Origin of the sequence: Streptomyces sp. NPDC085866 (assembly GCF_044541035.1) — a bacterium.
Taxonomy (GTDB): Bacteria; Actinomycetota; Actinomycetes; order Streptomycetales; family Streptomycetaceae; genus Streptomyces.
Window position 1 is genome coordinate 1 of record NZ_JBITSQ010000001.1, and the last position, 57671, is coordinate 57671.

At 71.3% G+C, this 57671-nt stretch carries 41 protein-coding genes and 2 rRNA genes (1 of these 43 running past the window's edge); 18 read left to right on the forward strand and 25 right to left on the reverse strand.

Features of this window, described 5'->3' with window-relative positions:
- Positions 1–74 (forward strand): 23S ribosomal RNA (locus tag ACIF83_RS00005); the annotation flags it as partial.
- An 85-nt stretch (positions 75–159) separates the two neighbouring features.
- Positions 160–276: ribosomal RNA gene (rrf, locus tag ACIF83_RS00010) — 5S ribosomal RNA — on the forward strand.
- 88 nt (positions 277–364) lie between these two features.
- Here the strand turns inward: rrf and ACIF83_RS00015 are convergent.
- From ACIF83_RS00015 to ACIF83_RS00035, 5 genes are read right to left on the reverse strand one after another with little or no spacing between them, the layout of a single operon-like run.
- Positions 365–1675: a DUF58 domain-containing protein gene (locus ACIF83_RS00015; RefSeq protein ID WP_393463674.1), complete on the reverse strand. Its 1311-nt coding sequence runs from the start codon at positions 1673–1675 to the stop codon at positions 365–367.
- Positions 1675–2664 carry an AAA family ATPase gene (locus ACIF83_RS00020; RefSeq protein ID WP_393466865.1) on the reverse strand — a complete coding sequence of 330 codons (990 nt, stop codon included), beginning with the start codon at positions 2662–2664 and terminating at the stop codon, positions 1675–1677. Before ACIF83_RS00020 ends, ACIF83_RS00015 begins: the two co-directional genes overlap by 1 nt.
- Entirely contained in the window at positions 2664–3860 is a 1197-nt protein-coding gene (locus ACIF83_RS00025) for a DUF4350 domain-containing protein (RefSeq protein WP_399722336.1), read from the reverse strand. The genes ACIF83_RS00020 and ACIF83_RS00025 overlap by 1 nt, the downstream gene beginning before the upstream one ends.
- On the reverse strand, positions 3857–4639 hold the full coding sequence (locus ACIF83_RS00030) for a DUF4129 domain-containing protein (RefSeq protein WP_399722339.1): 783 nt from the start codon (positions 4637–4639) through the stop codon (positions 3857–3859). The genes ACIF83_RS00025 and ACIF83_RS00030 overlap by 4 nt, the downstream gene beginning before the upstream one ends.
- A 4-nt stretch (positions 4640–4643) precedes the next feature.
- The gene (locus ACIF83_RS00035; protein WP_399722342.1) at positions 4644–6035 is read right to left on the reverse strand and encodes a glycerophosphoryl diester phosphodiesterase membrane domain-containing protein; all 1392 of its coding nucleotides are present in this window, start codon (positions 6033–6035) and stop codon (positions 4644–4646) included.
- A 140-nt stretch (positions 6036–6175) separates the two neighbouring features.
- On the opposite strand from ACIF83_RS00035, the gene mtnA reads away from it, so the two are divergent.
- The 7 genes from mtnA to ACIF83_RS00070 all read left to right on the forward strand — a co-directional run bounded on the left by mtnA (position 6176) and on the right by ACIF83_RS00070 (position 15267).
- Positions 6176–7318, forward strand: coding sequence for an S-methyl-5-thioribose-1-phosphate isomerase (gene mtnA / locus ACIF83_RS00040; protein ID WP_399722345.1), 1143 nt, complete (start codon positions 6176–6178; stop codon positions 7316–7318).
- A gap of 332 nt (positions 7319–7650) precedes the next feature.
- Positions 7651–8340 carry a two-component system response regulator MtrA gene (gene mtrA, locus ACIF83_RS00045; protein ID WP_187279108.1) on the forward strand — a complete coding sequence of 230 codons (690 nt, stop codon included), beginning with the start codon at positions 7651–7653 and terminating at the stop codon, positions 8338–8340.
- Between the two features lies 1 nt (position 8341).
- Positions 8342–10435 (forward strand): MtrAB system histidine kinase MtrB, encoded by a 2094-nt coding sequence (gene mtrB, locus ACIF83_RS00050; RefSeq protein ID WP_399722349.1) that lies wholly within the window; start codon positions 8342–8344, stop codon positions 10433–10435.
- Positions 10425–12269, forward strand: a complete 1845-nt coding sequence (locus ACIF83_RS00055; protein ID WP_399722352.1) for an LpqB family beta-propeller domain-containing protein — start codon at positions 10425–10427, stop codon at positions 12267–12269. Before mtrB ends, ACIF83_RS00055 begins: the two co-directional genes overlap by 11 nt.
- A gap of 186 nt (positions 12270–12455) precedes the next feature.
- Positions 12456–13313, forward strand: coding sequence for a ComF family protein (locus ACIF83_RS00060; RefSeq protein ID WP_393463694.1), 858 nt, complete (start codon positions 12456–12458; stop codon positions 13311–13313).
- A 313-nt stretch (positions 13314–13626) separates the two neighbouring features.
- Complete coding sequence (gene hpf / locus ACIF83_RS00065) at positions 13627–14316, forward strand: ribosome hibernation-promoting factor, HPF/YfiA family (RefSeq protein ID WP_393466868.1); 690 nt, start codon at positions 13627–13629, stop codon at positions 14314–14316.
- A gap of 204 nt (positions 14317–14520) precedes the next feature.
- A complete protein-coding gene (locus ACIF83_RS00070) occupies positions 14521–15267 on the forward strand; it encodes a response regulator (protein WP_393463697.1) in 747 nt (248 codons plus the stop codon).
- A 3-nt stretch (positions 15268–15270) separates the two neighbouring features.
- Here the strand turns inward: ACIF83_RS00070 and ACIF83_RS00075 are convergent, their stop codons facing one another.
- A complete protein-coding gene (locus ACIF83_RS00075) occupies positions 15271–16473 on the reverse strand; it encodes a winged helix-turn-helix domain-containing protein (RefSeq protein WP_399722355.1) in 1203 nt (400 codons plus the stop codon).
- Positions 16474–16536: 63 nt separating this feature from the next.
- Positions 16537–17109 (reverse strand): GNAT family N-acetyltransferase, encoded by a 573-nt coding sequence (locus tag ACIF83_RS00080; RefSeq protein ID WP_393463702.1) that lies wholly within the window; start codon positions 17107–17109, stop codon positions 16537–16539.
- A 253-nt stretch (positions 17110–17362) separates the two neighbouring features.
- Between ACIF83_RS00080 and secA the strand changes: the two genes are divergently transcribed.
- Complete coding sequence (secA, locus tag ACIF83_RS00085) at positions 17363–20173, forward strand: preprotein translocase subunit SecA (RefSeq protein WP_393463705.1); 2811 nt, start codon at positions 17363–17365, stop codon at positions 20171–20173.
- Positions 20174–20297: 124 nt separating this feature from the next.
- Here the strand turns inward: secA and ACIF83_RS00090 are convergent, their stop codons facing one another.
- Positions 20298–20783 (reverse strand): Rv3235 family protein, encoded by a 486-nt coding sequence (locus ACIF83_RS00090; RefSeq protein ID WP_398139060.1) that lies wholly within the window; start codon positions 20781–20783, stop codon positions 20298–20300.
- Between the two features lie 290 nt (positions 20784–21073).
- Here ACIF83_RS00090 and ACIF83_RS00095 point away from each other — a divergent pair, with 290 nt between their 5' ends.
- Both ACIF83_RS00095 and ACIF83_RS00100 read left to right on the forward strand, forming a co-directional pair.
- Positions 21074–21586 (forward strand): DUF6912 family protein, encoded by a 513-nt coding sequence (locus ACIF83_RS00095; protein WP_399722360.1) that lies wholly within the window; start codon positions 21074–21076, stop codon positions 21584–21586.
- A 59-nt stretch (positions 21587–21645) separates the two neighbouring features.
- Positions 21646–22314, forward strand: coding sequence for an HAD family hydrolase (locus ACIF83_RS00100; protein ID WP_393463714.1), 669 nt, complete (start codon positions 21646–21648; stop codon positions 22312–22314).
- Between the two features lie 130 nt (positions 22315–22444).
- Here the strand turns inward: ACIF83_RS00100 and ACIF83_RS00105 are convergent, their stop codons facing one another.
- Positions 22445–23011 carry a DJ-1/PfpI family protein gene (locus tag ACIF83_RS00105; protein WP_393463717.1) on the reverse strand — a complete coding sequence of 189 codons (567 nt, stop codon included), beginning with the start codon at positions 23009–23011 and terminating at the stop codon, positions 22445–22447.
- 588 nt (positions 23012–23599) lie between these two features.
- Here ACIF83_RS00105 and ACIF83_RS00110 point away from each other — a divergent pair.
- The 3 genes from ACIF83_RS00110 (at position 23600) to ACIF83_RS00120 (ending at position 30676) form a co-directional block, all read left to right on the forward strand.
- Complete coding sequence (locus ACIF83_RS00110) at positions 23600–28561, forward strand: NAD-glutamate dehydrogenase (RefSeq protein ID WP_399722363.1); 4962 nt, start codon at positions 23600–23602, stop codon at positions 28559–28561.
- 146 nt (positions 28562–28707) lie between these two features.
- Positions 28708–29184, forward strand: a complete 477-nt coding sequence (locus tag ACIF83_RS00115; protein WP_399722366.1) for a GtrA family protein — start codon at positions 28708–28710, stop codon at positions 29182–29184.
- Entirely contained in the window at positions 29162–30676 is a 1515-nt protein-coding gene (locus ACIF83_RS00120) for a hypothetical protein (RefSeq protein WP_399722369.1), read from the forward strand. The genes ACIF83_RS00115 and ACIF83_RS00120 overlap by 23 nt, the downstream gene beginning before the upstream one ends.
- Before the next feature lie 67 nt (positions 30677–30743).
- Here the strand turns inward: ACIF83_RS00120 and ACIF83_RS00125 are convergent, their stop codons facing one another.
- The 4 genes from ACIF83_RS00125 to ACIF83_RS00140 form a co-directional block, all read right to left on the reverse strand.
- Complete coding sequence (locus ACIF83_RS00125; protein ID WP_399722372.1) at positions 30744–32408, reverse strand: glycosyltransferase family 2 protein; 1665 nt, start codon at positions 32406–32408, stop codon at positions 30744–30746.
- Entirely contained in the window at positions 32405–34600 is a 2196-nt protein-coding gene (locus ACIF83_RS00130) for a CDP-glycerol glycerophosphotransferase family protein (protein WP_393463732.1), read from the reverse strand. Before ACIF83_RS00130 ends, ACIF83_RS00125 begins: the two co-directional genes overlap by 4 nt.
- A gap of 102 nt (positions 34601–34702) precedes the next feature.
- Positions 34703–35569, reverse strand: a complete 867-nt coding sequence (locus ACIF83_RS00135) for an ABC transporter ATP-binding protein (RefSeq protein WP_399722375.1) — start codon at positions 35567–35569, stop codon at positions 34703–34705.
- Positions 35562–36476 (reverse strand): ABC transporter permease, encoded by a 915-nt coding sequence (locus ACIF83_RS00140; protein WP_393463737.1) that lies wholly within the window; start codon positions 36474–36476, stop codon positions 35562–35564. Before ACIF83_RS00140 ends, ACIF83_RS00135 begins: the two co-directional genes overlap by 8 nt.
- A gap of 201 nt (positions 36477–36677) precedes the next feature.
- On the opposite strand from ACIF83_RS00140, the gene ACIF83_RS00145 reads away from it, so the two are divergent.
- On the forward strand, positions 36678–37304 hold the full coding sequence (locus ACIF83_RS00145; protein WP_393463740.1) for a TetR/AcrR family transcriptional regulator: 627 nt from the start codon (positions 36678–36680) through the stop codon (positions 37302–37304).
- 111 nt (positions 37305–37415) lie between these two features.
- Here ACIF83_RS00145 and ACIF83_RS00150 read toward each other — a convergent pair whose 3' ends face one another.
- From ACIF83_RS00150 to ACIF83_RS00165, 4 genes are all read right to left on the reverse strand, one after another.
- Positions 37416–38351, reverse strand: coding sequence for an ADP-ribosylglycohydrolase family protein (locus ACIF83_RS00150; RefSeq protein ID WP_399722380.1), 936 nt, complete (start codon positions 38349–38351; stop codon positions 37416–37418).
- A gap of 9 nt (positions 38352–38360) precedes the next feature.
- Entirely contained in the window at positions 38361–39341 is a 981-nt protein-coding gene (gene galE / locus ACIF83_RS00155; protein WP_393463743.1) for a UDP-glucose 4-epimerase GalE, read from the reverse strand.
- A 124-nt stretch (positions 39342–39465) separates the two neighbouring features.
- Positions 39466–41076, reverse strand: a complete 1611-nt coding sequence (locus ACIF83_RS00160; RefSeq protein ID WP_399722383.1) for a glycosyltransferase — start codon at positions 41074–41076, stop codon at positions 39466–39468.
- Between the two features lie 44 nt (positions 41077–41120).
- Positions 41121–42392, reverse strand: a complete 1272-nt coding sequence (locus ACIF83_RS00165; RefSeq protein WP_399722386.1) for a glycosyltransferase 87 family protein — start codon at positions 42390–42392, stop codon at positions 41121–41123.
- A gap of 232 nt (positions 42393–42624) precedes the next feature.
- On the opposite strand from ACIF83_RS00165, the gene ACIF83_RS00170 reads away from it, so the two are divergent.
- Positions 42625–44178 carry a glycosyltransferase family 39 protein gene (locus ACIF83_RS00170; RefSeq protein ID WP_399722389.1) on the forward strand — a complete coding sequence of 518 codons (1554 nt, stop codon included), beginning with the start codon at positions 42625–42627 and terminating at the stop codon, positions 44176–44178.
- Here ACIF83_RS00170 and ACIF83_RS00175 read toward each other — a convergent pair.
- Complete coding sequence (locus ACIF83_RS00175) at positions 44126–44638, reverse strand: MarR family winged helix-turn-helix transcriptional regulator (RefSeq protein ID WP_399722391.1); 513 nt, start codon at positions 44636–44638, stop codon at positions 44126–44128. The genes ACIF83_RS00170 and ACIF83_RS00175 overlap by 53 nt on opposite strands.
- Positions 44639–44736: 98 nt before the next feature.
- Here ACIF83_RS00175 and ACIF83_RS00180 point away from each other — a divergent pair, with 98 nt between their 5' ends.
- Positions 44737–45150, forward strand: a complete 414-nt coding sequence (locus ACIF83_RS00180) for an organic hydroperoxide resistance protein (RefSeq protein WP_399722394.1) — start codon at positions 44737–44739, stop codon at positions 45148–45150.
- A 43-nt stretch (positions 45151–45193) separates the two neighbouring features.
- On the opposite strand, the gene ACIF83_RS00185 is transcribed toward ACIF83_RS00180, so the two are convergent.
- From ACIF83_RS00185 to ACIF83_RS00215, 7 genes are all read right to left on the reverse strand, one after another.
- Entirely contained in the window at positions 45194–47419 is a 2226-nt protein-coding gene (locus ACIF83_RS00185) for a CDP-glycerol glycerophosphotransferase family protein (protein WP_399722397.1), read from the reverse strand.
- A 6-nt stretch (positions 47420–47425) separates the two neighbouring features.
- Complete coding sequence (locus tag ACIF83_RS00190) at positions 47426–49636, reverse strand: CDP-glycerol glycerophosphotransferase family protein (protein ID WP_399722400.1); 2211 nt, start codon at positions 49634–49636, stop codon at positions 47426–47428.
- Positions 49637–49761: 125 nt separating this feature from the next.
- Positions 49762–52026 (reverse strand): CDP-glycerol glycerophosphotransferase family protein, encoded by a 2265-nt coding sequence (locus ACIF83_RS00195; protein ID WP_399722403.1) that lies wholly within the window; start codon positions 52024–52026, stop codon positions 49762–49764.
- Positions 52027–52209: 183 nt separating this feature from the next.
- A complete protein-coding gene (locus ACIF83_RS00200) occupies positions 52210–53121 on the reverse strand; it encodes a carbohydrate ABC transporter permease (RefSeq protein ID WP_393463768.1) in 912 nt (303 codons plus the stop codon).
- Positions 53118–54461 (reverse strand): carbohydrate ABC transporter permease, encoded by a 1344-nt coding sequence (locus ACIF83_RS00205; RefSeq protein ID WP_399722406.1) that lies wholly within the window; start codon positions 54459–54461, stop codon positions 53118–53120. Before ACIF83_RS00205 ends, ACIF83_RS00200 begins: the two co-directional genes overlap by 4 nt.
- A gap of 7 nt (positions 54462–54468) precedes the next feature.
- Positions 54469–55851 carry an ABC transporter substrate-binding protein gene (locus tag ACIF83_RS00210; protein WP_393463773.1) on the reverse strand — a complete coding sequence of 461 codons (1383 nt, stop codon included), beginning with the start codon at positions 55849–55851 and terminating at the stop codon, positions 54469–54471.
- Positions 55852–56006: 155 nt separating this feature from the next.
- Positions 56007–57671 carry the end of an FHA domain-containing protein gene (locus tag ACIF83_RS00215; protein WP_399722409.1) on the reverse strand. 2010 nt of this gene lie beyond the right edge of the window, so the window shows 1665 of its 3675 coding nt (coding positions 2011–3675); its start codon lies off the right edge, out of view; it ends in the stop codon at positions 56007–56009.

The following is a 57671-nucleotide window of genomic DNA, read 5'->3' on the forward strand; positions in this document are numbered from 1 at the left end:
GGTTGATAGGCCAGATATGGAAGCCCGGTAACGGGTGGAGTTGACTGGTACTAATAGGCCGAGGGCTTGTCCATTGATGCTCGCGTTCACTGTGTTGGTTCTGAAACCACGAACAGCCCCGCTGTGACAGGCGGTGTGGCGTTCACAGTTTCATAGTGTTTCGGTGGTCATAGCGTGAGGGAAACGCCCGGTTACATTCCGAACCCGGAAGCTAAGCCTCACAGCGCCGATGGTACTGCAGGGGGGACCCTGTGGGAGAGTAGGACGCCGCCGAACAAATTTTGGGAAAACCCCCGCATCTTCGGATGCGGGGGTTTTCTGCGTTCGGGGTCTATTAACCCCCGAAGGGGCGGAAAGAGGTAGATCAGAGCCGGCCTGCCGCCTTCAGAGCGAGATACGCATCGGCCAATGCCGGTGCCAGATCGTCCGGCGTCGCGTCCACGACCGTCACTCCATGACGACGGAGTTGTTCCGCCGTGCGCTGACGTTCGCTCTGCGCCTGCGCGGCCGCGGCTGCTTCGTACACCGCCTCGGCGTTGCCCCGGGCCTGGGCCATCTGGGCGATATGCGGATCGGCCACCGAGGCGACGAGAACCGTATGGCGCTGGGTGAGCTGGGGGAGTACGGGCAGTAGACCCTGCTCCACCGGTGCCGCGTCGAGCGTCGTGAGCAGCACGATCAGGGAGCGTCGAGGAGCCGTACGAAGAGCAGTCGCCGTGAGGCCGCGGGCGTCGGTTTCGACGAGTTCCGGTTCCAGCGTTGCCATCGCGTTGACCAGGGACGGCAGGACATCGCCGGCGGAGCGGCCCTGGACCAGGGCGCGGATCCGGCGGTCGTAGGCCAGCAGGTCCACGCGGTCGCCGGCGCGGGAGGCGAGCGCTGCGAGAAGCAGGGCCGCGTCCAGGGAGGCGTCCAGACGGGGGATGTCGCCCATGCGGCCGGCCGAGGTGCGGCCGGTGTCGAGGACCAGGAGGATGTGACGGTCGCGTTCGGGTCGCCAGGTACGGACGGCCACTGTGGACTGGCGGGCGGTGGCACGCCAGTCGATCGAGCGGGTGTCGTCGCCGGGGACGTACTCGCGCAGGCTGTCGAACTCGGTGCCTTCACCGCGGGTCAGGACGCTGGTGCGGCCGTCGAGTTCACGCAATCGGGCCAGTTTCGACGGCAGGTGCTTGCGGCTGGTGAAGGGGGGCAGGACTCGTACCGTCCACGGGACCTTGTGGGTGCCCTGACGGGAGAAGAGACCGAGGGGGCCGTAGGAGCGGATCGTCACGCGGTCGGCCTGGCGGTCGCCGCGGCGGGTGGGGCGCAGTCGGGTCGTGACCCGCCGACGTTCGCCGGCCGGGACGGTGACGCGGTGGCGCGAGCTCTCGACCTCGGTGCCGGGCCGCCAGCTGCTGGGCGGCCATGCGTCCCGCAGGCGGGCCCGCAGAAGGCGGCCGGTGGGATTCGTGATCGTGAGTGTGACGTCGGCGGATTCGCCGAGGCGTGCGGAGGTGTCGCCGGAGCGGGACAGGACGAGCCGTCGTACGGGTGCCGCGAGTGCGAAGTCGCAGGCGCAGGCCAGGGCCAGGGGGCCGTTGACCGCGAGGATGCCCGTCCAGCCGGGTTCCAGGATGCCGACGGGGATCGAGCCGAGGGCCGCGACGAGAGCGGCGCGTCCGGTGAGCGCCATCAGCGGGGGACCGGGACGTGGGCGAGGATGGCATTGATGACGGAGTCGGCGGTCACGCCTTCCATCTCGGCTTCGGGGCGCAGCTGGACGCGGTGGCGCAGGGTGGGCAGGGCGAGCGCCTTCACATCGTCGGGGATGACGTAGTCGCGGCCGGTCAGCCAGGCCCAGGCCCGCGAGGTGGCGAGCAGTGCGGTGGCGCCGCGCGGGGAGACGCCGAGGGTGAGGGACGGCGACTCGCGGGTGGCGCGGCAGATGTCCACCACGTAGGCCGTGATCTCGGGGGAGACGGTCGTCTTGGCGACGGCGGCGCGGGCTGCGTCGAGGTCGGCCCGACCGGCGACCGGGCGGATGCCTGCGGCGTGCAGGTCGCGCGGGTTGAAGCCCGAGGCGTGGCGGGTGAGGACGTCGATCTCGTCCTGCCGGGAGGGCAGAGGGACCGTCAGCTTGAGGAGGAAGCGGTCCAGTTGGGCCTCGGGGAGGGGGTAGGTGCCCTCGTACTCGACCGGGTTCTGGGTCGCGGCCACCAGGAACGGTTCGGGCAGCAGGCGCGGGGTGCCGTCGACCGTGACCTGGCGTTCCTCCATGGCTTCCAGCAGGGAGGACTGGGTCTTCGGCGGGGTGCGGTTGATCTCGTCCGCCAGAAGGAGGTTGGTGAAGACCGGGCCGGGCTGGAAGGAGAACTCTGCGGTGCGCGTGTCGTAGACGAGGGATCCGGTGACGTCGCTCGGCATCAGGTCGGGAGTGAACTGGACGCGCTTGGTGTCGAGTTCGAGCGCGGATGCGAGTGCGCGGACGAGCAACGTTTTGGCGACTCCGGGGACTCCTTCAAGGAGAACGTGTCCGCGGCAGAGAAGGGCGACGACGAGGCCGGTCACGGCGGGGTCCTGGCCGACCACGGCTTTGGCGATCTCGGCGCGCAGGGCTTCCAGGGAGGCCCGGGCGGCAGCCGAGTCCCCGGTGTTCCCGGCGTTGTCAGTGGTCGGGTCCATCATGGACGGCGTACCTCTCTTTCGAGGGCGTCGAGTTGGTCGGTGAGTGCGATGAGGGCCGCGTCGTCACCGGGCGGCGGTCCGAAGAGCAGTGAGTGCAGGGCCTGTCCGTCGCCGTTGAGGTGCGCGGACAGGGCGGGGAGCAGAGCTTCGGGCGCGTGCGCCTGGGCGACGGGGACGCCGACGAGGGGGGCGAGGCGCGTGCGGGTGGTGGAGCGAAGAGCGGCGGCCGCGCGGTCACGGGCGTTGGCCTTGCGGTAGAGGCGGGCACGGCCTTCGACGGTTTCGGAGGCGCGGATCGCGACGGGGAGTTTCTCGGGCACGAGGGGACCGAACCGGCGTGCCCGCCAGAAGGCGGCGAGGGCTGCGGCGATGAACAGCTGCAGGGTGCCCCAGAGCCAGCCCGAGGGGAGCAGGTCGAGGAAGCTCTTCCGTTCGCCGGTGTCGGCGGCGGAGACGTCGGAGAGCGAGGGGAGGTACCAGACCAGATGGGGGCGGGAGCCGAGGAGTTGGAGGGCGAGCGAGGCGTTGCCCTGTTCGTCGAGGCGCTTGTTGAAGAAGATGTCGGGCGCGCCGAGCACGATGGTGTCGCCGTTCCCGGAGGCCGCCGGAAGGCGGAGCAGGGTGGCGAGGCGTTCGCTGGGGTAGCAGGAGTCCGCGTCGAGGTGCGTGGTGGTGTAGCGGATGCCGCCGGTGTCGGCGCTGCCCGCGCGCCGGGCTTCGGGCAGGGTGCAGTCGGGGGTGAGCGTCGACTCGAAGCTGGTGGCGGGGTCCGCGGTGACCCCGGGGGCGAGTCGCTCGACCGACGAGCTGCCGGCGGCGACGAGGACGGTGCGGCCGCCGGAGTCCGCCATGGCCGAGTGCAGCCTGGTCTGTTGACCGGGCGTCAGAAGGTCGGGTACGGCGACGAGAAGTGTGGTGTCCGGGCCGGCGGCGGTGCGTGCCGCGCCGAGCGAGGTGACCACGCGTGTGGAGACGCCCCGGTCGGCGAGGAGTTCGGCGACGGCGCGGCTGCCGTAGGGGTCGGCGGAGCGCGGGTCGAGTTCGCCGTGCCGGGTCTGGGAGCGGACGGCGGCCATCGCGACGGCAGCGATCAGGATCAGCCCGACGGCGAGGGCGATGCCTCGCCCGTGAGTCCAGATCTGGCGGGCCGTGGGCGACGCCGAGGTGCTCGGCAGCGTGGCCTCGGCGGTCATTCGGCGGCCCCCTGGCTGGTGTCGTGGGCCGTGCTGGTGGCGTTGCCGGCGAGGACCGGCCGGGTGCGTTCCAGGTCGCGGTCGAGTTCGGCGATCCGCTGGTACGACTGCTCGCTCGCTCTGCGCCCGCCGTATGTGACGTCGTCGAACTCCCGGGCGGCGGAACGCAGTCGGTCCGTGTGCGCGGGGAGAGTGCGGCCGGCCTCGGCGGCGGCTTCGTCGGCGGTGCGGCCGGGCCGGACGTCGAGCAGGGTTCGCTCCTCCAGGGAGCGGACGATGGCCCGCATGCGTTCCTGGACGGCCTGGTTCCAGTGGCCCTGGGCGGCGTGTGCCTCGCCGGCCGCGCGGTGTTCGGCGGCACTGCGGGGGCGTTCGTCGAACAGGGCTGCGGTGGAGACCGGTTGGCGGCGCGGGGTGCCCAGGCGCCACCACAGGGCGGCCAGCACGGCGACGACGAACAGGACGACGACGAGCAGGCCGAGCGTGCCGCCGGGTGTCGCGGCGGCGGCTGTGCTGAACAGCTTGTCCAGCCAGTCCCAGAAGGCGTTCAGGGCGCGCTGGAGCAGGCTGGGGTCGTTCTCGTGGTACATCCGCTTGGACAGCTCACGGCGCGCCGCCTCCCGTGCGGGACCGCGCGGGATGGTCACGGGCGGCTCGTCGCCCGAGCCGCCGGCCGCCAGGACCGTGGTGTGTGCCGCGTTCAGCAGGCCTCGTACGGCCGATCCGGCGGCGCCCGGCAGGGCCGGGGCCGCCGTGAGAACTCCCCCCGTCGGGCTCACCGCATCAGCTCCCCGGGACGGGGCCGGGGGCGCCGGTGCCGTAGTCCTGGACGCCGGCGGCGCGGGCCAGTTCGAGGTCGAGGGCCTCGCGGCGGATGCGCTGGTCGATGTACAGGAGCACGGTGACGCCCGCGTTGATCGGGAGCGTGATCATGGTGCCGATCACCGAACCGATGCCGCTGATGATCAGGAAGCTCCAGCCGGGGCTCTGGGCGTCGGGGGCGAAGAGGCCCCCCATCCCGTCGCCGCTGACGGCGGCCGCGATGAGGGCGAAGGGGATCACGACGAGCGACGAGACGATGTTGGCGATGAGCCCGGCGAGCAGCTGGATGCCGAGGACGCGCCACCAGGAGCCGCGGACCAGCTTCGCGGAGCGGCGCATCGACTTCACGACGCTCTGCCGCTCCAGCATCAGCGCGGGCGAGGCCAGGGAGAAGCGGACCGTCAGCCACACCGCGACGACGGCCGCGGCGACGAGGCCCAGGACGACGACCGCGATGCCTGCTCCCTCGTTTCCGCCGGCGACGGCGACGAGGATGCCGGGCAGTGCGCCGCAGAGCAGCACACCGAAGGTGATGAGGCCCAGCAGGAGGAGCAGGCCGAACAGCTTCGGCACCTGCGAGCGGGCGTCCCGCCAGGCTTCAGCGGTGCTGACCGGCTTGCCGAGGACGGCGCGGCTGGTGACCGTCGTGAGCAGGGCGGTCGCGACGATGGTGCCGACGACGGTGATCACCGCCACGAGACCGGTGCCGGCCATCACGGCGCCCACGGCCTGGAGTATCTCGCTCGGCGTGGCGCTGCGGTCGTTGAGGGCGCTGGTGGTCTCACTGTCGTTCAGCACGAGGCCCTGCAGGAGGATCACGCTCAGCTGGGTGAGGACCGAGACGGTGAGCGAGATGCCGAGGACCGTGCGCCAGTAGGTGCGCATGGTGGAGACGGCACCGTCGAGGATCTCGCCGACGCCGAGCGGGCGCAGCGGGATCACGCCGGGTTTGGCAGCGGGCGGGGGACCGCCCCAACCGCCGCCCCAGGCTCCGTAGCCGCCGGGGGTGCCGTAGCCGCCGGGAGGGCCGCCGTACGAGCCGCCTCCGTGTCCGCCGGGCTGTCCGCCGCCGTACCCGCCGCCCCAGCCAGGACCGGGCGGTGGAGGTGGCGGCGCCTGGCCGGGGCTCGGGGGCCCCGTAGGCGCGGACCACTGGCCGGGTGGCGGCTGTTCCTTGGACCACTTCGGGCCTGTGCCCTGCGGGTCTGTGCCCTGCGGGTCTGTGCCAGGCTGCGCGGCCGGCTCGGCGGGGCCGGGACGGTCGGTGGGCTCGGCGGGGCCGGACGCGCCGGGTTCCCGCCCGTCGGGCGACGGGGCGGATCCGGGCGAGGCCCAGCCCGGAGTGTCTGTCATCGATGCTCCTCTACGGTGCCCGTCCGCGGTCGCGACGGCAGGTTGGCAGACATCGTGCCATGGGGTGGTCATCGCGTGACCGGCCGCGGTAGGGGCTGGACACCTTCAATTGTCCGCCGGATACGGGGCAGACTGACCGCATGGCTGATCAGTACGCGCAAACCGGCGAGGACAAGCGGCCGACCGAGATCCCTGTGCTCCGATGGGAGGAACCACCCGAAGGTCCTGTACTGGTCCTTCTCGACCAGACGAGGCTGCCCGGCGAAGAGGTCGAGCTGGTGTGCACGGACGCGCCCGCGCTGGTGGAGGCGATCCGTTCGCTCGCCGTGCGCGGGGCGCCGCTGCTCGGGATCGCGGGGGCGTACGGCGTCGCCCTCGCCGCCGCGCGGGGCTTCGACGTGGAGGAGGCCGCGCGGGCGCTCGAGGGTGCCCGGCCGACCGCCGTGAACCTCTCCGTCGGGGTGCACAGAGCCGAGTCCGCCTACCGCGCGGCGCTCGCGAGCACCGGCGACACCACCGCGGCGGCGACGGCCGCGCTGACCGCCGCGCGGACACTGCACCAGGAGGACGCCGAGGCCAGCGCCCGGATGGCCGCGCACGGCCTGGCGCTGCTGGACGAACTGCTGCCGGGCGGTGGGCAGCGGATCCTGACCCACTGCAACAGCGGATCGCTGGTGTCGGGCGGGGAGGGCACGGCGTTCGCGGTGGCTCTCGCAGCGCACCGTATGGGGCGGCTGCGGCGGCTGTGGGTGGACGAAACGCGTCCGCTGCTGCAAGGCGCTCGTCTGACGGCGTACGAGGCGGCTCGCCACGGCATGGCGTACACCTTGCTCACCGACAACGCGGCCGGTTCGCTGTTCGCGGCGGGTGAGGTGGACGCGGTGCTGATCGGGGCGGACCGGATCGCGGCCGACGGTTCGGTGGCGAACAAGGTGGGGAGCTATCCGCTCGCGGTGCTCGCGCGGTACCACCATGTCCCGTTCATCGTGGTGGCGCCGGTGACGACGGTCGACCCGCAGACGCCGGACGGGGCGTCCATAGAGGTCGAGCAGCGCCCGGGTTTCGAGGTGACCGAGGTCAGTGCGCCCCAGGTGCCGGTGACGGGAGCAGGAGGCGGGATTCCGGTGGCGCCCCTGGGGACCCAGGCGTACAACCCGGCGTTCGACGTGACTCCGCCCGAGTTGGTGACGGCGATCGTCACCGAGGAGGGGGCTGTTTCTCCTGTGACGGCCGAGGCACTTGCGGAGCTGTGTGCCAGGTCGCGCCAGGTGACGGTCAACTAGTGCCGTGGTCCTCCCAGTCCTCCGCGCAGAATCCGGCCTCGCTGACTACGGCGCCCTCGGCTCTGGTGGCCCGCACGGGTAGTGCCCCTGGCGGGTGGCCGGTACTTCGTCGTTCAATGCGACCGCCCGTTCACCCCTCCCGGCCATCATGGGGTAGTTCATGTGGCACATCGCCGTACGGCCGACCTCAACGGTGGGTGCGCGAGGTGGTCGACATCCGTTACTGACATCAATGTCGGCGGACGAGGGCAGACAGTGACGGGCTCCTACGACTATCGTCACGAGGCCGTGACCTGCCTCACCAGGGCGCCTGTCGCTGTTATGAGAATGGGATGATGTCGTTTATGAAGGGACGAGTCCTTGTCGTCGACGACGACACCGCACTGGCCGAGATGCTCGGCATCGTGCTGCGTGGTGAAGGTTTTGAGCCGTCTTTCGTAGCTGACGGCGACAAGGCGCTGGCCGCTTTCCGTGAGTCCAAGCCCGACCTGGTGCTGCTCGACCTGATGCTGCCCGGCCGGGACGGTATCGAGGTGTGCCGCCTGATCAGGGCGGAGTCCGGGGTGCCGATCGTGATGCTCACGGCCAAGAGCGACACCGTCGACGTCGTCGTGGGCCTGGAGTCGGGCGCCGACGACTACATCGTGAAGCCGTTCAAGCCGAAGGAGCTGGTGGCCCGGATCCGGGCGCGGCTCAGGAGGTCGGAGGAGCCGGCGCCGGAGCAGCTCACCATCGGTGACCTGGTCATCGACGTGGCCGGGCACTCGGTGAAGCGGGACGGGCAGTCGATCGCGCTGACCCCGCTGGAGTTCGACCTGCTGGTCGCGCTGGCCCGCAAGCCGTGGCAGGTGTTCACGCGTGAGGTGCTGCTCGAGCAGGTGTGGGGCTATCGCCACGCCGCTGACACGCGGCTCGTCAACGTGCACGTCCAGCGGCTGCGCTCCAAGGTCGAGAAGGACCCGGAGCGGCCGGAGATCGTGGTCACCGTCCGTGGTGTCGGTTACAAGGCCGGACCGAGCTGACATGTCCGGGGACAGGACCGCTTCGGCTCCCGGCCGCTCCGGGGCCCGTCCGGGGCGGCCTGTCGGCCGGAAGGCGGCGGGTTCGGGCTGGGGACGCTTCTTCGAGGGCGGGCTGCTGCAGGGCGGGGTCCAGGGCAGCCCGGTCGTCCGCCTGTTCATGCGCTGGGTGCGCCGTCCGTTGCTGCCTGTCATGCGGCTGTGGCGGCGCAACATCCAGCTGCGGGTCGTCGCCACGACGCTGCTGATGTCGCTGGGTGTCGTCCTGCTGCTGGGCTTCGTCGTGATCGGGCAGGTGCGCAACGGCCTCCTGGACGCGAAGGTGAAGGCGTCGCAGAGCCAGGCCACCGGCGGGTTCGCGGTGGCCAAGCAGAAGGCCGACGAGGCCGCCAGCGGCACGGGTACCGGCAGCGGCGACGGCACCGAGACGGCCGACGGACGGCAGTCGCAGAACGTCATCCCGTGGATGAGCGATCTCGTGGACTCGCTCTCGAGCGGTGGTGCCGGTGCCTTCGACGTCGTGACGCTCCCTGTGGGTGACGACAGCGGCGGCGGGCGCAGCCCGCGCGGCTCCGGAAACGTCGACCCTTCCTCCAGCGTGCCCACCGATCTGCGCGACCGGATCAACAGCAGTACGACGGCCGCCCAGAGCTACACCCGGATCGTCTACTCCAACGGCAAGGAGTCCCAGCCGGCCCTGGTCATCGGCAAGCAGGTCAACGACCCCAACGGCCATCCGTACGAGCTGTACTACCTCTTCCCGCTCACGCAGGAGGAGAAGTCGCTCAGTCTGGTCAAGGGCACGCTGGCAACTGCTGGGCTCTTCGTCGTCGTACTCCTGGGCGCCATCGCCTGGCTGGTGGTGCGGCAGGTCGTCACTCCGGTGCGGATGGCCGCCGGGATCGCGGAGCGGCTGTCCGCCGGGCGGCTGCAGGAGCGGATGAAGGTCACCGGCGAGGACGACATCGCCCGTCTGGGCGAGGCCTTCAACAAGATGGCGCAGAACCTCCAGCTGAAGATCCAGCAGCTCGAGGACCTGTCGCGGATGCAGCGGCGGTTCGTCTCCGACGTGTCGCACGAGCTGCGTACGCCGCTGACGACCGTACGGATGGCCGCCGACGTCATCCACGAGGCCCGCGAGGACTTCGATCCGGTGACCGCGCGGTCGGCCGAGCTGCTCGCCGACCAGCTGGACCGGTTCGAGTCGCTGCTCGCGGACCTGCTGGAGATCAGCCGCTTCGACGCGGGTGCCGCGGCGCTGGAGGCCGAGCCGATAGACCTCAGGGAGGTCGTGCGGCGGGTCGTCGGCGGCGCCGAGCCGCTCGCCGAGCGCAAGGGCACGCACATACGCGTCGTCGGTGACCAGCAGCCGGTCGTCGCCGAGGCCGACGCCCGGCGGTTGGAGCGCGTACTGCGCAACCTCGTCGTCAACGCCGTCGAGCACGGCGAGGGCAAGGACGTCGTCGTCAAGCTGGCCTCCGCGGGCGGCGCGGTCGCCATCGCGGTGCGGGACTACGGCGTCGGACTCAAGCCCGGCGAGGCGACCCGCGTCTTCAGCCGCTTCTGGCGGGCCGACCCGGCACGTGCGCGTACCACCGGCGGTACGGGCCTCGGGCTGTCGATCGCCCTGGAGGACGCCCGGCTGCACGGCGGCTGGCTGCAGGCCTGGGGCGAGCCGGGTGGCGGCTCGCAGTTCCGGCTGACGCTGCCGCGGACCGCGGACGAGCCGCTGCGCGGCTCTCCGATACCGCTGGAACCGAAGGACTCGCGGCGCAACCGCGGGCTCGACGACGCCGGCCTGCCCCGTGGGGGCGAGGAGAAGCGGGCGACCGTTCCGGTGCAGCCGGGCGGCGGCCAGGTGCCGCCGATGCCCGCGCGCGCCCCGATCGCCCCACGTCTGGCCTCCGCCACCCCGGCCGCCGACCCGACCGCGCTGCCCGGCAACGGCGCGCGCGTGGTTCCCCGGCCCACCGGGGGCGCCCGGCGCCCGGACGACAGGCCCGCGGCCGGTCCGGCATCCGACACACACGCGGGCCGTCCGGATCCGACCGGGCCCAAGGACTCGACCGAGCCAGGGGAGGCATTTCGTGGGCGCTGACCGCGAGGGGGGCGTCCGGCGCAGGCCGGGACGCGCGGTGGCCTACGCGGCCTGCGGAGCCGTGCTGCTGGCGGGATGTGCCTCGATGCCCGACAGCGGGGATCTGCGGGACGTCGAGTCCACGCCGCGGCAGGACACCGGGGTGCGCGTGTTCGCCATGCCGCCCGCCGAGGACGCCGAGCCCGGCGAGATCATGCAGGGCTTCCTGGAGGCCCTGACCAGCGACGATCCGCAGTACGACACCGCCCGCAAGTACCTGACCGCCGATGCCGCGCGCAGCTGGCGGCCGGAGCGGTCGGCCACCGTCCTGGCGAACGGGCCGAGTGCCGTGCCCGGCCAGCAGCATCCCGGCGGCCGGGATGCGACCGACAGCGGCAGCCTCACCTACGTCCTGACCGGCAGCATGGTCGCCACGGTTGGCGCGCAGCAGGCGTACAAGCCCGCCGCCGGGGCCTACAGCGAGAAGGTGCACCTCACCAAGGACGCCAAGAGCGGCCAGTGGCGCATCGACGCGCTGCCCCAGGGCGTGGTGATGGGAAAGTCGGACTTCCAGCGCAACTACACGTCCGTCAACAAGTACTACTTCGCCTCCACCACGACGGTCGGGGCGACCGGGCAGCCGGTGGCGGTCGCCGACCCGGTGTTCGTCCGCAGCACGGTGGACCCGATGACCCAGATGGTGCGGTCGCTGCTGAGCGGGCCGACCAGGTGGCTCCGGCCGGTGGTCAGGTCCAGCTTCCCAACCGGTACGGCCCTGCAGGAGGGCGTGTCGGGGCTGACTCCGGACGACCAGAACAGGCTGACGGTGCCGCTGAACTCCAAGGTCTCCCGCGCCGGGTCCGCCAAGTGCACGGAGATGGCGACCCAGTTGCTGTTCACGCTGCGGAACCTGACGCCGACGCTGGAGTCGGTCGAGCTGCAGGGGCCCGGCGGGCACCGGCTGTGCGACCTCACCGAGCAGCGCGCCGAGGCCGCCGCCTGGCACGCCTCGGCCCAGAGCCCCGAGTACCTGTACTTCCTCGACGGCAAGCACCGCCTGGTGCGGCTGCCCACCGGGAGCGCGGGGACCAGCGCCGTTCCGGTGCCGGGCCCGCTGGGGGAGGGCGAGAAGGAGCTGCAGTCGGTCGCCGTCTCACGGGACGAGCACACCGTGGCCGGCATCGGTGCCGACGGGAAGGCGCTGTACGTGACCTCGCTGGCGTCGGGCGGTTCGCTCGGGGAAGCGGTGGTCAGCAGCCAGGGTGCGACCGCGACCGACCGGCTGACCACGCCGAGTTGGGACGCCCGTGGCGACCTGTGGGTGGCCGACCGCGACCCGCGTCATCCGAAGCTGTACGTCCTCGAACAGGGCGTCGGCAAGCCGGTGGAGGTCACCATCCCGGACCTGCGCGGACGCATCCGCGACGTGCGGGTGGCCGCTGACGGGGTGCGGGTGGCGCTGGTCGTGGAGAAGGACGACAAGCAGCAGTCCCTGCTCATCGGCCGGATCGAGCGGGACGACAAGTCGGAGGCCCGTCCCGCGGTCCTCGAACTGCGCTCCGCCGCCCCCGATCTGGAGCAGGTCACGACCATGTCCTGGGCCGGGGACAGCCGGCTGGTCGTGGTCGGCCTGGAGCAGGGGGGCGTGCATCAGATGCGGTACGTCCAGGTCGACGGCTCCACTCTGGACGGTCCGGCGCCCGCGGCCCTGTCGGGTGTGAAGGCGATCGCCGCGTCCGAGGACGAACGGGTGCCGCTGGTGGCCTACTCGGAGGACGGGATCGTACGACTGCCGTCCGGGGCTCAGTGGCAGAAGGTGGACAAGGACGGGACAGCGCCGGTCTATCCGGGCTGAGAACCCTGTCGTACGGGGACGTCCGCCTCGCGTGGACGTCCGTCCTGCGCGGACACCTGTTCCGCAGGCATGTCCATATGGCCGTCACCCGTGTGGGTGATGGTCAGTGGGCGTTGTTCCGGGCTGTCCACAGGGCGTTTTCCACAGGGGTGGCAGGCCGTCCCGGGCGTTGGCACAGTGGTGGACATGCGGGGGTTGTGGCGGGACCTCACCGACCTGGTGCTGCCAGCCGACTGCGCGGGCTGCGGGGCACCTCGTACGGAGCTGTGCCCGCGGTGCCGCACCGCACTGGGCGGAGCCGCGCCGCGCCGGGTGCGGCCGGTGCCGGAGCCGCCCGGGCTGCCGGTGGTGCATGCGGCGGCTCCCTACGCGGGGGAGGCGCGGGCTCTCCTCCTCGCCCACAAGGAACGCGGTGCGCTGGCGCTCGCGGGGGCCTTGGGCGCGGCCCTGGCGGGGGCCGTGCGGGCGGGCCTCCGGCCGGGTGGGCCCACGGGACGGTGGGGCTCCGGGAGCGTGCTGCTCGTCCCCGTGCCCTCCGCCCGGTGGGCCGTGCGCGCTCGTGGGCACGATCCGGTACGGCGGATGGCGCTCGCGGCGGCCGGTGAGCTGCGGCGCACCGGGACACCGGCCCGGGTGGCCGCCGTGCTGCGGCAACGGCGAGCGGTGGCGGACCAGGCGGAGCTCGACGCTCGGCAGCGCCTGGAGAACGTCGCCGGCGCGCTGGAGGTGACGGCGGGCGGGGAGCGGCTGCTCACCGGGGGCCGTGTCGTGGTCGTCGACGACCTGATGACGACCGGAGCGACCCTCGCTGAGGCGGCTCGGGCCTTGCGGGTGGCGGTCGTATCACGCCGCAATGGGGGAACGGCTGTGTACGAGGCCGGAACTCGGGAAGGAAGGGGGGAACGACGGATCGGAGCACGGCCGGACAGGAAGAACTGGGTGCATGGTGCACCCGAAATAGTGGCGCCGAACGTCATCGGAGAGGCGCTCCACGCAGCCGTGGTCGCCGCTCCGAGGGATTCCTTTGAAATAAACAGGAACTGAGCACCTACCTGCATCGTTGCAGGTAGCGAGAGGGCCAATTCACCTGAACGGAGGTACGCCGCGGTAGAGGGTGACGACATCCGTCCGGGCGAGATATGTTCGGTTGTGAGGAAAGGCGCAGGCCACACCTCTCATATCCGAATGCTGTGCTGCGGGTTTTCCGCAATCACCCGCAGCGCTGGGGTGGAGATCTTGCCCATGGGGGAGGAGGAGGTGAAGTCACCGAGTCCGAGGTTCCGGGGCTCACCGGGACCTGGTGCAAAAGGGAGATGCTCCGCCGATGGAGCGGAGCGATCCGGGAACGGAGTTCTGCGTGGACATCGTCGTCAAGGGCCGCAAGACCGAGGTGCCCGAGCGGTTCCGCAAGCACGTGGCCGAGAAGCTGAACCTGGAGAAGATCCAGAAGCTCGATGGCAAGGTGATCAGCCTCGACGTCGAGGTGTCCAAGGAGCCCAACCCCCGTCAGGCCGACCGGTGTGACCGAGTGGAGATCACGCTCAGGTCCCGCGGTCCGGTGATCCGGGCGGAGGCAGCGGCCAGCGATCCGTATGCGGCACTCGACCTGGCGGCGGAGAAGCTGGACGCCCGGCTGCGTAAGCAGCACGACAAGCGATTCTCGCGCCGCGGCGCCCGCCGGATCTCGGCGGCGGAGGTTCCCGACCACGTCCCGGGCGTGGCGACGCTCAACGGCAACGGCCTCCCCGTCCACGAGGACGAGTCGGACGGAGTGCCGACCAGGAAGATCGGCTCGCTGGAGGTCAAGGGCGAAGGCCCCCTGATCGTCCGCGAGAAGACGCACGTCGCCTCCCCGATGAGCCTCGACCAGGCCCTCTACGAGATGGAACTGGTCGGCCACGACTTCTACTTGTTCGTCGACTCCGAGACCAAGGAACCGAGTGTCGTCTACCGGCGGCACGCCTACGACTACGGCGTCATCCACCTCAGCACTGAGGCGATGGTCGCTGAGGCACCCCCGGCGGCAGGGGGCACGCTGGGTGGCTGACCCACCCGGCCGAAGCTGAGCCGGTGCCCCTGGATGCGCGCGTGCGCCCCCAGGGGCACCCGTGTGCGACCACTTCGCGCCCCGCTCGTCACCTCGGCGTCGTCCGGGCATGAAATCATGACCACACCGGCCCAACCGGTGGGCCGCTGCCTTGGGTTGGCGATGGCACAGGACCACAGGCCACAGCCTTCAGGGGGAGGAACGATGGCGGACACCTTCGGACCGATGCGAGGCGATGACGCGGGCGGCGATGTCATCGGCATGGGCCCGGACCCGGGCTCTTCACGCCAGGAGCCGATCCGAGTCCTGGTCGTGGACGACCATGCGCTCTTCCGCCGTGGCCTGGAGATCGTGCTCGCGGCCGAGGAGGACATCCAGGTCGTCGGCGAGGCGGGAGACGGCGCCGAGGCCGTCGACAAGGCCGCGGACCTGCTGCCCGACATCGTGCTGATGGACGTACGCATGCCCAAACGCGGCGGGATCGAGGCCTGCACCTCCATCAAGGAGGTCGCCCCCAGCGCGAAGATCATCATGCTGACGATCAGCGACGAGGAGGCCGACCTCTACGACGCGATCAAGGCGGGAGCGACCGGATACCTCCTCAAGGAGATCTCCACGGACGAGGTGGCGACCGCCATTCGTGCCGTGGCCGACGGGCAGTCGCAGATCAGCCCGTCCATGGCGTCCAAGCTCCTCACCGAGTTCAAGTCGATGATCCAGCGCACCGACGAACGCCGGCTGGTGCCCGCGCCACGGCTGACCGACCGCGAGCTGGAGGTCCTCAAGCTCGTCGCCACCGGGATGAACAACCGGGACATCGCCAAGGAGCTGTTCATCTCCGAGAACACCGTGAAGAACCACGTCCGCAACATCCTGGAGAAGCTGCAGCTGCACTCCAGGATGGAAGCGGTGGTCTATGCGATGCGGGAGAAGATCCTCGAGATCCGGTAGCTGCTAGCCGAGAAGGCCTGCGAGTTCCCTGGTGAGGGGCTCGCGGAGCTCGGGTGCGTCCACCCGTTCCACCCTGACGTCCGTGCAGTTCACCCAGGTCGCCGCCTCGATGAGGGCCTGTGCCACCGCCGGGACGGCCTTGGGGCCCTCCAGGGAGACCTGCCTGGCCACCAGGGTCCTGCCCTCGCGGGCCGGGTCGACACGCCCGACCAGCAGACCGCCCGCCAGCACCGGCATCGCGAAGTAGCCGTGGATCCGCTTCGGCTTGGGGACGTAGGCCTCCAGGCGGTGGGTGAAGCCGAAGATCCGCTCCGTGCGCGCCCGCTCCCAGATCAGCGAGTCGAACGGGGACAGCAGCGTGGTGCGGTGACGGCCGCGCGGCGGTGTGGCGAGGGCCGTCGGGTCCGCCCAGGCAGGCTTGCCCCAGCCCTCCACCTCGACCGGCACCAGACCCGAGTCGGCGATCACCGCGTCGACCTGCTCGCCCTTGAGACGGTGGTAGTCCGCGATGTCCGCGCGCGTGCCGACGCCGAGGGACTCGCCGGCCAGCCGGACCAGTCGGCGCACGCACTCGGCGTCGTCCAGCTCGTCGTGCAGCAGCGCGTCCGGGATCGCGCGCTCAGCGAGGTCGTACACCCGCTTCCAGCCGCGGCGCTCGACGCACACCACCTCGCCGTACATCAGCGCGCGCTCCACGGCGACCTTGGTGCCCGACCAGTCCCACCAGTCGTTGGTCTTCTTCGCGCCGCCCAACTCCGTGGCCGTCAGCGGGCCTTCCGCGCGCAGCTGCTTGACGACCTGGTCGTAGGCGCCGTCGGGAAGCTGGTGGTTCCAGTGCGGGCGGTTGCGGTAGGCGCGGCGGCGGAAGGCGAAGTGCGGCCACTCCTCGACCGGGAGGATGCACGCCGCGTGCGACCAGTACTCGAAGGCATGCGGTCGTGCCGGATGCGCGCCGATGGGTGCAGGCTTCCAGTACGCCGACTCGACGGTCTTGCGGCCGACCGCGCCGAGGCGGGCGTACGGGATCAGCTCGTGGGAGCGGGCGAGGACCGAGATCGTGTCGAGCTGGACCGCGCCGAGATGGCGGAGCACCCCGCGGACACCGGCCCGCCGGTCGGGCGCACCGAGGAAGCCCTGGGCCCGAAGGGCGATCCGGCGGGCGTCGTCCGCGGTGAGGGTGGTGGTGGGGCGCGGCAGGGTCGTCATGCGTCGGACGATAGGGGGTGGCACTGACAGTGCGGGATGACCTGCGGTTTCGTCCGGGCGGGGTCAGGTACGGGCGGGCAGGTACGGCGCCGTCGACGGCAGGCCGAGGTCCGACGGGAGCAGGGAGCCGACCCAGCAGTCCCGGCGTACCCCCTTGTTGTTGATGGCCGAGCGCAGCGTGCCCTCGATGGTGAAACCGGAGCGCTCCGCCACCGCGCGCGAGGGACCGTTTCCGACCTCCGCGCGCCATTCCAGGCGGTCGACGGACAGTGCGAGGAAGGCCCAGCGGGCGGCGGCGAGCGTGGCCTCGGTGATGTAGCCGCGGCCGCGGTGCTCCTTCACGGCCCAGAATCCGACCTCGCCGACGCCCAGGGCGCGCATGGTGATCCCCAGCATCCCCGCCAGCTCCCCTTCGGGGAGGAACACGCCGAACGTGTACATCGAGTCGTTCGCCCAGCCGTCGGGCACCATCTGCCCGGTGAAGCTCTCCGCGTGCTCGCGCAGGTAGGGCGACGGGAACTGGGAGATCCAGCGCTGCAGGTCGGGGTCCTGGGCGGCCGCGTACACAGCCTCGGTGTCGTCAGGGCCGACGGTGCGCAGCACGAGACGGTCGGTGGGGAGGGTGACGGGTTCCATCGGCTGATTCTGCGTGGGTGGCACGCGCTGCGCCAGTGCTTTTCGCCGTGTGTGAGCGGGTGATCACATTTCGCGCAATTCCTTGCCGCGGAGCGGCACTATCCGCAGGGCCCGCCCGTTGTCCAGGGTGAAGCAGCCGTCGGGCCGCCGGGCCTCCCGGCGCAGCCAGGTCCTCGCATACGATGGCCGTTGCTCAGTACGTCAGAAGGAAAACCGACCGTCCCAGGCCCGACCGGCAAGGAGACCAGCCCCCGTGTCCGTCCTCTCGAAGATCATGCGTGCAGGCGAAGGTAAGATCCTGCGCAAGCTGCACCGCATCGCGGACCAGGTCAACTCCATCGAAGAGGACTTCGTCGACCTCTCCGACGCCGAGCTGCGTGCCCTCACCGAGGAGTACAAGCAGCGCTACGCCGATGGTGAGAGCCTGGACGACCTGCTCCCCGAGGCGTTCGCCACCGTCCGCGAGGCCGCCAAGCGCGTCCTCGGCCAGCGGCACTACGACGTGCAGCTGATGGGTGGCGCCGCCCTCCACCTCGGCTACGTGGCCGAGATGAAGACCGGTGAGGGCAAGACCCTCGTCGGCACGCTGCCCGCGTATCTGAACGCCCTGTCCGGCGACGGCGTCCACCTGATCACGGTCAACGACTACCTGGCCGAGCGCGACTCCGAGATGATGGGCCGCGTCCACCGGTTCCTCGGCCTGTCCGTCGGCTGCATCCTCGCCAACATGACGCCGGCCCAGCGCCGCGAGCAGTACGAGTGCGACATCACGTACGGCACGAACAACGAGTTCGGCTTCGACTACCTCCGCGACAACATGGCGTGGTCCAAGGAGGAGCTCGTCCAGCGCGGCCACAACTTCGCCATCGTCGACGAGGTCGACTCCATCCTGGTCGACGAGGCCCGTACGCCGCTGATCATCTCCGGCCCGGCCGACCAGGCCACCAAGTGGTACGGCGACTTCGCCAAGCTCGTCACGCGCCTGAAGAAGGGCGAGGCGGGCAACCCGCTCAAGGGCCTGGAGGAGACCGGCGACTACGACGTCGACGAGAAGAAGCGCACGGTCGCCATCCACGAGGCCGGCGTCGGCAAGGTCGAGGACTGGCTGGGCATCGACAACCTCTACGAGTCGGTGAACACGCCTCTGGTGGGCTACCTGAACAACGCCATCAAGGCCAAGGAGCTCTTCAAGAAGGACAAGGACTACGTCGTCATCGACGGCGAGGTCATGATCGTCGACGAGCACACCGGCCGTATCCTCGCCGGCCGCCGCTACAACGAGGGCATGCACCAGGCGATCGAGGCGAAGGAAGGGGTGGACATCAAGGACGAGAACCAGACGCTCGCCACGATCACCCTGCAGAACTTCTTCCGCCTCTACGGCAAGCTCTCCGGCATGACCGGTACGGCCATGACCGAGGCCGCCGAGTTCCACCAGATCTACAAGCTCGGCGTGGTCCCGATCCCGACGAACAAGCCGATGATCCGCAAGGACCAGTCGGACCTGATCTACCGCACCGAGGTGGCCAAGTTCGAGGCGGTCGTCGACGACATCGCCGAGAAGCACGAGAAGGGCCAGCCGATCCTCGTCGGCACGACGTCCGTCGAGAAGTCGGAGTACCTCTCCCAGCAGCTCAGCAAGCGCGGCATCCAGCACGAGGTGCTGAACGCCAAGCACCACGAGCGCGAGGCCTCGATCGTCGCCCAGGCCGGCCGTAGGGGCGCCGTGACGGTGGCCACCAACATGGCCGGCCGTGGTACGGACATCAAGCTCGGCGGCAACCCCGAGGACCTCGCCGAGGCGGAGCTGCGCCAGCGCGGCCTCGACCCCGAGGAGCACATCGAGGAGTGGGCGCACGCCCTGCCCGCCGCCCTGGAGAAGGCCGAGCAGGCGGTCAAGGCCGAGAAGGATGAGGTCGAGGAGCTCGGCGGCCTCTACGTGCTCGGTACCGAGCGGCACGAGTCGCGGCGTATCGACAACCAGCTGCGCGGTCGTTCCGGCCGTCAGGGCGACCCGGGTGAGTCCCGCTTCTACCTGTCGCTGGGCGACGACCTGATGCGCCTGTTCAAGGCCCAGATGGTCGAGCGCGTGATGGCGATGGCGAACGTGCCGGACGACGTGCCGATCGAGAACAAGATGGTCACGCGCGCGATCGCGTCCGCTCAGTCGCAGGTCGAGCAGCAGAACTTCGAGACGCGTAAGAACGTCCTGAAGTACGACGAGGTGCTCAACCGGCAGCGCGAGGTCATCTACGGCGAGCGCCGTCGCGTCCTGGAGGGCGAGGACCTGCACGAGCAGGTGCAGCACTTCACGGACGACACGATCGACGCGTACGTCAGCGCGGAGACCTCCGAGGGCTTCCCCGAGGACTGGGACCTGGACCGGCTGTGGGGTGCCTTCAAGCAGCTCTACCCGGTGAAGGTCACCGTCGAGGAGCTGGAGGAGGCGGCCGGCGACCGGGCGGGTCTGACCGCCGAGTTCATCTCCGAGTCCATCAAGGACGACATCCGGGAGCAGTACGCGGCGCGTGAGGCGCAGCTCGGCTCCGAGATCATGCGTGAGCTGGAGCGGCGGGTCGTGCTGTCGGTCCTCGACCGCAAGTGGCGTGAGCACCTCTACGAGATGGACTACCTCCAGGAGGGCATCGGCCTGCGCGCGATGGCGCAGAAGGACCCGCTGGTCGAGTACCAGCGCGAGGGCTTCGACATGTTCACCGCGATGATGGAGGGCATCAAGGAGGAGTCCGTCGGCTACCTGTTCAACCTGGAGGTCCAGGTCGAGCAGCAGGTCGAGGAGGTCCCCGTCGAGGAGGCCCAGCCGGTCGCGGAGGGTGTCCAGGACACGGTCCCGGCGCAGGCGGGTGCGCGTCCGGAGATCCGGGCCAAGGGACTGGACGTTCCGCAGCGGCGGGACCTGCACTTCTCCGCGCCCACCGTGGACGGTGAGGGCGGCATCCTGGAGCGCGACCTCGAGGACGACGAGCCTGTGCGGTCCGAGTCGGACGGCCTGACGCGTGCGGAGCGGCGTCGGCAGGCGAAGGGCGGGCGGCGCCGCAAGAAGTGAGGTGCGGCGTCAGCCGTTGAATGAGGGCCGGGTCTCCTGTCGGGGGCTCGGCCCTTCGGCTTGTTCTGCGGCTGTGCCGCTCGGGGTACGGCGGTGCGGCTGTCCGTAGCCGTGCAGGGGCTCGTCAGGCCTCGTCCGTGTGCGGGCGGCCCGGAATGCCGAGTTCTACCGCTGTGCAGCGCCAGCGATGGTCCGGGCCCTGTTCGAGGCGGAAGGCCAGGGCGCGGCGTTGGTCGCCGGCCGCGATGCGGGCGAAGACCTCGAGGGCGCCGGCGCGGGCGACGTAGTAGCCGATGTCGTCCACGACCGGGCGGGTGCCGTGGGCGCGCAGAGGGCCGTGCTCGGCGAGGCGGGCGAGGTCGTCGTAGGCGCGGCCCGCGGTGTGCCGGAGCATCCAGTGGACGGGGCGCTGACCGCTCAGGACGGCCAGCAGACGGTCGGCGAAGAGGTCGGTGGGCCTCGGCTGCGCCACGGCCGTCCCCGGTGTCGTACGGGCCCTGCCGCGGGCGGGGTTGCGTGGTGGTGCGGTGCCGGGTCGGCGGGAGTCGTGGCGGGTCGGCGGGCGGTGGCGCGGGCGAGGCTGGGGCTTGCGGCTCATGACCTTGTTCATTGGAGTCCCCGTTCGGTCGGCCCGGTTGATACCGGGCGGTAACTCGCTGGTGGGGATCTTGTACGGGGGTGGGAGCGGCCGTCGCAAGGAAGGCTGGGCGGGTGGCGAGGGGCGGAAATGTTCACCTATCCGGGTGGTGAGGGGATGAGGAAACCCCGTGGTTGAGCCGCGGAGCAGGGTGAGGTGCGGGGCGCCGGGTGGACGCGGCCGGGGGTGTGGGCGGGGACTCGAAAGGGGACGGGCGCACGTATCCTGAAGGCCCGTCGGTGACCAGGAAAGAGCGGCCAGCCATGCGCGTCTACGTCCCCCTGACCCTCCCCGGTCTCGCCGAGGCGCACAAGACGGGTGAGCTGGGGACCGGCCCGTTCGTCGCGTACGCCGTCACGCCCGCATTGCGTGAGTGGTACCTCTCCGACGACATCGAGGAGCTGGAGTACGCGGCACTCAGCCGCGCCGCGCTGGCTTCGCTGCGGCTGCTGGCAGCCGATCCGGGTGCCGTACGGCGCCGCGTCGTGGTCGCCGTCGACGTGTCCGACGGTGCCGCCACGGCGGACCCCGGCCGTGGGCTCGATCCGGCCGCGCTCGGCGAGGTGACGGTGACCGGCACGGTGGCGCTCGCGAAGGCGGCGGCGGTGCATGTCGACGCCGACGACGCCGAGGAGGACGTGACCGCGGCCGCTCAGGCGCTGGAGGCGGCCGACGGCGGGGACGACGACGCGCAGTTCGTCGTGGACGAGACCGACGATCACGAGCTGCTGTGGTTCGCCACGCAGGAGATTCCCAACCTGGTGGACGGGGTCTGAGCGGGCCTCGGGCTGTCCGCCCGCCCTGATTGTCAGTGGGGGCGGGTACGGTTTTCGGCATGGGGATGCACGGAAGCGCGCACATCGTCTGGGACTGGAACGGGACCCTGTTCCATGACAATGACGCGATCATCGGGGCGACGAACGCGGCCTTCGCCGAGCTGGGGCTGGCGCCGATCACGCTGGAGGAGTACCGGGCGCTGTACTGCGTGCCGGTGCCGAAGTTCTACGAGCGGTTGCTCGGACGGCTGCCCACGGATGCCGAGTGGGAGCAGATGGACGGGGTCTTCCATCGGTACTACACGGAGCACCGGGTCCGCTGCGGGCTGACCGCGGGGGCGGCCGAGCTGCTCGCGGGATGGCGGTCGGCGGGGCACAGCCAGTCGCTGCTGAGCATGTACGGGCACGAGGAGCTCGTGCCGCTCGTGCGAGGGTTCGGGATCGAGGCCCACTTCATACGGGTCGACGGGCGTACGGGGCCGTCCGGTGGCAGCAAGGCCGAGCACATGGTGCGGCATCTGGAGGCGCTGTCCGGTGCGGTGGAGGTTGCGCGGACCGTGGTGATCGGTGATGCCGCGGACGATGCGGTTGCCGCGCGGTATGTGGGGGCGGGGGCTGTGCTGTACACCGGGGGGTCGCACAGCCGGGCCAGTCTCGAGGAGGCCGGGGTGCCCGTGGTGGACACGTTGGCCGAGGCTGTGGCGGAGGCGCAGCGGTTGGCGGCGTGAGCGGCGTCTGAGCGGCGCCCGGTGTCGGTGCGGGCCGGGGCCGCTCACCGGCGCTGACAGGGTGCCGCTGCGCCCACGCTCACCCGGGCTCTCGGCTTCGTTCGGGCAGCGGACCCCCGTCCCCCAGCGCTCAGTTAACCGGCGCCTTGGCCCTGAGTACCTTCAGGAACTCTCGCATCCACGCCGGATGGTCCGGCCAGGCTCGCGAGGAGACCAGGGTGCCGTCGACCACCGCTTCGCTGTCCTCGAAGTGGGCTCCGGCGGTCTGCATGTCCAGTTCCAGGGCCGGGTACGCCGTGACGCGGCGGCCGCGGAGGGTGTCGATCGCGGCGGTGAGCAGGGGGCCGTGGCAGATCTGTGCGACGGGCTTGTCGGCGTCGAAGAAGGCCTTGAGGATCTTGCGCAGTTCGGGGTCGTTGCGCAGGTACTCGGGGGCGCGGCCGCCGGGGATGACGATCGCCGCGTACTGACCGGGGTCCACCTCGGAGAAGGCGAGGTCGGCGGGCCAGGTGTAGCCGGGTTTCTCGGTGTAGGTGTCGTAGCCGGGCTCGAAGTCGTGGACGACGAAGCGGAGCGTCTTGCGGGTGGGGGCCGCGATGTCGACGTCGTAGCCTTCCTCGCGCAGACGCTGGTAGGGGTAGAGGACTTCCAGGGACTCCGCTGCGTCGCCGGTGATGATGAGGATCTTCGCGGGCATGTCGGCTCCTCCGGGGCGGCACTGTCCCCTCCACGGGGGACGGGCACTGTTGCAGGCAACGTGCCTTCCCAGGGCGTGCCTGCCAAGAGGGCCCGTCGCTTTCAGGGTGCGTCCCGCGGCGTTCGGGCGCGACCGGATACGCCACCTGCCACCGTCCCGCCCCTGTGCAGAACGTCAAACTTCGGGCCCCTGTTTTGTACACATACGGCTCATGACGGGCCCCGGGTAGGGAGCGATAGCCTTGTGGCGTGATCAGCGCGATATCTCGCGGGGGCGATCCTGCTCCTGCCCTGCGCCCGGGTTGCACGGAACACCTCCGTGACCGGGCGGCGGTCGCTGGTCCTCGCGGGCGGGACGGGGGCGCGGAAGCCCCCAGGACGCCGATGACGGCCCCGGAAGCGGCGGTGCCGAGAGCAGCGTCACATCTGACGGGTGCGCCAACAATGGCCGAATACCCCCCGCTCATCTCACCTCGCGGCATAGCGTCGGATCGGCCCGGAAACCCCGGGCCGTGGCGTCGAGCCGGAGGGGAAGAGACCGTTTTTCCTTCTACGTCACGCAACGGCGCGCGACAGGAGCCAGAGGACAATGCAGACCAAGCTGGACGAAGCCAAGGCCGAGCTGCTCGAACGGGCCGCCCGGGTAGCTGAGAACAGCCCGGTCGGGGGGCACCTACCGACCGGGACGACGGGCGAGGGCACCGCCGGCACTCCCGACACCGAGTCCGTGCTCGCGTTCCTCCAGCGCTACTACCTGCACACCGCCCCGGAAGACCTTTCGGACCGCGACCCGGTCGATGTCTTCGGCGCCGCGGTCTCGCACTACCGGCTCGCCGAGAACCGCCCGCAGGGGACCGCGAACGTCCGGGTGCACACCCCGACCGTGGAGGAGAACGGGTGGACCTGCAGCCACACCGTCGTGGAGGTCGTCACCGACGACATGCCCTTCCTCGTCGACTCGGTCACCAATGAGCTGACCCGGCAGGGACGCGGCATCCACGTCGTCATCCACCCGCAGATCGTCGTCCGGCGCGATCTCACCGGCAAGCTCATGGAGGTGCTGCCCACCGCGTCCACCGGCGCCGGCGACCTTCCGCACGACGCGCACATCGAGTCCTGGATCCACGTCGAGATCGACCGCGAGACCGACCGCGCCGACCTGAAGCAGATCACCGCCGACCTGCTGCGCGTCCTGTCCGACGTCCGCGAGGCCGTCGAGGACTGGGAGAAGATGCGGGACGCTGCGGCCCGGATCGGCGACGAGCTGGAGAGCGAGCCCCGGCCGGGCGACCTCCCCGCGCCCGAGGTCGAGGAGGCCCGCGAGCTGCTGCGCTGGCTGTCCGCCGACCACTTCACCTTCCTCGGCTACCGCGAGTACCAGCTGCGCGACGACGACACCCTCGCCGCCGTGCCCGGCACCGGCCTCGGCATCCTGCGCTCCGACCCGCACCACGCCGAGGACGACCAGCACCCGGTCAGCCCCTCCTTCGAGCGGCTGCCGGCCGACGCCCGGGCCAAGGCCCGCGAGCACAAGCAGCTGGTGCTGACCAAGGCGAACAGCCGGTCCACCGTGCACCGGCCGTCGTACCTGGACTACGTCGGCGTGAAGAAGTTCGACGCGGACGGCAACGTCGTCGGCGAGCGCCGTTTCCTCGGCCTGTTCTCCTCCGCCGCCTACACCGAGTCCGTCCTCCGGGTCCCGGTCATCCGGCGCAAGGTCGACGAGGTCCTGCAGCGCGCTGGCTTCTCGCCCGAGAGCCACGACGGCCGCGACCTGCTCCAGATCCTGGAGACCTACCCGCGCGACGAGCTGTTCCAGACCCCCGCCGCCGAGCTGCAGGCCATCGCGACGAGCGTCCTGTACCTGCAGGAGCGCCGCCGGCTGCGGCTGTACCTGCGCCAGGACGAGTACGGCCGCTACTACTCGGCCCTCGTCTACCTCCCGCGCGACCGCTACACCACCGGCGTGCGGCTGCGGATCATCGACATCCTGAAGGAGGAGCTCGGCGGCATCAGCGTCGACTTCACCGCCTGGAACACCGAGTCGATCCTGTCCCGGCTGCACTTCGTCGTCCGGGTCCCGCCGGGCACCGAGCTGCCCGAGCTGTCGGACGCCGACAAGGACCGCATCGAGGCCCGCCTGGTCGAGGCCGCCCGCTCCTGGGCGGACGGGTTCGGCGAGGCGCTGAACGCCGAGTGCGGCGAGGAGCGCGCGGCCGAGCTGCTGCGCCGCTACTACGGCGGCAACTCCTTCCCCGAGGGCTACAAGGCCGACCACACCCCGCGCGCGGCGGTCGCCGACCTGGTCCACCTGGAGCGGCTCTCCGAGGAGAAGGGCAACGACTTCTCGCTCAGCCTGTACGAGCCGGTGGGCGCGGCTCCCGGTGAGCGCCGCTTCAAGATCTACCGCAAGGGCGACGCGGTCTCGCTGTCCGCCGTGCTGCCGGTCCTCAACCGGCTCGGCGTCGAGGTCGTGGACGAGCGGCCGTACGAGCTGCGCTGCGCGGACCGCACCGTCGCCTGGATCTACGACTTCGGCCTGCGCCTGCCCAAGGCGCTGGCCGGCGCCAACGGCGACTACCTCGGCGACGACGGCCGTGAGCGGTTCCAGGAGGCGTTCGCCGCGACCTGGACCGGCCAGGCGGAGAACGACGGCTTCAACGCCCTCGTGCTGAGCGCCGGGCTGAACTGGCGGCAGGCGACGGTGCTGCGCGCGTACGCCAAGTACCTGCGGCAGGCCGGCTCCACCTTCAGCCAGGACTACATGGAGGACACCCTCCGCAACAACGTCCACACCACCCGGCTCCTCGTCTCCCTGTTCGAGGCGCGGATGTCCCCGGAGCGGCAGAAGGCCGGCCTGGAGATCGTGGACGCCCTGCTGGAGGAGCTGGAGGCGGCCCTGGACCAGGTGGCGAGCCTGGACGAGGACCGCATCCTGCGCTCGTTCCTGACCGTCATCAAGGCGACCCTGCGCACGAACTTCTTCCAGGAGGCGCTCGGCGGCAGGCCGCACGAGTACGTGTCCATGAAGTTCGACCCGCAGGCCATCCCGGACCTGCCCGCGCCGCGCCCGGCGTACGAGATCTGGGTGTACTCGCCGCGCGTCGAGGGCGTGCACCTGCGCTTCGGCAAGGTCGCCCGAGGCGGCCTACGCTGGTCGGACCGCCGTGAGGACTTCCGCACCGAGATCCTCGGCCTGGTCAAGGCGCAGATGGTGAAGAACACCGTCATCGTGCCGGTCGGCGCCAAGGGCGGCTTCGTCGCCAAGCAGCTGCCGGACCCGGCCGTCGACCGGGACGCGTGGCTGGCCGAGGGCATCGCCAGCTACAAGACGTTCATCTCGGCGCTGCTCGACATCACCGACAACATGGTGGCCGGTGAGGTCGTGCCGCCGCTGGACGTGGTCCGGCACGACGGCGACGACACCTACCTGGTGGTCGCGGCCGACAAGGGCACGGCGACGTTCTCCGACATCGCCAACGGGGTTGCCGAGAAGTACAACTTCTGGCTCGGCGACGCCTTCGCCTCCGGCGGCTCGGCCGGCTACGACCACAAGGGCATGGGCATTACCGCGCGCGGCGCCTGGGAGTCCGTGAAGCGGCACTTCCGCGAGCTGGGCGTGGACACGCAGACCGAGGACTTCACGGTCGTCGGCATCGGTGACATGTCCGGTGACGTGTTCGGCAACGGCATGCTGCTGAGCGAGCACATCCGCCTGGTCGCCGCCTTCGACCACCGGCACATCTTCATCGACCCGACGCCGGACGCGGCCACCTCCTACGCCGAGCGCCGCCGTCTGTTCGAGCTGCCCCGCTCCAGCTGGGAGGACTACAACACCGAGCTGCTGTCGGCGGGCGGCGGGATCTTCCCGCGCACGGCCAAGGCGATCCCGCTCAACGCGCACATCCGTGAGGCCCTGGGCATCGAGGAGAAGATCTCCAAGATGACCCCGGCCGACCTGATGAAGGCGATCCTGCAGGCGCCGGTGGACCTGCTGTGGAACGGCGGCATCGGCACGTACGTGAAGTCGTCGGCGGAGTCCAACGCCGACGTCGGCGACAAGGCCAACGACGCCATCCGCGTCGACGGCGGCGACCTGCGCGTCAAGGTCGTCGGCGAGGGCGGCAACCTGGGCCTGACCCAGCTGGGCCGCATCGAGTTCGCGCTGCACGGCGGCCGGATCAACACCGACGCGATCGACAACAGCGCCGGCGTGGACACCTCCGACCACGAGGTGAACATCAAGATCCTGCTGAACGGCCTGGTCGCGGACGGCGACATGACCGTCAAGCAGCGCAACAAGCTGCTCGCCGAGATGACCGACGAGGTCGGCGCCCTGGTGCTGCGCAACAACTACGCGCAGAACACGGCGCTCGCCAACGCCCTCGCCCAGTCCAAGGACATGCTGCACGCGCAGCAGCGGTTCATCCGCCACCTGGTCCGCGAGGGCGACCTCGACCGGGCGCTGGAGTTCCTGCCCACCGACCGCCAGATCCGCGAGCGCCTCGGCCAGGGCCAGGGCCTGACCGGTCCGGAGACGGCCGTCCTGCTGGCGTACACGAAGATCACGGTCGCCGACGAGCTGCTGCACACCTCGCTGCCGGACGACCCGTACCTGCGCACCCTGCTGCACGCCTACTTCCCGACGGCGCTGCGCGAGCGGTTCGCGGACGCGGTCGACAGCCACCCGCTGCGCCGTGAGATCACCACGACCGTGCTGGTCAACGACACGGTCAACACGGGTGGTACGACGTACCTGCACCGCCTGCGCGAGGAGACGGGTGCCTCGCTGGAGGAGATCGTCCGCGCCCAGACCGCGGCCCGCGCGATCTTCCGCTCGGCGCCGGTGTGGGACGCGGTCGAGGAGCTGGACAACAAGGTCGACGCGACCGTCCAGACCCGGATCCGGCTGCACTCGCGCCGCCTGGTCGAGCGCGGCACGCGCTGGCTGCTGAACAACCGGCCGCAGCCGCTGCAGCTCGCGGAGACCATGGAGTTCTTCGGCGAGCGGGTCGAGCAGGTCTGGCAGGAGCTGCCCAAGCTGCTGCGCGGCGCGGACCTCGAGTGGTACCAGCACGTGTACGACGAGCTGTCCGCGGCCGGCGTCCCGGACGAGCTGGCCACCCGCGTGGCCGGGTTCTCCTCCGCCTTCCCGGCGCTGGACATCGTCTCGGTGGCCGACCGCACGGGCAAGGAGCCGCTGGACGTCGCCGAGGTCTACTACGACCTCGCCGACCGGCTCAGCATCACGCAGCTGATGGACCGCATCATCGAGCTGCCCCGCGCCGACCGTTGGCAGTCGATGGCCCGCGCCTCCATCCGCGAGGACCTGTACGCGGCCCACTCGGCGCTCACGGCGGACGTCCTCGCGGCCGGCAACGGCTCCTCGAGCCCGGAGCAGCGCTACCAGGCCTGGGAGCAGAAGAACTCGGCGATCCTGGGCCGGGCGCGCTCCACCCTGGAGGAGATCCGCGGGTCGGAATCCTTCGACCTCGCCAACCTGTCGGTGGCGATGCGGACGATGCGTACGTTGCTGCGCACGCATTCGTAGCCGTACGGCAGTCGTACGACTCAGGACGCCCCGGGCCGATGTCATATCGGCCCGGGGCGTTCCGTTTCTTGCCGACCTTTAGGCAAAAAAGATCAGCGAATTTACCCTTTCCTGCTAATCGGCGCGTTTCCGATATGGTCTGCGGTGTGACAGTGAACCTCACCGAGATCCGCCCGGCGGCAACCGTGCCGGCTCCGGCCCGGCCCGTCACGCGCGTCGTGCTGGAAGTCGTGAAATTCGGGGTCGTCGGCGGCAGCGGTGTCCTCGTCAATTTCCTGGTGTTCAACCTGCTGCTGCACGGCCTGCGTTGGCAGGCGATGACCGCGACGGTCCTGGCCAGTTGTATCGCGATGGCGACCAATTACCTGGGCTTCCGCTATTACGCCTATCGCGACCGGGCCTCGCGCACCCGCCGTCAGATCGTCCTGTTCTTCGTCTTCAGCGGTCTCGGCGTGGTGATGGAAAGCGGCCTGTTCTGGGCCGGTTATCACGGGCTCGGAATGCAGAGCGCGTTCGAATCGAATGTGGCGAAGGCGCTGTCGATCGTGCTCGCCTCGGCCTTCCGCTTCCTTGTCTACCGCACCTGGGTGTTCCAGCAGGATGCGCGCCGCACCGCCGCCTAGCACCGCGCGCGCGGTACGGGCGCTGCCGCAGGTCGCCGCCGCGCTGGTCCTGGTGCTGATGCTCCTGGTGATCGTCCGCCTGCCCTGGGCGGGCGACCTCGGCATGCACGCGGCCACCGTGCAGCGGCTGCGCCACAGCCTGCTGAACCCCGGGAACCCGCTGGTCGCCGCCGACACGCCGAGCCCGTACTACTCGCCCTGGATGCTGCTGCTGGGCTGCCTCGCCAGGATCACCAGCCTGTCGGTGTTCGACGTGCTGCGGATCGGCGCGGTCGCCGGGCTCGGGCTGCTGGTCACCGGGGTGTGGCGGTACGTGCGCACGCTCAGCACCCACCCTGCGGCACCCGCCCTCGCGATCCTGAGCCTGGTCTTCCTCTGGGGCCCTCTCCTCTTCAACTGGAGCGGCTTCCTCGGCCTCAACTCGCTCGCGCTGACGGTGTCGTACCCCAGCGTGTTCGCGCTCGGCCTGTCCTTCCACTTCTGGGCCTGGCTCACCCGGGCACTGCGCGCCGAGACGCGCTGGGGGGTGTGGCTGGGGCTGGGGCTGCTGTGGGGGCTGATCCTGCTGTGCCACCAGTTCACCGGGGTGGTGGCGTCGCTGGGCGCGCTGGCGATGGTGATCGCGGCACGGCCGGGCCGTTCGGTGCTGCTGCGGCTCGGGGCCGCTCTGGCCCTCGGCGTGGTGCTGCTGTGGCTCTGGCCGTACTACGACTTCTTCTCGCTCTTCTCCGTGGGCGCGGACCTCGAGGCGATCCACCGCCCGCTGTACGACCACCTGGCCGGGCGGTTCGGGCTGGTGCTGCTGGGGGTTGTGGCCCTGGGCCTGCGCTGGCGGCGGGACCGCTGGGATCCCCTCGTCCTCTTCTTCGCCCTCGGTGTGCTGGTGTTCGCCGCGGGCGGGCTGACCGGGCACTACTCGTGGGGCCGCGCCCTGCCGGCCGTGCTGATCTCGGCTCAGCTGGCGGCCGCGCTGGAGGCCGTGTCGGCGGGGAAGCGGGCCATGGGGGTAGCCCCGCGCGAGCGAAGCCGAGCGTGGGGGAGGCTGGGATGGGCGTGTGCGCTCGGCGCCGCGCTGGCTGTGGGGGCCTGGGCGCAGGCGGGGACGCTCGGGTACGTCGTCGGGCCGGATGCGCTGCCCGGTGCGGTCGCGGTGAAGTACCGGACGCCATGGGTCGGGTATCAGTGGATCACGCCCTGGGTGAAGTACGGGGACGTGGTCATGGCTCGTACGATGCCGTCCCGGCAGATTCCCGCGTACGGCCCGTACACCGTGGCTCCTGGGTATCCCGATGTGTTCCTGCCGGATGCGGCCAGGCGGGATGCTGCGGTGACGCGGTACTTCGCGGCGGACACGTCGTCCGGCCGGCGGCGGGACATAGTGCGGGAGTACGGGGTGCGGTGGGTCGTGGGCGGCAAGGGGGCCGCGGAGCCGTGGCTGCGGCAGGTGGCCACCGGGCCGGGTGGGCAGGTGCTGTACCAAGTCGCGCGCTGACCGGCGCCGGCAACCGGCACGGCTGCCCGCGGCTGCGTAGGCACTACGACCGCCGCGGGCAGCTGAGCTACTTCAACAGGCTCGCCACCAGCCGGGCAGCGCTCCGGACCTTCGGGCGGGCCACCTTCCGGACCATCGGGCGGATGACGCGAGCCGTGACTCCCACCGGGTGCCAGCGGATCTGCAGGCGGCCGGGGTTGCGGCCCTCCGGTTCGATGGTGACGTCGTGCGGGGTGGCGCCGGACCGGTAGTCGATGCGGGTCGTGACGGCGGGGAAGTCCAGGGGGGCCAGGAGGAGGCCCGAGTGGGCCAGGCCTTGTTGTTCGAGGCGGAGCAGCGGGTGGCGCACTCCGGCGAAGCCCTGGACAGGGGGCTGTGCCGTCGACAGGTCCAGGCGGACGCGGCCCTCGAAGAGGCCCGGGCGGACCGGGTCCAGGCGGAACGGGACCGTCGTGCGGCGTCGGCCGGGAGCCAGCACCAGACTCGCGCGTTGCGGTCCCACCGGGAGTCGCAGGCCGGGGTCGTAGGTGCGGATCGCCAGAACGAGAGACGCGCCGGGGCCCGGGGTGAGTTCGGTGATCTCGTGACGGAAATGGGCGCTGGGGAACGGGCGGGTGTCCAGCTCCAGGTCGGAGACGTCCAGTTCGTGGCGGGCCCGGTCGGAGGAGGGGACGGTGTCGCCCCAGTACGTGGTGCCGGAGTCGTCGGCGGTGACGTGCCTCGGGGCCACGCCGTTGCCCAGGCCCCGCGCCGCCTGCTGGGCGTCGGACAGGCGGCCGTCGCGCAGGAGTTGGAGGACCACCCGTTCCGGGCGGGGCAGCCGGGCGAAGGCGCCCTCGGCCAGCGTGTCCAGGTACGGGTTCATGATCTCGGCGAAGGACTCCAGCCACTCGGTGTCCCGGTAGGGCAGGTCGCCCGCGTACATCCGGAAGTCGTGCTTGAGGAACTTGTAGTCCTTGTCCTCCCGTAGCGCCGCGTGCCCGCTCCGCACGAGGAAGTCGTCGATCAGGCGCTGTACGTGCACCCGGTCGCCGACGTTGGAGATCTTGTGCCGCTGGTTGGAGATGGACGCCGACGCGGCGTCCGCGAACGGCTCGATGTACCAGACGTACACCGGGTCCGGGATGATCGTGAACGCCTTCGCCAGGCAGTATGCCTGCGCCGAGAACAGCTGGTCCTCGTAGTGGATGCCCTCGGGGAAGCGGAGCTGGTGGCGGTCCAGGAACGCGCGGGCGTACATCTTGCTGGTGGACAGGTGCTCGAACAGCAGCCGGGGGTCGGACTCGATGCCCTCCACGGTGCGGTGCTCGGCGACCAGGTGGGGCATCCAGGTCGAGCGGCGCCCGTTGTCCACCCGGACCCGGCGGACCGCGCCCATCGTGAAGTCCACCTCCCGCTCCCGGTGTGCGGCAAGCAGCAACTCGACCGCGCGCGGCGGGAGTTCGTCGTCGCTGTCGAGGAACATCAGGTACGGCGCCCGGGCGATCTCGACGGCCCGGTTGCGCGGGGCGCTGCAGCCGCCGCTGTTCTCCGGCAGGCGCAGGTAGCGGATGCGGTGGTCCTGGGCCGCCAACTCCCGTGCCACCGAGGGCGTCTCGTCGGTGGAGTGGTCGTCGCTGATGACGATCTCGATGTTGGCGTGGGTCTGGGCGCGCAGCGACGCGACCGCCCGGGGGAGACGGGCGGCGTCGTTGTAGACGATGACCGTCACCGTGACGTCGGGGGTCGTCATGCCGTGGCCTCCTCGGGGGTCGGGGCGGGGGTGCGTTCGTCGAGTGGGATCACCGGGGGCAGCGCATCCTCGCGTTCGCCGAGGAAGACCCGGCGTACTACCCGTTCGGCGGCGCGCCCGTCGTCGTACTCGCAGAACCGGCGCCGGAACGCGGCCCGCGCCTTCGCCGCGCCCTCGTCGCGCCAGGCGCCCGAGAGGAAGATCTCCGCGAGTTCCTCCTGGGTGCGGGCGACCTGGCCGGGCGCCTCGGCCGTCAGGTCGAAGTAGACGCCCCGGGTGGTCCGGTACGTCTCCCAGTCGTCGGCGTAGACGACGATCGGGCGGTCCAGGTTGGCGTAGTCGAACATGATCGACGAGTAGTCCGTGACCAGTGCGTCGGCGGCCAGGCACAGCTCCTCGACGGGGTCGTAGGAGGAGACGTCGATGATCCGGCCGGAGCGGCGCAGGCCGGTCAGCGGGGAGGCGGCGCCGCCGTAGAAGTAGTGGGCGCGGACCAGGAGTACCGTGTCCTCGCCGAGGCGGTCGGCGAGCGCGGCGAGGTCGAGGCGGGGGGTGAAGCCGGCCTCGTAGTCGCGGTGCGTGGGGGCGTAGAGGACGGCTGTCCTGCCGGGGGCGATGCCGAGGCGTTCGCGGGCGGCGCGGACGTCGGCGGCCGTGGCCGTGTAGAAGACGTCGTTGCGCGGATAGCCGTAGTCCAGAGAGGTGAAGCGGGCCGGGTAGGCGCGCTCCCACATGCGGGTGGAGTGGCTGTTGGCGCTGACGCTGTAGTCCCACTTGTCGATACGGGCCAGCAGCGCGGCGAAGTCCAGGCCCTTGGCGGCGGCCGGGTGTTCCATCTGGTCCAGGCCCATGCGTTTGAGCGGGGTGCCGTGGTGGGTCTGGAGGTGGATCGCGTCGGGGCGTTTGACCACCGCGTTGGGGAAGTTGACGTTGTTGGTCAGGTACTTGGCGGTGGCCAGGGTCTCCCAGTAGCGGCGGGTGCCGGGGATCACGTGGTCCGTGCCGGGCGGCAGAAGGGCCGCGTTCTCCTTGTTGACCACCCACACCCTGTGGATGTGCGGGGCGAGTTCGGCGAGCTTGGCTGCGACGGCGGCCGGGTTGCAGGAGACCCCGCGCTCCCAGTAGGCCGCGAACACGGCCAGGTTGGGATCGATCGGGCGGCTGAGTGCCCTGCGGTACTGCTGGTCGCGGAGTTTCGCGCCCACCTGGCGCTTACGGCTTCGTACGGCCTTCCTGGCGGCGCGGCGGGTGCGGTTGGCGGCCTGGAAGGCGCGGTACTTGGTGTAGGCGCCCTCTTCGAGCAGGGCGTGCCGGACGCCCTCGATGCCGGCCGGGCGCTGGTGGCCCTCGGGGCGCCAGCGAACCGTCGCCAGGGAGGCCCGGCGGAAGAACTCGCGGGCCACCGCGTCGGGCAGGTTCTCGCCGGCGAAGGTGCGCACCAGGTCGCGGACCATCAGGTCGTACAGGACCGTGCGGGCGGCGCGGCGGTCCCGGGCGAGCGGGAGCAGGGACTCGTAGCGGTCGATGAGCGAGAAGCGGTCCTCGGAGGTGAGGGGCGGCAGGCTCTCGGGGCGCAGCACGCGGTTCTCGTACGCCGCCTGGTTCAGGCAGGCGACGCGGCCGGCGTGCAGCAGGGCCGCGTGGGCGGCGTACGGCTCGTCGTCGGTGGTGAGCTGCTCCTCGTGCGCCCGCCAGAACGCGGTGCGCAGGGCGCGGGTGCCGAGCAGCGGGGTGAGGCGCAGCAGGTCGGCCGCGTCGTCCAGGGCGAGGTCGGCGCGGCCGGCGCCGGCGAGGAGGCGGCCGTCGCGGGAGGGGGCGGCGGCGGTCTGCCAGGTGGTGCTGACATGGTCGAGGAGGAGGACGTCCACCGAATCGTCCAGCTCGGCGGTCCGCTCGGCGATCAGCCGGGGCGCGCCGGCGGGCAGACCGTCCTTGGCGTGCACGAAGTGCAGCCAGCGGCCGGACGCCCGCGCGGCGCCCGCCGCCCGGGCCGCCGCGTCACCGGTGCCTTCCGGCAGGGGCACCACGACCGTCTCGGGAGCGTGACCCTCGGCCGTCTCCCGCGCCCAGTCGCCGACAGCGGCGACGATCACCTCGGCGTCCGCGAGCGGGCGGGCCTCCAGCGAGTCGAGCAGTTCGGTCAGATGCCCCTGGGCGTTCGGCCCGTAGACGATGACACTGAGTTGGGGCATCGCAGGGGACTCCTTCAGCTCGTGGTCTCAGGGGGCACCTTTCATAACATACTGTCACTAGATGGATGAAAGGGATAACCACGCCTGAGGTAAGAGCAAGGCTCACGAAGGAAGAGGGACATTGGGAGCCTCGGGTTTCGGTGCCGCCTTCTTCGGCGCCGGCTTCTTCGCCGTCTTGTCGCTCTTGTCGCCGGTGAAGGCCTCGTACTCCCTCATGACGTCCTCGGTCGGGCCGTCCATGCGCAGCTCGCCGCGCTCCAGCCACAGGACCCGCTCGCAGGTGTCGCGGATCGACTTGTTGTTGTGGCTGACCAGGAAGACCGTTCCCGCCTGCTCGCGCAGCTCGCGGATCCGCTGCTCGGAGCGCTTCTGGAAGGAGCGGTCGCCGGTCGCGAGGGCCTCGTCGATCAGCAGGACGTCGTGGTCCTTGGCGGCGGCGATGGAGAAGCGCAGGCGGGCGGCCATGCCGGAGGAGTACGTCCGCATGGGCAGCGTGATGAAGTCGCCCTTCTCGTTGATCCCGGAGAATTCGACGATGTCCTGGTAGCGCTCCCTGACCTGCTCACGGGACATGCCCATGGCGAGACCGCCGAGGTGGACGTTGCGTTCGCCGGTGAGGTCGTTCATCAGGGCCGCGTTGACGCCCAGCAGGGAGGGCTGGCCGTTGGTGTAGATGTGTCCGTTCTCCACCGGGAGGAGCCCGGCGACGGCCTTGAGCAGCGTGGACTTGCCGGAGCCGTTCGTGCCGATGAGTCCGATCGCCTCGCCCTTGTAGGCGACGAACGACACCTTCTTCACCGCGTGCACCCGGCGCACGCCGGCCGCCTTCTCGGCCTGCTTGCGGCGCAGGATGCGGTTGAGGGCGGCGGTGGCGGTGCCGCGGCCCGCGCCGGTGCCGTTGACCCGGTAGACGATGTCGACGCGGTCGGCGACGATGGTGGGGATGTTCTCTGCGGTCTGCTCAGCCACGGCCGTACGTCTCCTCAGCCTTCCAGAAGTAGATAAAGCCGCCGACGCCGGCGAGCAGTGCCCACCCTGTGGCCGCCGCCCACACGTGCGGGGGCAGCGACTTGGCGTGGAAGCTGTCGATCAGCGCGTACCGCATCAGGTCGATGTAGACCGCGGCCGGGTTGGTCTCCAGCAGGACCGTGACGATGTGCGGCAGGTGGTCCTTCTTGGTGAGCTTGTCGATGCTCCACATCACGCCGGACACGTACATCCAGGTGCGCAGCACGAACGGCATCAGCTGGGCGATGTCCGGGGTCTTGGCGCCCGCCCGGGCCATGATCATCGACATGCCCGCGTTGAACATGAACTGCAGGAACAGCGCGGGGATCGCGAGCAGCCACGACGCGGCGACCGGTACGCCGAAGCAGAGCAGGATGACGACCAGTGCCGCCATCGAGAAGAGCAGCTGCTGGAGCTGCTGGAGGCAGAAGGAGATCGGCAGGGCGGCGCGCGGGAAGTGCAGGGCGCGGACGAGGCCGAGGTTGCCGGCGATCGCGCGGGTGCCCGCCATGATCGAGCTCTGCGTGAACGTCCAGATGAACACGCCCGTGACCAGGAACGGGATGTAGTCCGGGACGCCGTGCTTGGTGCCGAGCAGCACGCCGAAGATGAAGTAGTAGACCGCCGCGTTCAGCAGCGGGGTCATGACCTGCCAGACCTGGCCGAGTTTCGCCTGGCTGTACTGGGCGGTGAGCTTGGCGGTGGCGAACGCGGTGATGAAGTGGCGCCGGGCCCACAGCTGCTGGACGTACTCCGGCAGCGTGGGGCGGGCGCCGCTGACCGTGAGGCCGTGCCGGGCGGCCAGCGCCGAGAGGTCGTCGTCGGCCGGGACCTGGGTGGGGGGCGGTGTGTGGAGGACCTGGCTCACATCCGCTGCTTTCGCTCGGGGGAGGGGGGTGCGTCCGGCTGCCGCCGGGCCTGAGTGGTCCTCGTCCGCCATCCGGCGTTTCCTTACGCTTCTCTTCACGTTCTCTTACGTCGGGACGGGACCGTATCGTCGCAACGTGAGCCTAGAACCATCGACCGTCGGGACGCAACCGTTTCGTCGTAACGCCCTATGCTGGGTCGCATGACGACGAACGCCGACGAGGCCCCGAAGCGCGTGCGCCGCCGGACACCCGCCGGGGCCGCCGTGCTCCGGGAGGACGTGACCGAGGCCATCCGTGCGGCGGTCTTCGAGGAACTCGCGGCGGTCGGGTACGCCCGGATGTCCATCGAGGGCATCGCGCGGCGGGCGGGCGTCGGCAAGACGGCGGTGTACCGCCGCTGGCGCTCCAAGCTGCACCTGGTGCTGGACGTGGTGTCGGCGATGGCGGTACTGGGCCTGCCGGTCCCCGACACGGGCTCCCTGGAAGGGGACCTGCGCCTGCTGTACGAAGTGACGTCCCGCGCCCTGCGCCACCCCGTCGCCTCGCAGATCATCCCCGACCTCCAGGCGGAGGCGGCCCGCAACCCCGAGATCGCGGAAGCCATGCAGAAGGCGCTGCGGGACGGCCAGGAGGGTGTCGCCAGCAAGATCGTGGCGGCGGCGGAGGCACGGGGCGAGGTCCGGACCGGGGTCGACCCCGACCTGGCCCTGGACCTGATCTCCGGCCCCCTGTACTGGCGCTCGGTGGTCATCCGCTCCCCGAAGCTGCCGAAGGGGTACCTGGAGAACTTGGCACGGGCCACGGCGGGGGCGCTCAAGGCGTTGTGACCTTACCGCGGCCAGGACGCGATGTAGGGGCGCCGCGACTCCCCGGGACGCGGGCAACTGCGCGATCAGCCCCCTGCAACCCGCACTCGGGAAACGACCGCAGGCTGTCCGCTATGCCAACCGCTGCGCCAGGCCGGCCAGTTCCCGTGCCCGCAGTACCCGGTCGCCGAACCCCGGCAGCGGTACGTGCAGCAGCTCTGTCCAGCGTTTCGGTACCGCGTCGATCCCGTGCACCGCTCCCGCCAACGCCCCGGCGACCGCCGCCACCGTGTCCGTGTCGCCGCCCAGGTCGATCGCCGCGCGTACCGCCCCCTCGTACGACGCCGTCGTGCGCAGGGCCCAGACCGCCGAGCCCAGGCAGGGCCAGACCGCGCCGTTGAACTCGGTGGCCTGGTCCGGGTGCCAGTCGGGGGCGAGGACAGTCGCGTAGCGGGCCCGGTGGTCGGGGTGGAGTGCTGCCAGGGTGTCCGGTACGGCGATGAGCGGATCCTCTCCGGTCAGGGCGACGCGGATCAGCTCGTGCAGAACGGCCGTGCCCTCCCAGGCCGCGGGGTCGCCGTGGGTGAGGGCGGAGAGGCGGCGGGCGGCGTCCATGGTGGCCTCACGGCGGTGGCGTGCGAAGTGGAGCGCCGAAGGGGCCGCCCGCATCAGCGCCCCGTTCCCGGCCGCCCGTTGGTTCGTCCGGAAGTGCAGGGCCGCGGCTGTGTCCCAGGGGGCGCCGCTGGTCAGCACTGCCTCCGTCTGGAGGCCGATGTCCTTCGGGTCGGCCGCCGCCCAGCGCTGGAAGCGCCGGAACACGTCCGGGAGGTCCATGCCCCCGCACTCCAGCAGCGACTCGGCGGTCAGTACGGCCATCTGCGTGTCGTCGGTCGCCTCGCCGGGGTCCCAGCCGCCGCCCCCGCACATCTCGCCGCCGTGTCCGGGGTACGGGAAACGGGCCGAGAAGGCACCTTCGGGGCCGAACTCGAAGGGGGCTCCGAGGGCGTCGCCCACGGCGGAGCCGAGCAGGGCGCCGATGGCGCGTTCGGTGCGCGAGGGGGCGGTCACCCCCGGAGCCTACGACCGTGCCGCCTCCGGGTGGAGTCGTACCCAGCCCTCCCAGGCCGAGGTGATCATGTCCTCGACGTCGTACTTGGCCTGCCAGCCGAGTTCGGTGGCGATGCGGTCGGCGGAGGCGACTACGCGGGCCGGGTCGCCGGGGCGGCGTGGGGTGACGATCGGGGGGCGGTCGTAGCCGGTGGCCGCGTTGATGTGGTCGATCATCTCGCGGACCGAAACACCCTCCCCGCGGCCGATGTTGAGGGTCAGGTCGCTGCCGGGGGTGGAGCGCAGGGCGCGGGCGACCGTCACATGGGCCTCGGCCAGGTCGACCACGTGGATGTAGTCGCGGACGCAGGTGCCGTCGGGGGTCGGGTAGTCGTCGCCGAAGATGCGCGGGGCCGCGCCCTCGGTGAGCTTCTCGAAGACCATGGGGACGAGGTTGGAGACGCCCGTGTCGGCCAGGGCGGGGGTGGCCGCGCCGGCCACGTTGAAGTAGCGCAGGGACGCGGTCGCCAGGCCCGTCGCCCGGCCCGTCGCGCGGACCAGCCACTCGCCGGCCAGCTTGGTCTCGCCGTAGGGGGAGAGAGGCAGGCAGGGGGTCTCCTCCGTGACCAGGTCCACGTCCGGCATGCCGTAGACGGCGGCCGAGGAGGAGAAGACGAAGGACGGGACGTCCGCCTGTGTCACGGCCTCCAGCAGGACGCGCAGGCCCTCCACGTTCTCCCGGTAGTAGTGCAGCGGGAGTTCCACGGACTCGCCCACCTGCTTCTTCGCCGCCAGGTGGACGACCCCGGTCACCTCGTACTCGGCCAGGGTCCGTGCCAGCTTCTCGCCGTCCAGGATCGAGCCCTGCACCAGCGGGACCTCGTCCGGGACGCGCCCGGCGACACCGGTGGACAGGTCGTCGTAGACCACGGTCCGCTCGCCCGCCTCGGTCATCGCGCGTACGACGTGTGCCCCGATGTATCCGGCGCCGCCGGTGATCAGCCAGGTCATGTGCGGCCTCCCCTCGTCAGCCGGCCTGTCGTGACGTGGCCGGTGGCTCTCGGTCGTGTGGGCCCCAGTGAGGTCCCGTGGGTCCCGGCGAAGTTCCGCGGGGCCCAGTGAAGTTCCGTGGGTCTCAGTGAAGCAGGCGGCGGAGTCGTCCGCGGGCCACTGTCATGACACCCTGTATCCCGGTCGCCACGCGCAGTGCGAGTGCGCCGGAGTGGGTGGCGTACGGCTGGACCAGCAGCACGGCGTGCCGGACGCTCGGGACGGCGTGCCGGCGCAGTCGGCCGGCGCCCGCGAGCGCATGCGCCGTCATGCTCCGGGACGCCCCGTCCGCGAAGCGCACGGTCAGGAGCAGGTCCCAGGTGCCCGCGCCGAGCCCGGCCAGGTCGACCGGCACCTCGGCCGTCCAGCCGTCCGCGCCGGAGGGCGTGAATGCGGTCTTCTCGCGCTGGGCCGTGCGCCCGTCCTCCCTCGACTGCCATTCCACCTCCACCTCCTGCGGCCCTGCCTCGGCCATCCGTCCGTACAGCTCGTGGAGCCGTAGGCGCAGCAGGGTGCCACGCGCGCGCGGGCGCAGTTCCGCGTCCACCGCGAGCGGCAGGAGGCGGGTGGGGCGGGTCAGGAGGGGAGCGAGGGCGACCTGGGGGAGGTCGGCGGACCATACGGGCGTGCCGTCGGGCGTGCCGGCGTAGGGCGGGAGCAGCCGGGCCGGGCGTGCGGCCAGCTCCTTCAGCCGGGGCAGGTCGCACGGCTCGGCGGACTCCAGGACGACCCGCGCCAGCAGCCGGCCGGGCGCCGACGGGTTCGCCTCCCAGTCGGCGGCGTCGTAGCGCGCGAGGTACTCCCGGGTGTGCGCCCACCACGTGCGCTGGTAGTGCGCGTCGCGCAATCCCAGCTCGCGCGCGTACATACGCAGCTCGTGGTCGAGGAACTTCGCCCGTGCCGCCCGCGCCAGCTCCTTCTGCCCGGCGCTCAGCAGAATGTCGTACGCCATCGCGCACGCCTCCGTCCGCGCCTTCCAGTTGTCGATCCGCCCCCGGTCCAGGGAGAGCGACAACTGCTCGGCCGACCGGCGCACGTGCCACACGTACACGCGGTCCGGTACGAGCGCGATGCGCGGTGCGGCGGCGAGCACGCGCGCGGTGAACACGAAGTCCTCGTAGAGGAAGCGTCCCTCGGGGAAGCGGATGCCGTGCTCGCGCAGGAAGGCGGTCCGGTACAGCTTGTTGACGCACAGCGTGTCCTGGACCAGCCGGGGGCGCTGGGAGGGGCGCGCGAGGACGGTGTGCGCCGCGTAGAGGCGCGCCTGCCAGGGCTGTTCCCGCCCCGAGGGCAACTCCCGGCGTACGCACAGCCCGCTCGCGACCTCGGCGCGCGCTCCCGCGGCCGCCGCCAGCAGCGTGTCCACCGCGCCGGGCGGCAGCACGTCGTCGCTGTCCAGGAACATCACGTACGGCATCGTCACCGCGTCGATCCCGGTGTTGCGCGGGCTGCCGCAGCCGCCGCTGTTGGTCTCCCGGCGCACGACCCGGAGTCTGGGTTCGCCGGCGGCCAGGCGGGCCAGCAGTTCGCCGCTGCCGTCCGTCGAGCAGTCGTCCACGGCGACGACCTCACCGACGGCGGCGCCCTGGTCGAGCGCCGAGCGTACGGCGTCGACCACGTGGTCGGCGTCGTTGTAGCCGATGACGACGACACCGACCTGAGGCGTAGGGTGCGGGTCTCGCGGGTCTGGATGCATGGGGTCCACGGGCCGGGAGCGTAGAAATACTCGGTAATACCCCGTTAAGAGATGCTTAGGGCTCGGTGTGGAAGACGGTCGGAATCCGGTCGGGGTTGGGTCGCGGGCGCCGGCTTTTCGGACGGCGGCCGCGCGGAGCGCCACAGCTGGACGAAGGACAGCACCGCTGCGACGGCCAGCAGCCCGTTGCGCGCCAGCACCAGCAGACAGCCGGTCCAGCTGCCCGCCACCACCTCGCGGTAGAACATCGGGAACACCACGGAGCTGAGCGCGCTCGCCGCGAGGATCAGTACGGCCACCGGACGCTGGCTGGTGTGCCGCGAGGTCAGGCACACGGCGGCGAGGCCGATCAGCCAGATCATGTACTGGGGGCTGATGACCCGGCTGGTTACGGTGAACAGCAGCACCGCGGCGAGCGCGGCGTCGTACGGCGTGGCAGGGCTCCAGTGCCGCGCCCGCACCCTCCACAGCACCAGCAGTCCGAAGGCGGCCGCGGTGAGCGCGAGGGAGGCGGTGGCGACGGCGGGCACGTGCGGGCCGACCATCTCGATCGCGCCGTACTGGTAGCGGGCCCGGCCGGACCAGCCGGCGTGCCGCGCCAGGTTGAGCGCCGTACCGCCGAACGACTCGATCTGCACACCCCGGCCGCCCTGCTCCCGCAGGAAGGCCAGCGGATTGTTGAACGAAACGGCAAGGAGCGCGAGGCAGGCGCCTCCGGCGGCCACCGCCCATCCCCACGCCCGCCGCGTCATCGGCCCCCGGGGCGTGCCGAGCAGCACCAGGCTCGGCCACACCTTCACCAGCGCGCCCAGTGCGGCGAAGACACCGCCCGCGCGGGGGGAGCGTCCCAACGTCAGCAAAGAGATGACGGCGAGCGCGGTCACCTGTACGTCGTACCGGGCGAGCGGCAGGTGCAGCAGCAGCGGCAGACCACAGGTCCACAGGGTCGCGCCGAACAGGCTCCGCCCGGGGCGGGTCCCCGCGTGGACCAGGGCCGCCGTGATCAGCGCGTCGGCGGCCAGCGTCAGCACCACGAACGCCTGAAAGTACGTCAACCACGGGAGCAGGCCCGGCGCCAGCAGCACCGCGCCGGCGCCGGGCGGGTACTGCCAGGTGCTGTCGTGCGCCGGGAACGCGCCGTGCGACAGGACGCCGTACCAGTGGAAGTACAGCCGCCACACCTCGCGCGGCACCGAACCCCCGCCCAGCAGGGGCGAGCTGTCGTGCGTGAGCAGCCACGACATCAGGGCACGGGTGGCGAGCCATACGGCGGTGAGGGCGAGGACCGGGCCGGGGGTGACACGGAGACGGTTCATCACGTGGGAGCCTAATCTGCGCGGATGGTGTATCCATGCCGATACGCCGTCAATGACCGGCAAAGGTTGGCTAATCGCAAAAGATCGGGCCATGGTGAACGTCGGGCCTCTTGTGAAACCACAGTCGCGCAGGGCGGCTGCAGCAGCTGTCGTACCGGCTGATGCACCGGATGTACCGGGTGCACCCGGTACAACGACTCGCGCGGCGAGAGGTGTGCGGAGTGCGCTCGCCGTGTGCGTGTCCGTGTCCCTGCCCGCGCTGGTCATGCTCGGGCTCGGGCTCTGGGGGCTGGACCGTGGCGGGATGTGGCGGGACGAGGCCGTCACCTTCCAGGTCGCGCGTCGCACGGTGCCGCAGATCTGGCGGCTGCTGCACGGGGTGGACGCGGTGCACGGCCTGTACTACCTGCTCATGCACGCCGTCCTCGGCGTCCGTCCCGGCGAGGTCGTCCTCAGGCTGCCGTCCGTGTGCGCGGCGGCGCTGACCGCGGGTCTGGTGGCCGGGCTCGGCGCACGGCTGGTGCGGCCGCGTGTCGGGCTGTGGGCCGGACTGCTGTACGCGATCACGCCGATGGCCGGGCACTACGCGCAGGAGGGCCGTTCGTACGCCCTGGTCGCGGCCGGCGCCACCGGAGCGACGCTGCTGTTCGTCCGGGCCGTGCAGGGGGGTTCCTGGCGGGCGTACGGCGTGGTGCTCGGCCTCACCTGCTGGCTGCACGAGTTCGCTGTCCTGCTGCTGCTCGCCCACGCGGTGTCGCTGGCGCTGGCCCGGGCGGGGGTGCGGGTGTGGCGGGGCTGGGGGTGCGCGGCGGGTGCGGTGGGGGTGGCGCTGGTACCGATGGTGCTTGTGTCGCGGGCTCAATCGGCTCAGGTGGCGTGGTTGCGGGAGCCGACGTGGGAGACGGCGGGAGGGTTGCTGCGGACGTTTCTCGGGCCGACGGACGGGGTGTACTGGGCGTGTCTGGGGTTGGCCGTGGTGGGGCTTGTGGGGTTGGTGGGGCGGCGGGGGGAGGTGACCTGTGCGGGGGTCGCTCTGCCGTCGGCCGTGCTGCCGCCGGCCGTGCTGATGCTGGTGTCGCAGGTTTCGCCGCTGTACGTCGACCGGTACGTGCTGTACGCCCTGTCGGGGGCGCCGTTGCTGGTGGCGGCGGGGGCCGAGCGGGTGGCCGGGGTCGTCGGGCGTCTGTGGCCGGGTGACAGGTCGAAAAGGCGCCCTCGGCTGCCGTCGAAGACCGGACCCCTCCCCGGCTCCGCTCTCCTCCCCCTGGCCGGCGTACTCCTGATCGCCCTGGCCCTGTCCCATCAACTCCCCCTCCTCAGCGACGACCGCGACCCGGGCCGCCGCCCCGACGACCTGGCTGTCGTGGCGCGAGTTGCCGGGCGGGAAGTCGGGGACGGGGATTCCGTGCTCTTCGTGCCGGCGCAGACGCGGAACGCGGCTCTTTCCTATCCGGGGGCGTTCCGAGGGGTGCGGGACGTGGCGTTGGCGGAGTCGGGGGCCGGCTCGGGGAGTCTGTACGGGAGGGAGGTCGGGGCGGAGAGTCTGCTGCGGCGGGTGGCAGGGCTCGATCGGGTGTGGGTGGTCGCCGACCGGGATCTGCTCGCGGGGCGTTGGAGGCCGGGAAGTCCCGTCGAGCGGGCGAAACTCGCCGTGCTGGCGGCGCAGTTCGTACCCGGTGAGGAGTCCGTGCAGGGCGATGTGACCGTGCGGCTCTACGTCCGCCGGCCGGTCGTCAGCGGGAGCTCTCGGCCTCGTCCGGTGCCGCCGCGTCCAGCGCGGTGGTGAGCTGGTCGAGGCGTTCACGCAGCTCACCGATCTCCGCCAGGTCGAAGCCCGTCGCCGCCATGATGCGGCGCGGCACCTGGAGGGCCCGCTCGCGCAGCGCCGCGCCCTCATCGGTCAGCCGCACCTGCACCGACCGCTCGTCCTGGGCGCTGCGCTCGCGCCGGACGAGGCCGACCCCCTCCAGCCGCTTGACCAGCGGGGACAGCGTGCCGGAGTCCAGGCGCAGATGCTCGCCGAGCTTCTTGACCGGCAGGTCGCCCTGCTCCCACAGCACCAGCATCACCAGGTACTGCGGGTAGGTGAGCCCGAGGTCCTTGAGGATCACGCGGTACACGCTGTTGAAGGCGCGGGACGCCGCGTGCAGCGAGAAGCAGATCTGGCGGTCCAGGCGGAGCCAGTCCGCCTCGGGGGCGGGGGTCTGGGTGGCGGTCATGCCTCCAGGGTAGCTCTTGCGAGCCATTAAGTTGTGCACAACTTAATTGTGTGCTCTACTTGTGGTCGTGAGGGCGGCCGGACAGGAGCCGCCGGATCACATGACTTCGAGAGGGATGGTCTTCCATGGACGCGCTCTACACCGCTGTCGCCACCGCCACCCACGGCCGCGAGGGACGTGCCGTCTCCTCCGACGGCAAGATCGACCTCGCCCTGGCCATGCCGGTGGAGCTGGGCGGCAACGGCCAGGGCACCAACCCGGAGCAGCTCTTCGCCGCCGGTTACGCCGCCTGCTTCGGCAGCGCGCTCGGCCTCGTCGGCCGCCAGGCCAAGGTGGATGTCAGCGACGCCGCCGTCACCGCCGAGGTCGGCATCGGCAAGCAGGGCGAGGGCTTCGGCCTGAAGGTGACGCTGCGCGTCGAGCTGCCCGAGACCGTGGACGAGGCGACCGGCCGCAAGCTGGTCGAGACCGCCCACCAGGTCTGCCCCTACTCCAACGCCACCCGCGGCAACGTCGAGGTCGACCTCGTCATCGAGTAGGACCCGGGCTCACCCGGCAACACCTGAGGTGACCTGCCTGCCCTCACGTCGAGGCCAGCAGGTCACCTCCGACGTTCTGCCCCGGGATCCGCACGGGAGCGCCCCCGGGCATCGACTCGCCCAGCAGCAGCGTCCGTACGACCCGTTCGGCGGCCCGGCCGTCGTCGAACTCGCAGAACCGCTCCCGGAAGTCCGCCCGCAGCCGGGCCGCCTCCTCGTCCCGCCAGGACCCGGAGGCGAACAGCCAGGCCAGCTCCCGGTAGGAGCGGGACACATGGCCCGGCGCCTCGGCGGTGATGTCGAGATAGGCGCCCCGGCTCGCGGTGTACGCGGCCCAGTCGTCGGCGTGGACGACGATCGGCCGGTCCAGGTTGGCGTAGTCGAACATCAGGGCCGAGTAGTCGGTGACCAGCACGTCGGAGGCGAGCATCACCTCCTCGACGTGCGGCTCGTCCGTCGCGTCGACCAGGATCCCGCGCCGGGCCAGCTCGGTCAGGCCCATCCCGCGCGCGGGACCGGTCGCCAGCGTCGGGTGCAGCCGGACCACGAGGGTGCAGTCCTCGCCCAGGTCGGCCGCGAACCGGGCCAGGTCGATCCGGTCCACGTGCCCGCCCCGCCGGTAGTCCCGGCGCGTCGGCGCGTACAGCACCACCCGGTGGTCCTCGGGGATGCCGTGCCGCACCCGGAAGGCGGCGCCGGCTTCCCCGGCTCCGTCCGCCGCGCCGACCAGCACGTCGTTGCGCGGGCTGCCGGTGCGCACCGAAGTGAAGTGGCAGGGGTAGGCGCGTTCCCACACCAGCTCGGAGTGGCGGTTGGCGACCAGGCTGTAGTCCCAGCGGTCGGCCCGGCGCAGCATCTGCGGCACGTCGAAGCCGAGCCGGGCCCCGGGCTTGTCCAGCAGGTCGGCGCCCATGTACTTGAGCGGGGTGCCCTGGTGGGTGTGGAGGTGCACGCTGCCCGGCCGCTTGGCCAGTGAGCCGGGCCAGTTGACGTCGTTGACGAAGAACTTCGCCCGCGCGGTGACCTCCAGATAGCGCCGCGAGCCCACGAGCACGTGCTCCACGTCGGGCGGCAGCTGCGCGGCGGCCTCCTCGTCGCGGACCACCCACACTCCGCGCAGCTGCGGTGCGATCTCCCGCGCCCTGCGGTACACGGCGGCCGGATCGCCCAGCACGCCCCGGTGCGAGGACGCCGAGTACACCACCAGGTGCGGGTCCAGCGGACGGTGCGCATGCAGCCCGGCCCAGCCGCGGCGGGCCCGCTCTGCGCCCGCCCGGCGCAGCTGCTCCGTCCGCCGCCCGGCCTCGCGCCCGGCCCGCGCGGCCTGCCGCTTCAGCCGGTACGCCGGGTAGCCGCCCTCCAGCAGGGCGACCTCACCGTCCACCAGGGCGCCCTCGGGCCGGTGGCGGCGGAACATCTCGGCCGTGCGCCGGAAGAACTCGGCCTTGTCCGCGGGCGGCAGCCGGTCCGGCTTGGCGAGGATGTCCAGGCAGTGCTCGCCCATCTTGCGGTGCAGGTACGGCCGCCAGCCCGCCAGTTCCTCGTGCGCGTCCACGAAGGCGAAGACCCGCTCGTACTGGTCGTGGATGTCGAAGTGCTTGCGGCTGGTGGTGGACAGGATGTTGCCCTGCCGGCGCTGCCGGTAGTTCAGACAGATCCGGTCCAGGGCGGCGATCCGCCGGGCGCTGAGCATGACCGGGAAGGTCCAGGGGGTGTCCTCGTAGTACCCGGGCGGGAACTCGAAGCCGTGCTCCTCGACGAAGTCGCGCCGGTAGACCTTGTTCCACACCACCATCAGCAGGTCCAGGATCTCCGGCCGGTCGGTGACCGTGAAGGTGTCCGGGCCGGCGTCGGTGAGCACCTGCGCGAGCACGTTGCGCCGGGTGCCGCCCCACCAGTAGGTGCGCGCGTAGTCGAAGACCAGCACGTCCGGGTCGCCGGACTCCGCCAGCCGGTCGGCGACGGCGCGCAGCGCGCCCGGCGTGAGGGTGTCGTCGCTGTCCAGGAAGAACAGGTAGTCGCCGGTGGCGTGCGGCATACCCGCGTTGCGGGCCCGGCCGAGGCCGACGTTCTCCGGCAGGTGCAGCACCTTCACCCGCGGGTCGCGCTCGGCGTACTCGTCCAGGATCGCGCCGCAGCCGTCCGGGGAGCAGTCGTCCACGGCGATCAGTTCGAGGTCGCTGAAGGACTGCAGCAGCACCGAGTCCAGGCACTCGCGCAGGAAGCCCTGCACCTTGAAACAGGGGACGATGACACTGAAGCGGGGCACGGCGGGTCAGCTCCTCACGAGGGTCGCGGCGGCGGGGGCGGGGATGCGCTCCGCGAGCGGGATCACCGGCGGGATCGCCTCCGGCGGCTCGCCGAGCAGCACCCGCCGTACGACGCGTTCGGCGGCCAGCCCGTCGTCGAACTGGCAGAACCGCTCGCGGAACGCGGCCCGTTGCGCCCTCGCCTCCGGGCCCGCGTAGGAGCCGTCGCGGAAGACCCGGGCCAGCTCCTCGGCGGTGCGGGCGACCGGTCCCGGCGGCTCCGTCATCAGGTCGAGGTAGACGCCCCGCGTCTCCTGGTAGACCTCCCAGTCGTCGGCGTACACGACGATCGGCCGGTCCAGGTTGGCGTAGTCGAACATGATCGAGGAGTAGTCGGTGACCAGCGCGTCGGCTGCCAGGCACACGTCCTCCGAGGAGCGGTGCGCGGATACATCGATAATGCGGCTGATCCGCCCGGAGTTCCGGGTGCGGCCCCCGTCGTAGAAGTAGTGGGCGCGCAGCAGCACGACCACGTCCTCGCCGGCCGCCGCGCAGAACGCCTCCAGGTCCAGGCCGGTCTCGAAGCCGGTGTGGTGGTCACGGTGGGTCGGCGCGTACAGCACGGCCGCGCTGTCCTCGGGCACGCCCAGCTCGCGCCGGATACGGGCGACGTCGTCGGCGGTCGCCGTGTAGTAGACGTCGTTGCGCGGATAGCCGTACTCCAGGTGCTCGTACGAACCGGGGAAGGCGCGCTCCCACATCTGGGTGGAGTGGCGGTTCGACGAGAGGTTGAAGTCCCAGCGGTCCACCCGGCCCAGCAGCCTGGTGAAGCTGCCGGACTGCGCGGCCACCACCGGGTACGTCGACTGGTCCACGCCCATCGTCTTCAGTGGGGTGCCGTGCTGGGTCTGCAGATGGACACTGCCCGGCCGTTTGACGACGCCCTCGGCGAAGTTGGCGTTGTTCACCAGGTACTTGGCGCGGGCCAGCACCTCCCAGTAGCGGGGGGAGCCGATCACCGCGTGCTCGACGTCCTTCGGCATCGCGTGCGCCTGGTCGGCCTCGACCAGGAACACCGAGCGGATGTGCGGGGCGAGTTCACGGGCCTTGGCGTGGATCGCGGCCGGGTTGCAGGCGTAGCCGCGGCCCCAGTAGGCGCAGTACACGGCCAGGTCGGGGTCGAGGGAGCGGTGCAGGTCGCGGGCGTAGCGCAGCCGGGTGCGCAGCAGGTGCGGGCGCGGCACGGTCTCGGCCGCCCTGGCCGTCGCCTGGTTGGCGCCGCGCAGCGCGCGGAACGCGGTGTACGCGCCGGCCGCCAGCAGCCGGTGCTGCACGCCGAGGCTGCCGCCCGGGGCGTGGTAGCCGGCGGGCCGGTGCCGCCGGTACAGCCGGCCGGCCCGGCGGAAGAACGCCCGGTGTCCGGAGGTCAGCCGCTGCGGCCGGGACGCCGTCTTCAGCACGTACCCGAAGAGCTGCTCGAAGAGTGCGTGGGTCCGCTCGGCGGACAGCCCGCTGTCGGCCGCCCGGGTCAGCACCAGCTCCACCTGGTCCAGCAGGGCGTGCTGGTGCGGTCCGGGCAGGTTGAGCCTGCTGCCCTGCCGGCGCAGCCGGTGCCGTACGACGACTCGGCGCAGCACCGCGATCCGCCCGGCGGCGATCGTGGTCAGCCCGCCCCAGCCCAGGTCGGTGAAGTGGCTCTCGGGAAAGGCGAGTCGGTGCTCGGTGAGGAAGGTGCGGCGGTAGGCGGCGCTCCACGCCGGCAGCTGCACGCCCGTCAGCTCGGGAAACACCTCCGGAGCGAAGGCTCCCTTCGGCGCCCTGGCCAGCAGCGGGGCCGCCGGGTTGCTCGGCTCGCCCTCCCACCAGGGGGTCCGCTCGTGCTCGACATGGAGCACGTCGACACCGGCGGTCTCGGTCAGCCGCGCGTCCAGCGCCGCCAGCGCGCCCGGCAGCAGCAGGTCGTCGCCGTCGAGGAAGAGCACGTACGCGCCGGTCGCCGCCCGCACCCCGGCGTTGCGGGCCCCGCTCAGACCGGCGGCCGGCGGCGAGTTGACCGGTGTCACCCGGGAGTCCCGCTCGGCGTATGCGGCGGCCACCGCGGCGGCCGGGGCGTCGGGAGCGTCGCAGACCGGGATCAGCTCCAGGTCGCCGAAGGACTGGCCGAGGACCGAGTCCAGCGCCTGGGACAGCCGACCAGCGACCCCGTGGGACGGGACGATGATGCTGAAGCGGGGCATTCTGTTCTTTCTGTTGTCTTGCGGAAGCGGCTGGGCCGTCCGGCGGGACGCCAGGTGGACGGCCGGACCGGAGTGGGCCGCGTAGTGCTGAGGGGCATGGGAACTCCCGGTAGGACCAACGCTGTTCAGCGGCTCTCGGTGACGGGGAGGGAGCCGGAAGGTTGCTCCACGGTGGCCAGCGGGGAGCGGGCCAGCGCCGCCGCGGCCGAGGGCACGGGCTTGCGTTCGGCGAGCGGCACGAACGCCGGCCGGCCCGCCTGCTCGCCCAGCACGACGTGCCGTACGACGCGCTCGGCGGCGCGTCCGTCGTCGTACGGGCAGAACCGCTCCCGGAACGCCGCCCGCAGCTGGGCGGAGCGCGAGCCGCGCCAGTGGCCGGTGGCGAAGATGTCGATCAGCTCGTCCTCGCTGCGGGCCACCGCGCCCGGCGGGAAGGCGCGCAGGTCGAAGTAGGTGCCCCGGGCCGCGTCGTACGCGTCCCAGTCCTCGGTGTGGACGACGATCGGCCGGTCCAGGTTGGCGTAGTCGAACATCAGCGACGAGTAGTCGGTGATCAGCGCGTCCGAGGCGAGGCAGAGGGACGCGATGTCCGGGTGGTCGCCGACGTCGACGATGCGGGCGGAGCCCTCGGCGAGCGGGCCGGGGTGCCAGTAGTGGGCGCGGGCCAGGATCACGAAGCGCGGGCCCAGCCGGCGCAGGATCCGGTCCAGGTCGAGGGCGGGGCGCTGGGTGCGGTGGTAGTCGCGGTGGGTGGGGGCGTACAGCAGCGCGACCGTGTCCTCGGGGATGCCGAGCGACTCGCGGATCCGGGCCACGTCGGCCGACGTCGCCCGCTGGAACACGTCGTTGCGCGGGTAGCCGTACTCCAGCGTGGTGTAGCCGCCGGGGTAGACGCGCTCCCAGGTCAGGGTGGTGTGGCGGTTCGCGGAGAGCATGTAGTCCCACTTGTCGACGCCCCGCAGAAGCTCCTCGAAGTCCATGTCACCGGCGGCCGCCGGGCGTTCCTGGAGGTCGAGGCCCATGTGCTTGAGGGGGGTGCCGTGCTGGGTCTGGACGAAGACCTGGCCGGGACGCTTCCTCAGCCGACGGTCGAAATTGACGTTGTTGACCAGGTACTTGGAGCGGGCCAGTGCCGTCCAGTAGCCGAAGCTGCCCGGACGCAGCCGGCGCGGGCCCGGCGGGACGGTGTGCTGGTGCTCGGGGCGGGCGATCCAGGCGGTGCGGATGTGCGGGGCGTGGGTCCGGAACGCCTCCTCCAGGGCGCCCGGATTGCAGCCGTGGCCCCGGTTCCAGTAGGCGGCGAAGACGGCCCGGTCGGAGCGCAGCGGGAGGCGCAGCTGGACGCGGTAGTGCAGCTGGAGGACGCCGGCGCGGACGGCCCGGGCGAGCTTGACGGTGGCCTTGAGGGCGCGGCGGCGGGCGGACATCGTCAGCTGGAGGGCGCGGTAGGTGCGGTGCAGGCCGAAGCGGACGAGGCTGTGGCGCAACCGGGTGCGCAGCGGGACGGAGGCGCCACGGGACTGGTAACGGCGGTAGTGGGCGCGGGCCTTGCGCAGGAACTCGCCCCGGGTGCCGCGCGGGAGCCGGTCCCGCTTGGTGAACACGGTGGAGAAGTGGTCGACCATGCGGCGGAACAACACGGCGCGCCACCGGGCGAGTTCGGGCCGCCCGTCGATGAACGCGAACACCCGGTCGTACTGCTCGAAGATGTCGAAGTGCTTGCGGCTGGTCGTGGACAGGATGTTGCCCTGTCGCCGCTGCCGGTAGTGCACGCACACCCGGTCCAGGGTGGCGATCGACTCCGCCGCCATCAGGACCGGGAAGGTCCAGGGCGTGTCCTCGTAGTAGCCGGCCGGGAACCCGAAGCCCTGCTCCGCGACGAAATCCCGCCGGTACGCCTTGTTCCAGGCGACCATCAGCACCCGCAGCAGCCCCGGACGGTCCTCCAGACGGAAGGGCGCCGGGCCCTGCTGGGTGAGCTGGGCGGCGACCTTGTTGCGCTCCACCGCGCCGTTCCAGTAGGTGCGTGCATAGTCGAAGACCAGGACGTCCGGCTCGCCGGTCTCCTTGATCCGGTCGGCGATCGAGCGCAGCGCCTCCGGGGTGAGCGTGTCGTCGCTGTCCAGGAAGACCAGGTAGTCTCCCGTCGCCCGGGCCATGCCGGCGTTGCGGGCGCGGCCCAGGCCCTGGTTCTCGGCCAGGTGTACGGCCTTCACGCGCGCGTCGCGGGCGGCGTACTCGTCGATGAGGGCGCCGCAGGCGTCGGGCGAGCAGTCGTCCACGGCGATCAGCTCGAGGTCGGGATACGACTGAGAGAGCACCGAGTCCAGGCACTCCGAGAGGTACGCCTGGACCTTGTACGCGGGAACAATGACACTGAACCTGGGCAAGGGACATCCATGGGTCGGTCGGCGCGGGCGTTCTGCCCGGGAACGGCCAATGGAGTGATTTGGTTACGGTTCGTACGGCATGTGGGGGACGTCGGGTGCTGTGTTTTCTGGGGGACACCCCCAGACCCCAGTGGGAGAGGCGGGCCTCTTGAGACCCGCCCCTCGAAAAGTGTCCCTTTGCTGCTACTTGACCGCGCCCGCCATGACCCCGGACACGAACTGCCGCTGGAACGCGAAGAACACGACCAGCGGGATCACCATCGAGATGAACGCACCCGGCGCCAAGACGTCGATGTTGTTGCCGAACTGCCGTACCTGCGTCTGCAGGGCGACCGTGATCGGCTGCGAGCCGGACTTGGTGAACACCAGCGCGACCAGCATGTCGTTCCACACCCACAGGAACTGGAAGATGCCGAGGCTCGCGATCGCGGGCCCGCCGAGCGGCATCACCACCCGGGCGAACAGCCGCAGTTCACCGGCACCGTCGAGGCGGGCCGCCTCCAGCAGTTCCCGCGGGATCTCCGCGAAGAAGTTCCGCAGCAGGAACACCGCGAACGGCAGACCGAAGCCCACGTGGAACAGGATCACCCCGAAGATGGTCCCGAACAGGCCGATCCTGCCGAACAGTTCGGCGATCGGGATCAGCGCCACCTGCACCGGCACCACCAGCAGGCTGACCACGCCGAGGAACCACCAGTCCCGGCCCGGGAACTCCATCCACGCGAACGCGTAGCCCGCGAGCGAGCCGATCACCACGACCAGGATCGTCGCCGGGACCGTGATCAGCACCGTGTTCACCAGAGAGCTGGTGATGTCGCTGTTCTCCAGCAGCTTCTGGTAGCTCTCGAAGGTCAGCTGGGACGGCTGGGTGAACACCTTCCACCAGCCGCTCGCGCTCATGTCCTCCGGTGTGCGCAGCGAGGAGATGAGCAGACCGATGGTCGGCACCAGCCAGAACAGGCCGACGAGGATGAGGAACACACGGACCAGCCCGCCGCTGAGCCGCTCGGCGATCCTCGAACCGAGCGACTGCCTGGCCTTCACGGTCATGTCGGCGGCCGCCGCCTTTCCGATGCTTCCGGCAGCGGTCGTCATCGCCGCACCTCCCGCCTGAGCCGACGGATGTTGAACAGCATCACCGGGATCACCAGGAGCAGCAGGAACACCGCGATCGCGCTCGCGATGCCCGGCTGGCCCTCCGCGAAGCCCTTGCGGTACAGCTCCAGGGCCAGCACGTTCGCGTCGTCCTGGGAGGATCCCGGCGCGATGATGTAGACGAGGTCGAACACCTTGAGCACGTTGATCATCAACGTGACGGTGACGACCGCCAGCACCGGAGCGAGCAGCGGCACGGTGACCCGGCGGAACACCTGCCACTCGCTCGCGCCGTCCACCCGCGCGGCCTCCAGCAGCTCCCGGGGCACGCCCGCGAGCCCGGCCGCGATCAGCACCATCGCGAAGCCCGCCCACATCCACACGTACGACCCGATGATGGCCGGGGTGACCAGCGACGGGCCGAGCCAGTCGACGCCGTTGTACGGCTCCCTGAAGTTGTTCGCGGGAAGCCTCAGCCGGGCGCCGTCAGCCTGCGCGGGCAGCGTGAAGGTGCCGTCGCCGGCCGCCTCGGTGGACGCCACCACCGTGCCGTCCTTCACCGCCTCGATCCGCATCCCGGCGTAGCCCAGCTCGGACGGGTCGGGCACGCCCAGCTTCCCGACGCCCTTGCCGCGGGTGAAGTCCTGCCAGGTGGTGCCGGTGATCTTCCCCGGCTCCGGCTCGGCCGCCACGGCCTTCTTCGCGCCGTCGGGCATCTGGTCGGGGGCGACGCCGACCAGCGGGAGCGTGACCGTCTGCCCGGTGTGCACCGAGGACGAGGTGATGAAGCCGCCCTGGTCCGGTTCGAGCGGAGACTCGCGGCCCGGGTGTGCCTTCGGGAACGCCGACGACTGCGCGAAGGTGTCGTGCACGCCCACCCACACCGCGTTGGCGACACCCTTGTCCGGGTCCTGGTCGTACACCAGCCGGAAGATGATCCCGGCCGCCAGCATCGAGATCGCCATCGGCATGAAGACGACCAGCTTGAACGCCGTGCCCCAGCGCACCCGTTCGGTCAGCACCGCGAAGACCAGACCGAGGGCCGTGGAGACGGTCGGCGCGAACACCACCCAGATGATGTTGTTCTTCAGGGCGGTGCGGATGCCGTCGTCCGTGAACAGCGCCTTGTAGTTGTCGATGCCGGCGAAGCCGTCGCCCGAGGCGTTGTAGAAGCTGCGGACGAGCGAGTACCCGATCGGGTAGACCACGAGCGCGCCCAGCAGTACCAGTGCGGGCAGCAGGAACAGGGCTGCCACCGTCCTGCGGGTGCCGGTCACGCTCCTGCGGCTCTTCGGTGCGGCGGGACCCGGTGGGGTCCCGGCCGCCGCTGCCGACGCCATCGCCGGATCAGCTCCCGTTCCCGTAGGCCGCCGCCGCGTCCTTCTCCAGCTTCGCCTGGGTGCCCGCCACGTCCTTCGGGTTCTTCAGGAAGTCCTGCAGGTCCTTCCACTCGCCCTTGCCCGGGGTGCCGCCGAAGGCCTGCGGGGCCTGGTCGGACATGTCGAAGCGGAAGTCGTCGCCGGACGCGATCAGCGCCTTGGCGATCTTCTGCTGCACCGGGTTGGGGTAGGCCGAGTCCGGCACGTTCTTGTTCGGCGAGAGGTAGCCGCCGAGCTTGGCCTGGATGGTCGCCGCGTCCGGGGAGGCCAGGAACGTGGCCAGCGCCTGCGCCGCCTTGGAGTCCTTCAGGATGACGGCCGCGTCACCGCCGGAGACCACCGGCGCGGTCGAGCCGACCGCCGGGAACGGGAACACCTTCGCGTCCGTGCCCACCTTCGCCTTGGTGTCACCGATGTTGACCTGGACGAAGTCGCCCTCGTAGACCATCGCCGCCTTCGGCTGGTCCCCGCCGGTGAAGGCCTGCGTGACGGAGTTCGGGAACTCGGTCTGCAGGGCGCCGTCCGCGCCGCCCGCCACATAGTCCTTCTTGCCCCAGATCTGGGCGAGCGTGGTCAGGGCCTGTTTCACCGAGGGATCGGTCCACTTGATCTTGTGCTGGGCGAGCTGGTCGTACTTCTCCGGCCCGGCCTGGGACAGATAGACGTTCTCGAACCAGTCCGTCAGCGTCCAGCCGTCGGCGCCGCCGACCGAGAACGGGGTGACACCGGAGTCGTACACCGCCTGCGCGGCGGTCAGCAGCTCCTGCCAGGTCTTCGGCTCCTTGGCGCCCGCGTTCTCGAGAACCTTGGCGTTGTACCAGATCAGCGACTTGTTGGCGGCCTTGTAGTAGACGCCGTACTGCTTGCCGTCGACCTTGCCGATGTCCTGCCAGCCCTGTGAGTAGTTCTTCTGCAGCTCCTTGAGCGCGTCCGGGCCGAGCGGCTTGGCCCACTTCTTGTCGACGGCCTGCTTGATCGCGCCCGGCTGCGGCAGCAGCGCCACGTCCGGCGGCTGACCGCCCGCGATCTTCGAACCGAGGAAGTTGATGATCGGGTCCTGGGCGGGCACGAACGTCACCTTCGCGCCCGTGCGCTTCTCGAACTCCGCCAGGACCTTCTTGAAGTTCGCCTGCTCGGTGCCGGTCCAGACGGCGGCGACCTCCAGGCTCGCGCCGTTCAGTTTCGGCAGGGTGACGCCGGAGCCGCTCGCGGTCGCCCCGCCGCTCGTGTCGCCGCTGCCCTTCTTGCCGTCGCCGCTGGAGCAGGCGGTGAGCGCGAGGGCTCCCGCGAGCAGTGCGGCGACCGTGGTGACGGCCCTGTGTGTCCGGATGGTGTTGCTGTTGCCACGCATCACTTCCCCGTTCGTCGTTCTCCGCTGAACGTCAGAACACTGTTCCGTGCGGTCCGGTCTACGCCGGGCCGCACAAGGGCGGCAAGAGCGCCTGCGCCGTCCGGCGGGTCATCGTGACCGGCTCGTGATCAGGGAAGTATGCGCACGGATTCCGGCTAAAGGAGAGAGGGCACCTCCGCCGCGGCGACCTCCCGGGCCGCCCGCTCCACCGCGCTCGCCAGCAGGGCCAGGTCGGTGGGGCCGTTGCCCAGTTCGCGCACGGGACGGCGGGCCGGTGGATCGCCCATCCGCTGCCACTCCAGCGGGACGACCGTGGGCCGCTGGGTCGCGGTGCGCGGGATACGGCCCGTCACCCGGCCGCCCTGGAAACCGACGGTCCGCCCGTCCGCGTACGCCAGCCTGCCGCGCCCCGGCGCCGGCTCCTCGGGCCCGGCCGTCGGCGTGTCCAGCGTGACCCGCAGGGTGGCCTGCCGGGCCGGCTCCGTCTCCGCCGTACGACCGCCCGCCCCGGCCGCGGCTACGAGGTGCACGCCGAGCCGCTCGCCCTCCCGGGCCACCGCCTCCAGGGCCCGCATCACCGATCCGGCGGCGGGCCGGCCCGGCGAGCCGAGCGCGGGGGAGACCAGCGCGTCCAGGTCGTCGACGACCACGAGGAGCCGGGGCAGCGGCGGTGCGGCCTCGGTGCGCTTGCGTGCGGCGCCGGGCCGCAGCCGCAGCGTGGAGCTGGGCGGCGCCTCTATGTCCCCGGCCCCCGAGACCGCCGGGCGCCCGCCCGGGGTGCGCTGCGCGACGATACGGCCGGACACCGCACGCCCCGCGTGCCACTGGGCGAAGTCCGTCCGGCCCAGCAACTCCGCGCGCCGTTTCAGCTCGGCGCTCAACGACTGGGCGAACTCCCGCATGCGGACCGGGTCGTTGGCGATGAGGTGGGTCGTCACATGGGGTATGTCCGTGCAGACGCGCAGGCCCTCACCGCGCCCCGCGCCCGCGCCGACGCCGTCCCGGCCGTCGATCAGCACCATGCCCAGCCGGTCGGGCCGCTCCGCGGCGGCCAGTGAGGCGACCAGCGCCCGCAGCAGCTCGGTACGGCCGCTGCCGGCCGGCCCCTCGATCAGCAGATGCGGCCCGTCGGCCACCAGGTCGGCGGTGAGCGGGCCGTGCGGCCCGGCACCGAGCACGGCGCGGGCCCGGCCGCCCAGCGACTCCGTGTCGTCGGCCGCGTCCGCCCAGCGCGCCATCAGCGAGGCCGGGGTGGCCCGGGCCAGGCCCAGCTCGTCCAGCAGCCGCGCCGACTGCGGCAGGGGTACGGCCACGCGCGCGTGCCGCTCGCCGACGGGGCCGTCCGGCCGGAGCGGCGCCAGCGCCCGCGCGAACCGCTCCGCCCAGGCCGGGGAGACGGCGTCGACGGTCGCCACGGTCCCCGGGCCCACGGGCCCGGTGGGCGCGACACGCATCAGGTGCAGCGCACCGGCGACATCGCCGCTGAGCAGGGCCACGGCCCCGCAGTGCCGGAAGGTGGGCGTGACCGCGCAGGCCGCCTCGTACGTCTGCGCCACGGGCGAGGCGGGCGTCGTGGCCACGGTCTCGGCGAGGCAGACGACATGGACCCCGGCCCGCGGACCGGCCACGGCCAGCCGCGCCAGGGCTTCCTGCAGAGAGGCACCGCCGGGGTCTCCGTCCACGACGACGACGGTGAACGGACCCGGGAAGCCACCGAAGCCGTCCAGCTCGGCGCCTTCCCTGGCCCAGGAGGGGCGGCGGGCGGAGGCGGTGGTGCCGTGCGGGGAGGCGGGGTCCGGGGCGGTGTGCCGGGCCGTCCC

Excerpts from the sequence above, each read along its gene's own strand:
- ACIF83_RS00015 (WP_393463674.1), bottom strand. The coding sequence starts at position 1,675 with ATGGCGCTCACCGGACGCGCCGCTCTCGTCGCGGCCCTCGGCTCGATC.
- ACIF83_RS00020 (WP_393466865.1), bottom strand. The coding sequence starts at position 2,664 with ATGGACCCGACCACTGACAACGCCGGGAACACCGGGGACTCGGCTGCC.
- ACIF83_RS00025 (WP_399722336.1), bottom strand. The coding sequence starts at position 3,860 with ATGACCGCCGAGGCCACGCTGCCGAGCACCTCGGCGTCGCCCACGGCC.
- ACIF83_RS00035 (WP_399722342.1), bottom strand. The coding sequence starts at position 6,035 with ATGACAGACACTCCGGGCTGGGCCTCGCCCGGATCCGCCCCGTCGCCC.
- mtnA (WP_399722345.1), top strand. The coding sequence starts at position 6,176 with ATGGCTGATCAGTACGCGCAAACCGGCGAGGACAAGCGGCCGACCGAG.
- mtrA (WP_187279108.1), top strand. The coding sequence starts at position 7,651 with ATGATGTCGTTTATGAAGGGACGAGTCCTTGTCGTCGACGACGACACC.
- mtrB (WP_399722349.1), top strand. The coding sequence starts at position 8,342 with ATGTCCGGGGACAGGACCGCTTCGGCTCCCGGCCGCTCCGGGGCCCGT.
- ACIF83_RS00060 (WP_393463694.1), top strand. The coding sequence starts at position 12,456 with ATGCGGGGGTTGTGGCGGGACCTCACCGACCTGGTGCTGCCAGCCGAC.
- ACIF83_RS00070 (WP_393463697.1), top strand. The coding sequence starts at position 14,521 with ATGGCGGACACCTTCGGACCGATGCGAGGCGATGACGCGGGCGGCGAT.
- ACIF83_RS00075 (WP_399722355.1), bottom strand. The coding sequence starts at position 16,473 with ATGACGACCCTGCCGCGCCCCACCACCACCCTCACCGCGGACGACGCC.
- ACIF83_RS00080 (WP_393463702.1), bottom strand. The coding sequence starts at position 17,109 with ATGGAACCCGTCACCCTCCCCACCGACCGTCTCGTGCTGCGCACCGTC.
- ACIF83_RS00090 (WP_398139060.1), bottom strand. The coding sequence starts at position 20,783 with ATGAACAAGGTCATGAGCCGCAAGCCCCAGCCTCGCCCGCGCCACCGC.
- ACIF83_RS00095 (WP_399722360.1), top strand. The coding sequence starts at position 21,074 with ATGCGCGTCTACGTCCCCCTGACCCTCCCCGGTCTCGCCGAGGCGCAC.
- ACIF83_RS00100 (WP_393463714.1), top strand. The coding sequence starts at position 21,646 with ATGGGGATGCACGGAAGCGCGCACATCGTCTGGGACTGGAACGGGACC.
- ACIF83_RS00105 (WP_393463717.1), bottom strand. The coding sequence starts at position 23,011 with ATGCCCGCGAAGATCCTCATCATCACCGGCGACGCAGCGGAGTCCCTG.
- ACIF83_RS00110 (WP_399722363.1), top strand. The coding sequence starts at position 23,600 with ATGCAGACCAAGCTGGACGAAGCCAAGGCCGAGCTGCTCGAACGGGCC.
- ACIF83_RS00120 (WP_399722369.1), top strand. The coding sequence starts at position 29,162 with ATGCGCGCCGCACCGCCGCCTAGCACCGCGCGCGCGGTACGGGCGCTG.
- ACIF83_RS00125 (WP_399722372.1), bottom strand. The coding sequence starts at position 32,408 with ATGACGACCCCCGACGTCACGGTGACGGTCATCGTCTACAACGACGCC.
- ACIF83_RS00130 (WP_393463732.1), bottom strand. The coding sequence starts at position 34,600 with ATGCCCCAACTCAGTGTCATCGTCTACGGGCCGAACGCCCAGGGGCAT.
- ACIF83_RS00145 (WP_393463740.1), top strand. The coding sequence starts at position 36,678 with ATGACGACGAACGCCGACGAGGCCCCGAAGCGCGTGCGCCGCCGGACA.
- galE (WP_393463743.1), bottom strand. The coding sequence starts at position 39,341 with ATGACCTGGCTGATCACCGGCGGCGCCGGATACATCGGGGCACACGTC.
- ACIF83_RS00160 (WP_399722383.1), bottom strand. The coding sequence starts at position 41,076 with ATGCATCCAGACCCGCGAGACCCGCACCCTACGCCTCAGGTCGGTGTC.
- ACIF83_RS00165 (WP_399722386.1), bottom strand. The coding sequence starts at position 42,392 with ATGAACCGTCTCCGTGTCACCCCCGGCCCGGTCCTCGCCCTCACCGCC.
- ACIF83_RS00175 (WP_399722391.1), bottom strand. The coding sequence starts at position 44,638 with ATGGCTCGCAAGAGCTACCCTGGAGGCATGACCGCCACCCAGACCCCC.
- ACIF83_RS00180 (WP_399722394.1), top strand. The coding sequence starts at position 44,737 with ATGGACGCGCTCTACACCGCTGTCGCCACCGCCACCCACGGCCGCGAG.
- ACIF83_RS00190 (WP_399722400.1), bottom strand. The coding sequence starts at position 49,636 with ATGCCCCGCTTCAGCATCATCGTCCCGTCCCACGGGGTCGCTGGTCGG.
- ACIF83_RS00200 (WP_393463768.1), bottom strand. The coding sequence starts at position 53,121 with ATGACGACCGCTGCCGGAAGCATCGGAAAGGCGGCGGCCGCCGACATG.
- ACIF83_RS00205 (WP_399722406.1), bottom strand. The coding sequence starts at position 54,461 with ATGGCGTCGGCAGCGGCGGCCGGGACCCCACCGGGTCCCGCCGCACCG.
- ACIF83_RS00210 (WP_393463773.1), bottom strand. The coding sequence starts at position 55,851 with ATGCGTGGCAACAGCAACACCATCCGGACACACAGGGCCGTCACCACG.